The sequence below is a fragment of the Idiomarina sp. D18 genome (genome assembly GCF_057748155.1).
In genome coordinates this window covers 1153431-1210161 of record NZ_CM173240.1, presented here as the reverse complement: position 1 = coordinate 1210161, position 56731 = coordinate 1153431, and the positions used below count along the sequence as shown (strand labels likewise).

Below are 56731 nucleotides of genomic sequence, written 5' to 3'. Positions count from 1 at the left end.
TAATTTAGAATATCCATGCCGCATAACACGTCATCAAGAGCCCTTTATATCCCGCGTTTAGTGAATTAGAAAAAACAAGTTTGCAACAAGTTTGCTACTTTGTTTAAAACATGTTTTTATATGTTTTTTATGAGTTTGATAACGTTGATTAGCTATGACGAGTGAGTTTGAAGAAGTTCCTAAATGGGTTGAGGAGTTCGATGTTGATGACGCAGCAGAAGGTCAGTGGCTGGTAAATTACCTCACAAACAAAGGAATAAAAATATATCGACAGCAAAACGAAAACATTAGACAAGCTGCAAAGCGAATTCTTATTGGCTTATTCAGGGACAACCGGCCTGATCATTATAGGTTGTTAAGAAATATCCAAGAGTCTTACCGGCAGCGAAGTAAGCGTAAGGATAAAACCGAGTATTTGGATAGAACATATAGACTTTCACGTGAGTCTGTTGAGAAGCTAAATGGCTTGTCGGATAAGCTCGGTGTCAGCAAAGAACAGGTTGTCGAGGCATTATTAAAAGAGCAGGCAAACCTAGAGTCCCTCTACGATTTTAGAGAGTGTTCAATATTCTGTGTCAGCCAAGTTTTCATAAATCTATGTGGCCATCCAGTCGACCTTCAAAGTGGATGGTTAGCTGAGACAGTGTCAGATTCCAGTTCTGCACCGGGTGCGACCAGCGCTCAGTTGCTTTTAACATACCCGCGTACAGCAGCTTAAGCAAGCTACCTTCATTGCTAAAACCGCCTTTGGTTTTGGTCAGTTTTCTGAACTGGCGGTGTACCGCCTCAACGGCATTGGTTGTGTAGATGACGGTCCGCACATAGTCGGGGTATTTAAAATACGCTGAGAGTGTCGCCCACTTATTGCGCCAGGATTGAATAACGATGGGATATTTATCGCCCCATTTGGTTTCTAAATCATCCAGCGCGCTTTCGGCAGCGGATAGCGTCGCGGCTTTATACACGCATTTTAAATCGGCCATGAAGGCTTTCTGATTTTTGCTGGCCACGTACTTCAGCGAATTACGAATTTGGTGAATGATGCAGTGTTGCACCTCGGTTTTCGGGTAGATGCTTTCTATGGCTTCAGGGAAGCCTTTTAAGCCGTCTACGCAGGCAATCAGAATATCCTGAACGCCTCGATTATGGAGATCGGTCAACACACTCAGCCAGTGATGAGCGCCTTCTGACTCGGATAAATAAAGCCCCAGAAGCTCTTTTTTACCGTCAATATTGAGGCCTAGAATGGTATAAACAGCTTTGCTGATAAAACGCCCATTCTCTTTGATTTTATAGTGAATGGCATCGAGCCATACAATGGGGTAAACCGCTTCTAAAGGCCGTTCACGCCATGCCTGAAGCTCCGGCAGAAGCTTATCCGTGACGGCATTAATGGTGCCGTTTGAGACATGAATGCCGTACAGATCTTCAATGTGCATGCGAATGTCTTGATAGCTGGTTCCAAGCGAAAACAATGCAATAATTTTACGCTCCAGCTCATCGGTTAAATGCGTCTGATGTTTTTTAACCAGTTGCGGCTCAAACGAGCCGGCTCTGTCGCGGGGCGTATCTAATTCAAAGCTGCCGGCAGGACTCTTGACTGTTTTTGACGTCGAACCGTTCTTGCGGTTAGATTGCTCTTTATCACTGAGATGCTCTTCAAGCTCAGCCTGCATCGCGGCTTCGGTGAGTTGTTTAATAAGCGGTGTCAGGATGCCGTCTTTGCCGGTGAGGTCTTTGCCTTCACGCAACTGCTTTAAAGCGGCATCCATGTCGAAATTGTTTTTGGTCATATGTCATCTCTTTTTTGCTTAGTTTAACGAAATGACACAGAATTCTGAACACTACCCGATTTGAAAAATAAAAAAGGTGCAAAGCTAACCTCCGATCAAATAGCGCGTTCGTACGCTAAGCATAATCACGTTGGGGACCTCATTTTTGGTAGTCGTGCCTTTCCGACCGAAGAGCAGTTGGTTCAAACCATTAAAAAAGTGGTTAAAAAGCTCAATATCTCTATCAACCTGAGAAAGGATAAAAAGCCGCTCTTAGCAACCAGCGAATTTGTACGCGTCATGGCTAAAGAAGGCGCTTTATATAACGTTAATTCATCATTAGCGAACTCAGACAGCTTTGACCGAGTCAAGGATCCTATCTCTAACGAACCACTAAGCGATTACTCTGACGACTTGATGTTAGAGGATTTCATTTACTTGAGCGACACTGTAGAAGCACGGCTAAAGCAGTATCGAGCTGCTGTATACAAGAGTAATGGAATAAGATCGGAAGAGGCACTTATAGAAACTTTGGTAGATGAGGCCTATAACTGGTACAGCGAAATGCTTGAGTTAAACAGCTTGCGAGATGAGTCAGACAACCTTCGAGCGAAAATCTCTCAGCACAGAGCTGAGTTGGCGAAGCAGATAAGAGATATTAAATTTGATGATGAACGCTTCGACGCGATAGTAAAACTATGCGAAACCCTCGAATTGATGGTTATAAGGCTTTTTGAAGAATATGACTTGGAGAGACACAACCACCGTATTAATGTTGAGACTTTAAAGGGTAATGCTCCAATCAAACAGCCAAATAGATTTCGACATATGGAAAGGGACAAATCTATCAAGAAGTTTCGTGAAATGGTTGCTTTAGCGATTGCCGGAAATGTTGATCCCGAGAGTGTTCAAGATCATGAATTCCAGGGAGTAAGCGATGAGTCAAATTAGTTAATGCTTCAAATCTGTGGTGCTATATGTGGTGCTACAGGTTTACTTTCAATTTTTTATTTTCTTTAAAATCATATATTTAGTATTTTATTTTAACTCCGGCCCCGGGCACCAATTCCAAATCGTGTAGCTTGCGCTTTCAGCGCAAGAACACACTCCAAATATTAATCCCCATACCTTTAATTTCGTGATAGCACGCATACACGCGTAGCTTGCGCCTTTGGCGCAAGGAAAATCATAACAACCCCGTTTCACGCAGACATTAATTCATTAAATGGTGGTCCTTTAGTGCGACTTGCGTACAGGGCGGCAACTCGGTTTTGTTGACTTCTGGATTAGTTAACACCGACCAATAGTATCCACCAATATTTGTGAGACTCGGATTCAAAGAGACGTCGATGTGAGACTGTTTGGGTATTAGCGTATAAGTTAACTTCGACGGTGGGTTCTTGCTCGGAAAATCTTTGCTGCCTGAAAATTCAAAGCTGACGTTTTTTGTATTATTTTTATCACTGGAACTCAGTGTGAAATTGTAGTCCAGTTCTGCCAAACGCGAGCTAAGGGTGGAAAAGTCGAGGTCATTAAAGAAGTCCTGCGATGTTCCAGAGAAGTTAGCAAATTGCTCGTTTACGGTTGCTTGTAGGTTGCTTTCAAATTCACCGCTAGTTAGCGCCTTTACAGCTTGGTATTGCGAATTGTCGTGGGCACATAGAGTATCATCTAATTGATTTGAATCGGCTATTTCGTTGGTCTCAGGTTCCGCTTTGCCGTCGATCCAATCGTTAAATTCCTTTGATGTCTCGAAGGTTCGACTTATGTTGTTGGCGATTTTTTCCGTGTGAGCTATCAGGCTGTCGGTATATTCATATCCGCTACGAATCGCATCATTGACAAATTGAGGATGCTCATAGGGTGAGGTCTGTAGCTCCATAAGTTCGGGTCGTTCACCCTGATGGCTATGGCTTAGCTTAATGCCCCAGACTTTACCACTCGACTCGTTCAATACAGCGGCGTAGACCGGCGTACTATAGCAAACCCGAGTATCAGTCGAGTTATCTGAGCTACTGGGTTTAGAATGACACTCCACAGATGGTGGGACTTTCTCTTTGACCAAGTTTTCCGCTTCGCTATAGTTGCAGTCATCACAGCTATAAGCTTTAACATTTTTCTCGGGTTCAGTCTGTGCATAGCTGGTTGATACCATGATAAGCACGCCAAGCCCAACAGGTATAAGAGTATTTTTATTCATTATTCCCACCATCCATTCCCAAAACGCGTAGCTTGCGCCTTTGACGCAAGCAAAAACGCCATACCGTTTTTAGTTTGCTGGTTAAAATGTATATCGGAAAGACACGCTCACGGTATCGATGTCTAAATCAACATCGCTTGGACGATAAGTTTCATACCCAATGCCAGCAGATAGATTTTTAGTAAAGTGATAGAACGCATTCGCTTGAGCACGGAATACGTCGGTATCATCAATATCAACATAATCAATCTTAGCGCCGACTTCTAATAAAGGAATTAGCATAGAACGCACACCGATACCAATGCCGTAACCTATATCATCGTCAGATACAGATAAAGCCGTAGCCGAACCAGATATATCTAAGCGTTCAACAGAGATGGTCGTGTAGATGTCGGTGGTATCCGTTACACGTTTAAATGCGCCAGCGCCCGCCGATAAGAACTCTAAATCAGCATTCGCGCCATTAGCCTCTGCATCAATTGTTTTGTAATCCGTAAACACTATCCAGTTATCGGTAATAACAGCACTACCACTTAATCCCAGCCCGTCGAATGACGGTTCACTCGCGCCGACATCAACCGTTGCATCTAGGTATGAAACCTCGATTTTATTCCATTGTGGTGATTGAGCCATAGCCGTACCCGATACGGTTAGCAGAGCTAATGCCAAAAGCGATTTATTCATTAATTGTCTCCGTGTTTTTAGAAAGTCATCATGAGCGTGATTGACCTTATCAAGAGTGTAGCTTGCGCCTTTGGCACAAGTACAAAACCTATGTATCTTATTAGAGACGATACATATATTAAAGTGTTAACAAAAATAAAGCTTAGATGTGGTGTTAAATATTAATTTTTAGTCGGTCGCGCCTTTGGCGCAAGACAACTGAATTATCACGGAGCCAACATGAATCAGATTAATCCCGCCAAGCTTCACAATAGCAAATGGACCGCCGTAAAGCCGATAAATCGCGAGAAGCATTTTTTGGTATCAGAAGTTGAGTACGATGAGGAAGGCGCCGTCATTTCGTGCGTAATCGAGTCAGTGCTTTCAAAGAACGAATACTCAATTGATTGGCGTGAACTAAAAAACGAAGAAAAATGGGCTCAGGGCTGGAAGATGTAGGTTTTAAATCGTTTTTCTTGCGCCGAAGGCGCAAGCTACGGGCCAAAGGCGTGAGCTACCTTACTGACAAAAAATATATAAATATGTTATAAACAATCTAACAAAAATGAACTTTATTTAAATAAATGGTCAACTCTAGGCGTTTAGACAAAACGGAGTAGGAAAATAAAAATGAAAGCTTTAATTAAAACATTGGGTTGCTGTTTGCTGTTAACGGCCTCAATGAGTGCCAATGCGGACTGGTCTGTTTCAGGTGGTTTTACGAGTTTCCAAGATGATATTGACTCGTCAGAAAGCTTGAGCTTAGGCGCGTTGCATGGTGGATTAGGTTATACGTTTGAGCGTGGCAATTTTACCTTCATGCCAGAGCTGCGCGTTGGTTTTGGTATTGGCGATGATTCCGCTTATGGCGTGGACGTTGAAGTTGATAACTTTGTAATCGCAAGCTTGCGCGGTCAGTACAATATTAACGACTCGTTTGGCATTTTCGTACAGCCTTCATATGGTCGTCTAGAGGTTTCAGCCAGTGGTAGTGGTGCGTCGTTCAGTAATGATGACTGGGAAACAGGCATTGGTACCGGCGCTTCATACAAGTTAGGCAAGAACGCATCAATAGAAGCGATGTACGAACAATTTGATAGTGCAGATGTTTTCTCGTTCAGCTTCCGCTACACCTTCTAAAAATACAGTTCAGACATATCTGTTTGCAACTTGCGCCAAAGGCGCAAGCTACTGAACTTTAAAAAGGCGCAAGCTACTGAACTTTAAAAGGGCGCAAGCTACAAGGCCCATCAAGGGAGACGATAATATGCATAGCAAACTGAAACCATTGCTCATGAGCGCCTTATTAAGCGTATCGGTTATCGCTGCATCGGGCGTAACTGCTCAGCAGTACCTTAAGACAGAACACCTTTACCCAAAGACGATACCTGATCGGATAGTTAACGTTTCAGCTGGATATAAATCTGACTCGTTACCTTACGGTGTTTTCGAGTATATCGATACCTTTGGTAGCACCGAGGCTGAGATTGTGAAGCGATTGGGGGAGCCTGAAGAGCGGTTTGAATGGCAAAAAGAGAATCGTCATGAAAGTGATGTAAAGAACACTGTTATTACGCTGGTTTACGACGGTCTTATCATTGAACTTGTAGAGGTAAAGCAAAAAACCTTTATCAAACGCCTGTTTATCGAGAGCTGCGAGATTAATTCACCATTCCAGAATTATCTGTGTAAACCCGTACCAGCGGTCATAAGTGAGTTGGGTCAACCGAGAGTCATTTTTGCCGACGAGCTCATTTACACGCTACAACATGGTGATGTCGGTTCAACCCCCATGCGGATGGGGGTGAAAAATGACAAGATTTCGTGGATTTATTTGAGGGGTTATATTGATTAGGGACTTGCGCCAAAGGCGCAAGTTACTTCTCAAACACCAAGGCGTCGGGGTCGGCGCCTAGCTCTTTCAATGCGTCCATTATGCCGTCGTTGAAGGCATCGGGGCCGCACACGTAAAAGTGCTGGTTAAAATTGTTGATATGCTCGTTTAGAAAGGCTTTATCAATGTGCCCATCGATAAACAGGTGATTGCCGTTTGGTTTTTCGTGCGTGATGACATTGATGAATTGATCACCGAGTATTTGCTCGAACTCCTCTTTCAAAATAATGTCTTTTTCACTGTTGTTCGAGAAGATAAGTCGGTTATTGCCAATTTCACCTTTGCGTGCCAAATCGCGAAAAATAGCGATAAATGGCGTAACACCTGCGCCGCCTGCGATAAATGTGCCTTCGCCTTTGTATTCAATGGCGCCCCATGGGTCTTCAATAATCAGCGAATCGCCTTGCTGGAGTTGACCAATTTGTTCGGTAACACCGTCGTGATCGGGATAAACCTTAATTACAAACTCAAGCCACGGATCGCTATTGAGCGACGTGAAAGTAAACGGGCGCTTTTCATCGCGCCAACCCTCTTTATCAATCGCGACCTCAGTGGCTTGTCCTGGGGTGAAATTATAATCGTCTGGCTTTTCTAATCGAATCCGTCTCACGTTGTGAGTGACTTCGGAAACATCGTTTACTTTTAATGTATGGCTCATGGCTTACCTCAATCTTTTTACAAGTGTCTATTATTTGTACACGAGATAAACCATGAAAAAGATCAAAATTATTCAACCGCCATATCAAACACTTGTACTGTGTCTAGAAACGGACCTCGGCTACCTGTGTTGCCGCCAATCACATAAATGCTGTCGTTAAATACTACGGCGGCAGTGTGACGTAGTCCGATATAGGGCAAATTCGTCGGCGACTGCAGCGTGACCGTAACGTGGCACCTTGAGGCTGAATTCAGCAGAGGGAACAGCGGTATTTTGCGGCGTTGGTTGAGTAGTCGAACAACCCGTTACGGCTAAGACACCAGCAAGTAAAAATGAACAGCGCTTAAAATTATCAAACATTTTTTATTCTTTTATACATAGGAGCATGTAATTTTAAGGTGTTCGCAGTGAGACTCAAGGCAAAGGCACAAAATCCTCGGCATCGCCGGGGACTTTTGGGAACGCCTGTTGCTGCCAACGTGCTTTGGCTGCTTCAATCAGCTCTTTGTTACTCGCCACAAAGTTCCAATACATATACCGTGTGCCAATGGCGTCGCCGCCGACGAGTACAAGGTGGCTGTCAGCCAGCGTCGTGAGCGCGACACCCGTCGTATCACCAAATACACCCATATGGTGTTCAGCGAGTTCAGCTTTATTCACTTGTACTGAGCCTTTAACAACGTAGACCGCAAGCTCTTGTGCTTTGGGTAAAGCGAAGGTTTCGCCCGCTGCTAAATTAACCTCGATATAGAGTGTGTTTGAGAATGTCTTGACCGGTGAGGTCTTGCCATAGGCTTCACCCATCAATATTTTCGCATTGCCGCCTGTGATATCTGCTGAGGGGAGTTCGGCTTCGTCGTAGTGGTGAAAGCTGGGATCGCATTGTTCGTCGGTCTTGGGCAGCGCGAGCCATAGTTGCAACCCGTGCGCGCGGTGGGGCTGCTGTTTGACTTCCGGCGATTGGCGCTCCGAATGCACGATGCCATGACCTGCGACCATCAAGTTAATGTCACCTGGCTTAACGGTGACATCGGTGCCGAGTGAATCCTTGTGCTGCAGCTCTCCCTCAAACAAATAAGTAACCGTTGCCAAACCAATATGTGGGTGAGGGCGCACGTCAATGCCTTCATCCTTGGCGAAGTCGGCAGGCCCCATATGATCAAAAAACACCCATGGTCCCACTGATTTCATGCCGCGCGATGGCAAAATACGCTTCACTTCAAACCCACCGATATCACGTCCCCGCGGATCGATAATGCGTTTTAAAGCATCACACCCCGATATCGCTTTACACTCACTCTCTAAAGATTTGGCTAGGTTGCTCATCATGGCTCCAACATTACGCGCGGTATTAAGTCAATTTGTTAAAACTAACCGATCTCTGTATAGTTCGCCAAAACAATAACTTAAAAGACATTCAAAATATGATTGCTATGCACATGACCCTCTCAGGTCGCCTTATTCCGCCGCTTGGTATGTTTGCTTTGTTAGGTATGGCTGTGGCCGTTGGCGTTGGTGCGACGCTCTACGCAGCAGACTGGGTTGTGTACCTAATGCATTGGGTTTCTGATTTTTTGTATAACGCTGAACTCATGTTTAGCAGTCTTTTGCACGCCGTTGGCCTAACGGACGATATCTCAAGTACCTATTATTCATTTGCCCGTGAAAAGAACGCCGGTGTATTTGCTGGGGGCCTGTACATAGCGACTGAGGTTTTATATCTAGTGGCGGTGGTTGTTGTCGCAACACGCGCAGCGGTCGAGCCACAATCTAAGTCTGTAAAAGCAAATCCCCCTAAAAAGTCGGTCTCGCTGTATTTATTGTTAAATATCGCGTACACCGTTGCCTTTTTCTACTGGATAATGTTCGACCTACAATACGCGCGGAACTATCAAGAGGCGTTGTTAGGGCCTCTACGTGAGCAGGCAAGTAGTCTGTCGAGCGTATTTATCGCGACCTGGAGTTGGAAGCTCATCCTGTTTGTACCACTACAGTTGGCGTTGATTATCGGTGTTTGGCGTAATAGCCCCTGGTTTAAAACGCTTTTTGCCAGCTATTTGATATTTGATGTGGCGTATTACGGCTTGCTGACGGGTTTAACAACAAGTTCACATTCGGGTTTATTTGTCAGCATTGTCGCATTATTATTGTTTACGCCGTATTTGTTGACCGCCAAGCGCTCGTTCTAATCGCTTGGCGTTAACAGACATGGCTTCGCAATAAACAATAATAATAAGCGCAGAAACCATGTCCGAAAACATCGCATACTATTCAAAACATGCTGAGTCACTCGCTGAAAATTATAATCGCGTGCCGTTTGAGTCGGTCCATAAAGACTGGCTACATGCGCTGCCAGAGCAGGGCATGGTGCTTGATGTGGGGGCGGGTTCAGGGCGTGATGCGCGCTACTTGGCGGCACGCGGTTTAAATGTCGTTGCTGTAGAACCCGCGCACGGGATCCGCGAAGTCGCGCAGCAATATACTGTCAATAGTGCCGTACGTTGGATAGCCGACAGCCTGCCCGATTTAAATAAAGTCTTTGCGCTGCACACCAAATTTGACCTGATCCTACTCAGTGCGGTGTGGATGCATATCCCACCATCGACCCGCGAGCGCAGTCTGCGCAAATTAAGCAGCTTATTAAAGCCCAACGGTAAGTTGGTGATTTCGTTACGTCACGGTGCCTGTCACGACGAACGTACGATGTATCCTGTTTCGGCGGACGAGCTGGCGCAACTGGCGAGTCGTTACGGCCTAACCTTCGAATTACTGACCCCTGAGCAACAATCTGATGAGTTAGGTCGCGATGATGTGAGTTGGCAGACTGTCATGCTGACGCTGCCCGATGACGGCACGGGGGCATTTCCGCTACTCCGCAATATTGTTGTGAATGACAATAAAACATCAACGTATAAAGTCGCGTTGCTTCGAAGCCTGCTCCGCATTGCCGAAGGTCATCCCGGCGCTGTGCTAGATCAAACAGACGACCACATCGCACTCCCCGTTGGGTTGGTAGCGTTGTATTGGCTAAAACTGTATAAGCCCTTAGTCGATCATTATGGCATGCATCAAAGCACTAATAGCGGTAAAGGGCTCGGCTTTGTTAAACCCCACGGCTGGCAATTGCTCAGCGATCGCAGTGCAGGGGATTTTACGATTGGCGCTCAGTATAGCGACGAGGCTATTGTACAGCCCTTGTACCGCGCCTTAAAAGATATTGCTTCAACGATTAAAAACATGCCCGCCAAATACACCACCATCCCGGGCTCGGGTAATGCTGTGTTTGCAGTTGAGCTGAATCGCACGCAAAAGCCAAAGCGAAACCTCACCTTAGATTTACCGTTTTTAAGCGCATTGGGTACCTTTTATGTGCCCAAGCACATTTGGGATTCATTAACGCGTTTCAGCGTTTGGATTGAACCTGCGCTGGTGAATGAATGGGCGGCGCTTATGGCAAGTTATGCGCCGAATAAGCAAAAGGCATTTAACCGAAGCGATTATTTAGTAGCGCTCGACTGGAAAGACGACACACGAACCACAACACGGGTGCGTCAACGCATCAACACATTGCTGGCAGAGGATAAGGTGCATTGTTGTTGGTCCGGTAAACCGATTAGACCCAAACGCTATGCTGTTGATCATGCGTTTCCCTTTGCCAGGTGGCCCAATAATGACCTTTGGAACCTGTTGCCCAGCCAAGCCCAGGTCAACTTAGAGAAACTAGATAGATTACCCAGTCGCGAACGACTGAGCACCGCACGAGAATTGATTCTGACGTGGTGGCAGCAGGGCTGGCAGATAAATAAAAGTGAATTTTTTACTCAAGCCAACCTGGCACTCCCAAATTTAAGCCACCACAACCAAAGCTTTGATGATGTATTTGAAGCGTTGGCGCTACAGCGGGATAGAATTAAAGATATCCAGCAATTAGCGGAGTGGTGACTCAAGCAAGTGATACTGCTGAGCAGCATTATTTGCGAGGTGGTCCGTATTTGGAGCCTTCTTCTCTGCTGTCTAACACAAAGAAAACCAATAAGACGATTGCGCCAATAAACGGAATAAAACCAATAAGCAGCCACCAACCCGTTCTGCCGATGTCGTGCAAACGGCGAACGCCAAGCGCTATTGAGGGTATTAATACAAATAAGCCATACAATGCACCCAATAAACCAACTTGCGCCTCCGCATTATAAGTGCCCAGCAAGCCATCGATTATCCCTAGGAAAAAGCCAATCACAAAGTTAAATAAAATGAACATCCAATATTCACGGCGGCGTGCTCGGCCCGTAAATTTAGCGTAATTCTTTAGGGCGTACGTATAGCATCCAAATCCCGAAGGCACGTATTGATCTGTTTGTTCGCTTTCGCCTGTCATAAATTCCCCTTAGTTCTGTTATTATTTATCGGTTAATATGTATAGTGACATGTAAAAATTTATGATTCAACGCATCGTTATAAACCCCTACATAGGCGCCGAAGCATGGAACTTACCGACAAACGCGGTTGCTCGATTTTCCCGGTGAATTAAAGGAAGCAAAATGGAAAGTGATGTATTTGATAGAAAAAGCACGACCTGTCCTATTATCAGTGACGCTAGATACCATTTAATTATTGGTTTAACGCTATGCTGGGGCTTCATCATAAACTGGTGGATAGTGACCCATATCGAAACAGAATCGATTTCTAATATTAACCCGTGGCTGTTTTTTCTAGGTTACTTTGCATCGTGCTTTTATGGCGTTTACTTGTTTAACAAATCAAGTAAACCATGGGTGAGCTTTATTGGCTATAACTTTGTGGTTGTTCCCTTTGGCTTAATCGTTAACCTCGTTGTGAGTCAACATGATCCCGACGTCGTGGCTGAAGCCATCCGAGTAACGGGTATGGTCACTATAGGCATGATGTGCTTAGGCGCGTTGTTTCCTGCCTTCTTCAAAAAGATTTCCGGTGCACTCACCGTAGCGCTCTTGCTTGTGATTGTCGTAGAACTTATCGAAGTGTTTATATTTGGCGTGCACCACGAAGTACTTGACTGGATCGTGGCACTGATATTCTGCGGCTACATAGGCTATGACTGGGGCAGGGCGTGCCAGATACCTAAAACCGTTGATAACGCGATTGATAGCGCAGCGGCGCTTTATATGGATATTATTAATTTATTCCTGCGTATTTTAAGAATTTTGGGACGGGATTAGGCGTATCAATATGAGTGATAAAAAAAGCAGTAATGGTCAAAATACGTACTCTCAAGTGAGCAACTCACAATTGCCTGTAGAAATACGAGGATGGAATTGGGGGGCATTTCTTCTCAATTGGATTTGGGGAATCGGAAATGACACTTATAGAGCGTTTTGGGTTTTTGTGCCAGGCGTTAATATAGTGATGCTCATAGCACTTGGTCTAAAAGGTAATGAATGGGCATGGCGACACAGGGAATGGCAAAGTGCTGAACACTTTAAGCAAGTCCAACGAAAATGGAGGAATGCCGGTTTCATTTTCACTGGAATAATAGTTGTATTCTGTGTTATTAGTGTATTCGGAATCAACGCTTTATTTAAAAATTCCGATGCCTACAAAGTGTCGTTTGCTCAAGTAAGCGATTCCAAAGAAGTTCAAAGTCGCATAGGCAGCCCATTAGACAGTGGTTTTATCACCGGCAGTATAACGACAAGCGGTCCAGATGGAACCGCGAGTTTGGCATACTCTGTTGAGGGTCCTAAAGGCGAGGCCAAGGTTGCTCTATACGCATCTAAAAAGCTCAATAAATGGACTTTAGAATGTTTAGTTGTGAATTATAAGAGCGTCGAGGAACAGACAATCATTGTTCCTTGCGATTAAATCGTTTTCACTCAGGAAAATTAATGAAAAAGCTTCTCTCTAGAACAATAAAAATAGGTATCGTTTTAAATCTGCCGCCGCTATTTTTAAAACTCATGCTGTTAGCTAAACTCGATATTTTTCCCTTTATTTTTTCGGCATTGCTATGGGCAAATATTCCACTTCAGTACCTAGGCATTGGCTCGTTATTTGACTCAAGCCAGCTCACTTGGGGAGAGTTTGGTGTCAGCCAAGCATCGCCGATTGTTTGGTCGGTTATTGTATTGTTCTGGTTGATCGTAGCGGCGCTTATTAGCTATGTCAGTTTGCTAGGGAAAGTAAGAGTTGAACGGAATTAATAGGCTATTTTTTAGAGCGGGTTAATTATTGGGGGCTGCTTTGAGCGAGTAGCAGAAGTTGGGTTTGCTCTGACCTGCCGCATACTAAGTAATAGCTCTAGCCTCTCTGTTTTCAGCAGGAAAATGCGACTACTAATATTCGGCTTTACCAGATAGTAGCGATCTTTTTTCACCGCTATTTCACCTTTGCTCTGATAATTTCATTTGAAATTACACAAAGGAGCAATTCATGCGTCTACATAAAATTATTTATTGTTTGTTTTTACTAATCCCGACTTACTCTGTTGCGGCAGAAGAAGTAACTGTTATTTTTGAATCTGGGTTCGGTGTCGACGGAGAAGTTTGGAACCCAGTCATCGAACAGCTACCGGCCAATATCAAAGTCATCAATCCAACTCGCCTCAGCCTGACGTCTGCAAACACTCAGCCGACAACTATTCAGCAAGACGTTAGTTCATTAATCAAAAAGATTCACCGTGAGAGTGAACAGCGTCAAGTTATTGTGGTAGGCCACTCCTACGGAGGTTTAATTGTGACCGAAGCTATGCGCGAGGTAAGCTCGCAGGTACTTGGCGTGGTGCTTATTGAACCAACAGTTAAAGTTCAACGCGTGCGTTATCGAAAACTGGATTCTGAGCGCGTCGCGCGCGATGACAAGGTGATGGCAAAATACATGCCCTCGCATCTATTGCCGCACTATAAGGTGCTCATGCAAGAACTCGATAGCACTGATGAAAACTTGATACCGTTACCTGCTGATCTGCGTGTGACACTTTATACCTCGACGCAGATCCATCCTGAGCCAATGTTTATTGAGGAGACTAAAGCTGGCAAAGAATTATGGATGCAAATGCATAACGAGCTATTTAGTTTAATTCGGGCTGGTCAGCATATTCGTTCCGACAAATGGGGTCACTCGATTCATAGTGAGTATCCAGAAGAGATAGCGAATGCTATTTTGAATCTTGCCGCCGAAGGCTCATAATAAGAAAGTCTTTAAGAGGAGCACACCATGCCCAAAGAACGTTCAATTTTACTTATCGAGGATAACTTAGCGATTGCCAGACAGGTCGTCGACTTTCTCGAAGGGTTGGGTTGGAACGTGGATTTTGCCTCCTCTGGACAGTTAGGAATAAAACTAGCATTAAACGCGCAATTTAACGTAATCTTACTTGATTTGAATCTTCCTGACACAGATGGCCTAGCCGTCTGTCAGGCTATCAAAGAACAAGCCCAACGCAATCAGCCCATATTAATGGTAACTGCGCGTGATGCCTTTGAAGATAAAGCCAAAGGCTTTGGTCATGGTGCCGATGATTACCTGACGAAACCATATGATTTACGTGAACTAGCACTGCGCTGCGAGGCGCTCTCTCGACGCCCCGAACTCCACCGGGACAGCTTATTAATCGAAGGCGGTTTGCGAGTCGATATGCGTGCGATGACCGCACACTGGCAGCAGACACCAATACCACTGACCGGCATCGGCTTAAAGCTTTTGAGCGAGTTGCTCGTTGCCCATCCTTATCCAGTGAGTCGCTCCAACCTGATAAGTGCTATTTGGGGCGCAGATCCACCTGAAAGTAATGCATTGAAGTCCCATATCTATTCTTTGCGTAAGGTGTTAGAGCATGTGAGCGGGCGACAGCTTCTGTTTACCATCAGTAATGTGGGCTACCAACTTAAAGGACTGGATTAAGGTGAGGGCTAATAGCATAAGAGCCAAGTTATTCATCTCATTTGGCGTTTTGGTTCTCATCATTAGCTTCGTCTACATGCGTCTGAGCTATCTCGCGATCACCACATCTGAAGCCGTTACAGCGTCAGTCTTGTTAGAGACTGATCCACCCGGAATGATAACGACAGTGTATTCCGAAGCAGACTTGCCAGCGTGCAACTCAACGTCTTTACTCCATGATACGAACATAACTGTCTATGAATGCGTAGAGCAGACGGTTTATAGCTACGCAACTAAAGACGCGCAAGGAGCCCCGGTATGGAAGCTGTTAGATGCAACCGAAGCCTTACCTTTTTCCAGATTTAATGGCGTGTTAAATTTATTTAACACGAGTTTGGCGCTGGCTGCTATCGTATTGGCTTTGCTTGCTACTTGGATTATCGCGAACCGAATAGCTCAGCCCATTCGGAACCTGACGGAGCAGGTTCTTCGGCAACGTGACAATGCTGACGCGTCGATTAAACGTTTATCTCGTGAGGACGAAATTGGTCAGTTAGCGGATGCTTTTTATTACACTTACTCTGAATTGCAGAGCGCTTTGCAACGTGAAAAAGACTTTACGCGCGACGTTAGCCATGAATTACGTACACCGATTACGTTAATCAAAAACACTCTGACACTCATTCGTGATGACGCCCTACCACCTGACACGATGAAGCTTTTGCAGCATGCAACGAGTGAGCTCCAACAAACAATCAATGTGTTACTTGCTCTGGCTCGCAAGGAAAACCTCAACTTTACTGAATTGAGTTTTGTGCCGCTGCTAGAGGAGGCCATTTTAGGAATTCATCGTGTGCACCCGGACCTTGTTTTTGACTGTCATGTCGACCTTCCACCCCGACTTAGAGTATACGGCAATCAAAATTTAATCAGTTTGTTGTGTCAGAACCTGATAAGCAATGGTTTTTACCATGGCGATGCTAACGGTCTCAGGGTTCATCAAAGTGATGGCGGGGCGATTGTTTTTGAAAATAGTTTGGGGGAGTCCTCAGAGCGTCCTTACTATCAGGGCTTGGGTCATGGTCAGTATTTAGTAAAACGCATCGCTAAAGTCATGAACTGGAGCGTGAGTATCGAACAAACTAGCGATATTTATCGCGTCAAAATAACTCCCACTACGGTACTCGCGTAAGTTAATTGAAGCGGCAAGGTCAGCTGATACCACGGTCCGCTCTTGGCACAAAGCTGAACGTCAGCAATGAACGAGCAGCAGACATTTCTGACTCTTGGTCTACTTCAAATAGTGACTAGCCTCTACGTTGCTCATCAGTATGAGGAATGCCGAAAATACGAGGCTCGCTCACTTCGAAAATTTTGCGTGTTTTGTTATTTTGGTGTTTATATAAGTTGTTTACGGTGATTCGTATTGAAAAAAATGAAGGTCACTCTAAGGTCACGCCAACAACAATAATTCAAGGAATATAATTTGTGAAAACGTTGAACTTGGTTGCGGTATTCATGATCACTTTATTCAGTGTGTTGCCGCTCTCTGCTGACGAGTTGTCTGCAGAAGAATATTTAAAGGAAATAAATAGGGCGTCTAGTCGAGTCTATGAACAAACCAATGGAAAAACCTTAAGTGCTAAAATCGAAATTTTGGAGGCACTTTTATTAGAGTATGAAGATAATCATCCTGTGCTCGATTTTCTGCTGCAAGAGCTTGGCACAGCATATTCATTTACGGGGCAACACCAGCAAGCCCTGTATGCCTTTGATCAACACGACCCTTACTCTGATCAGTTAAACACCGCGGTTAAAGCGTTGAAAACACAAGATGCTGTCAAAAACATTGCTGATACCGCTGGTAAGTATCAAATAGTGATGGTCAACGAAGCTCACCATGTACCGCAACACCGCATTCTCACCTACAGGTTACTGGAAAGTCTATGGAACCAAGGATTTCGCTATTTGGCTTTAGAGGCACTCTCGGCTAACGCTGAAAATAAGTTACCCCCTGAATACGTTAACGAGAAAGCAGGCTTTTACACAAATGAACCGCTTTTTTCCAATTTAGTGCTGCGAGCTCGTCAGTTGGGGTTTCAACTCGTATCCTATGATTACGGTTCTGAAGTCGGAGCGGGAACAGAGGCGCGGGAGCGAAGTGCTGTGAAGAATCTTCGCATAAAAGTATTTAACAGTGAGCCCGATGCCAAAATGCTCATTCATGTGGGATATAGTCACATTAATGAAAGCCGATGGCTCGCTCACTATTTGAAAGAGTCACTAAAGACTGATCCACTGACCATCAATCAAACAGACTTCACCGAGCGAAGCGACGTAAAATACGAACCCAAAAGTTACACTTGGGTCATCGATAAACATGATTTCAGTAATCCCGTTGTGCTAACAAAAGGGAACGGTGAGTATTGGTCTCCAACGCCGGAAGAGTACGATGTTACCGTAATTTGGCCGCGTACTGAGTACCGCTTAAACCGTCCCCAATGGGCACGATTGGGTAAAGAATTAATGCCCGTTGACCCGTCGTGGTGCAAACAGTTTTTTCCGTGCACAATTGAAGCGTACAAAGTCGGTAACTCCGACGAAGTCCCCTCCGATAGAATCGTCATTCACGACACTAGTGTACCGAGTGGCATTTTCATTTCGGAATCAACCCGAATACTTAAAGTTACTGATGCTCAGGGCAAACTTAAACATATTAAGGAGTTAAGAATTGATTAGACTTTAATATGAAACATGAGCAAGTGTACGGAGCGATATCGCCAAATCCCTAAAGCTGAGAGCAATACATACAAGCCGACACTATTCTTGTACTCGAGCGTTAACGTCCGCTCCTGAAATCAAGCAGTTTGTCCGTTATGAGCGAACAGCGGAAGTTCGATTCACCCGTCGCTCTACAACTCATTGCGTTGCTTTGGTTAAGTGTGTCGATTAGTATCAAGCTTTACCTGCCAATATTTGCACACGAGGTGGTGATGGAAATAGAAGTAGTAAGACCAAAACAATTTGCTGATATTTTTCGAGACTATCACTTGCTGGTAGATGGTAAAGAGGCGGCTGTTATAAAGCGTGGTGCAACACAAACAATAACTTTGCCTGAAGGTAGTAAGACGCTGAAAGCTGTAATTGATTGGTGCTCGAGTCCTGATTTTGATGTTAGTGATATTCGCTCTGGAAAAATCGTAGTAAAGAACGCATTTTCCTCTAACTTTTTCAAGTCTCTATTTCTGCCGCTGTATTACATTACCTTAGGTAAAGAAAGGTACTTAAAGATTGAAGCCGGCATATGAAAACTCAGTGCGCCTTGCCTGTGTAGCTTGCTCGAACTTCCGCTGTTGGCACAAACCAGACCTCCGATAACAAGCTAAAAATCAATATTTAGATCACAAAAGTGTGCCTTCCATTCGGTACCATCGTCTGGCTCGTTAGGTTCGATTGCGTAATCGCCGACCAGGCACCGCAGCCGACACCTTACATGCACTCAAGCAGTTACCAACGCCACCGAAATAGCGATTTACGAAAAATACCTCTCAGAGTTTGGCTATCAGTTTTTTATTGCTCGGAAGGTGGGGTGAGAAAGGGTTCTGTTGTCCGCTCTTTAACGACTCAAAAGGAACCTCTTTTGCGGAAAAAGCACTAAAGTGCTATTGCGCTCAAAGACTTTGTCGCTCATGCTTCGTCAGCAAAAGCGGGGGCACCTATTATTTATTACTTCGGCGCGTCAATTGCAACCTGAACCGGGCTTTGCCGTGGCAACCACAGTAAGAGCTGCGGCAACCGCAATGGCCATTTCACTATCAAGAGAAGCAGCGCCTTTGGGTATTCAAGTAAATGTCTTGCAACCGAATTACTTATATAGCGAAATGTACTACCCCAAATCACACTTTATTGAATCTGAAGAAGGGCGAAGCGAGATTGCTGCAAAAGTTCCAATGGGAAGACTCGGGAAACCGGAAGAGCTCGGAGAACTCGCGGAACTGTTAATCTCGGGAAGAAGCTCATTTACAACGGGTCAGGTGATTAACTTTACCGGGGGATGGCCGTAGGTTCAGTGTATATGTACACAGGTGTTCCATATTTGATTTAGATGACAGTGAATGCTGTAAATGGTTCACGGAGAACTCCTTCGAGTTTTAGCTCGAAAACCAGTGAATACAGATAGTCTGCTTTGAGTGATGAACGGCTCCTTGGGCTTGTTAATATTTCTAATGGCGAACACTATACTTCTAGCCTTGCTGTTGTATTGTGTATTTAAGTCGTTTAATGTCTATTCCTTTATGGAAAAGTTAAGTACTTTCAGTAGGTTGGGTGTAAAAAAAGAGTTTGCAATCGTACTATTTACAACCGTACTAAAGGTACACAAACATCTACATGGAGGGTTTTATGACAAAAACAGCTTTAGAAAAGCATAGTTATTTTTTAGCCATTGTGTTCGCGCTTTTGGGGATAGTTGGCATAATAGATTATTTATACAAATACTCATTCCACACTGAAGACTTAGGTAGTGTTCAGAATTCTGTGTCATTTCGTTAAACTAAGCAAAAAAGAGATGACATATGACCAAAAACAATTTCGACATGGATGCCGCTTTAAAGCAGTTGCGTGAAGGCAAAGACCTCACCGGCAAAGACGGCATCCTGACACCGCTTATTAAACAACTCACCGAAGCCGCGATGCAGGCTGAGCTTGAAGAGCATCTCAGTGATAAAGAGCAATCTAACCGCAAGAACGGTTCGACGTCAAAAACAGTCAAGAGTCCTGCCGGCAGCTTTGAATTAGATACGCCCCGCGACAGAGCCGGCTCGTTTGAGCCGCAACTGGTTAAAAAACATCAGACGCATTTAACCGATGAGCTGGAGCGTAAAATTATTGCATTGTTTTCGCTTGGAACCAGCTATCAAGACATTCGCATGCACATTGAAGATCTGTACGGCATTCATGTCTCAAACGGCACCATTAATGCCGTCACGGATAAGCTTCTGCCGGAGCTTCAGGCATGGCGTGAACGGCCTTTAGAAGCGGTTTACCCCATTGTATGGCTCGATGCCATTCACTATAAAATCAAAGAGAATGGGCGTTTTATCAGCAAAGCTGTTTATACCATTCTAGGCCTCAATATTGACGGTAAAAAAGAGCTTCTGGGGCTTTATTTATCCGAGTCAGAAGGCGCTCATCACTGGCTGAGTGTGTTGACCGATCTCCATAATCGAGGCGTTCAGGATATTCTGATTGCCTGCGTAGACGGCTTAAAAGGCTTCCCTGAAGCCATAGAAAGCATCTACCCGAAAACCGAGGTGCAACACTGCATCATTCACCAAATTCGTAATTCGCTGAAGTACGTGGCCAGCAAAAATCAGAAAGCCTTCATGGCCGATTTAAAATGCGTGTATAAAGCCGCGACGCTATCCGCTGCCGAAAGCGCGCTGGATGATTTAGAAACCAAATGGGGCGATAAATATCCCATCGTTATTCAATCCTGGCGCAATAAGTGGGCGACACTCTCAGCGTATTTTAAATACCCCGACTATGTGCGGACCGTCATCTACACAACCAATGCCGTTGAGGCGGTACACCGCCAGTTCAGAAAACTGACCAAAACCAAAGGCGGTTTTAGCAATGAAGGTAGCTTGCTTAAGCTGCTGTACGCGGGTATGTTAAAAGCAACTGAGCGCTGGTCGCACCCGGTGCAGAACTGGAATCTGACACTGTCTCAGCTAACCATCCACTTTGAAGGTCGACTGGATGGCCACATAGATTTATGAAAACTTGGCTGACACAGAATATTGAACACTCTCAAGACTTATTAAAGGGACTTGGTTTCTTGCTCATGGCACCTTTTGCATATTTTTATCCCAGCATTGATGGCGTCAAGAAAGCATCTACTAGCACTCATGCTGTACTATGGTCAAAGTACCTTTCTTACGTTGGGATTGCACTTGCCACTGCTGGATTTATATTCCAGTGGCTGTAACCCCTAACAACTCACACAAGCTAACCCGCCATGCAGCTTAAACTCATTTCTGCCAAATAAGCGCGATTCTACTGGGAGCTCTTAAGGCGTTGTTGTTTATTGTGGGCAGCGCTCCTATCACATGTGTCATACCTAAATTTGATTTTAATGTTTGTTGTTGGTATTACTAATTTGTTGATCAAAATCCTGATAAACAGCATGTGATGCCTAAAACAAGGAACTCAGAAATGAATAAGAAAAAAGTATGGGGTTGCCTGTCTGCACTGCTTATGGTCTCTAGTTTCTTCTTTACACATGCATCTGCGCAACAGCGTGAGGAGTGGATCGAAATACACGCTGATAGGTTTGATAGGGTCGAGGCGTTCTTTTTAGATAATGGCTGTGAGTTTTATCAAAATGCAGCGTTTATTTACGACAGTGGGTCCGCACGTTTCATCAGTAAGGCTGAGGTTAAAGAGGTACTGCCTGCAGATGCGGATCTGTTTATGGAGCACGGTTGCTCAATTGAGGTCTCTCCGAAGGCGCTGAGTCAGGTATTAAGTTACGACAAGCGCATTCCTGAAAACACCAAGGTCATTCTATTTTTTGATTTGGCGGTTGCTCAAGATGGCAGCTCGGTCATAAATATGCTATCTGACGATCTCAAATCGGCTTATAAGGCGCGCCTAGCCGGTTTATCCAAGATTCATAAGTTCGAGAAGTATAAAGTCGTGACTTCCTTAACTGGCTACAACCAATAAGTGCTGACGTTATGCTAACCATACCTTCGCGAAAATCGAAACTGCAAAAGTGGCTTATTATCGTCGTGTCTTGCACCGCCCTCGCACTTGTATTTTGGGGTCTCAGCAGTGCGGTCGCGTCGTTAAGTCAAAATACCGTGCTTAATCCAAGTCAACTTGAGGTGGATACGGGTGCCGTTAAACGATCGGTTGCGGCGTATGGTCGGTTGCGCCCAAGAAATAGCAGTACAGTTATCGCAGAGGTGAGCGGCACGATTGAAACGATTCATCAGTACCCTGGCGAACATATTGAACAGTCTGAGCTAATCATCACGCTGCGCAATCCGTCGTTAATGCGGCAGCTTGATACGGCTGAACTGGCGGTGCTTCGTGCTCAGGCAAATTTAGAGTCCACCGAGGCCCAATTGTATGAGCGTCGCATTACGCTCGAGAACGATCTGGCGCTAATGGAGAGCGAAATCACCTTTGCACAAAAAGAGTTAGAGACGAAAGCCTTTTTGCTCGAGGAGGCGATCGTCGCCAAGCTTGATTACATGCGCTCAGAGACCAGCTTAGAGCAAACTAAGTTAAAGCATCAGTTGCAGCAACGTAAGCTAGATGCGTTTAAGAAGTCTGAGCAGGCTGAGTTAAAGGCGGCTCAATATCAGCTCAAAGAGGCAGAAAAAGAGCTGGAGATGGTTCGGTATGATATTCAACAACTTAATGTGACTGCCAAGCGGGCTGGCATTCTTAATGAGTTGGGTACGAGTTTAGAGGTCGGTAGCTCGATTGAGCGCGGGCAGACACTCGCACAGATAACGGAACCGTCTCATTTATATGCCGATTTGCTGATCTCGGCACAAGACGCTAATCATGTTGTACCATCCCAGCCGGTCTCAGTTAATATCCGCAATACTGTGGTCAATGGCGAAGTACTTAGGGTTTATCCCAGTGCCGAGAATAACCAGGTTCGCCTTGAGGTTAAGTTCAGTGAGGCGTTGCCCGAGTCGGCACGGCCGAACTTAGATATTTCGGCTGAGATAGCAACGCAGCAACTCACAGAAGTGACTCGTTTACCTATTTTTGAGGCGGTCAGGCGCAATCACTCGATGCTCGATGTGTTTGTGCTACGTGATAATCGCTACGTGCGGCAGCAGGTGCGACTCGGATTGATGGGCAACCATTACATTGAGGTGTTGAGTGGTCTTAAAGCGGGCGATCGTGTGCTGATCAATGTGCCTGAAGCGTATCAGTCTGCAACAGAAATACCTGAGAGCGAGTTAGAAAATGGCTGAATTGCTTAAGCTAGACAAGGTTACAAGGGCATTTAGTGATGGCACGCAACAGGTCATGGCGCTAAGCAATGTGAGCTTTTCGGTCGGTGAGGGTGAAACACTGGCGATTGTTGGACCCTCGGGGAGCGGTAAATCAACGCTTTTATCGATCTTAGGCTTATTGGACAGAGGCTATAAAGGCACCTACACAATAAGCGATACCAATGCGGCAGCATTGGATAATCAACAGCTCGCACACCTTAGAAACCGTGAGATTGGCTGGGTTTTTCAGAATTTTAATTTAATCAGTCACTTAAGTGTGCTTCATAATGTCGTGTTGCCGATGCGCTATAACCGCGAGATCGACAAACGGACATACTACGAACGCGCATTGGCGGTGTTAGACAGTGTTGGGTTAAAGGATAAGCTGTACGCAAAGCCGAGTCAGCTATCAGGGGGTCAGCAACAACGCGTTGCAATAGCACGCGCTTTGGCGAATCAACCCAGTTTGGTGCTCGCCGACGAGCCGACCGGTAACCTTGATTCGAAAACAGGGAATATGATTTCTGAGTTACTCATGTCGTTGGCTCAAGCGGGCACGACCGTGATTATCGTGACCCACGATGATAAGGTCGCGGCGAAGTGTGATACGCAAATTCGTTTAAAAGACGGAACCATCACGCATGGTGAGTAGTCGGCTACTGTTTGACTTACTCTGTGAATGGAACCGCTGGGCGGGTCAGCGCGGTAAAGTGTTGATCCTCATTGTTGGTTTCAGCCTCATTAGCTTTGTGTTTGCTATGGTTCTGCGTTTGGGCGACGTGTTGTTTTTTGAGAACCCCGATTGGGTCGGCAGTGAAGCCGACTTTTACACTCTTTCATCGGTGTATGATGATGGTCGGCAAGCGGGCGTAAGTCAGCAAACCATAGCGTCATTAAAGGATTTACCCTATGTCACCGATGTCGCTTGGCTGCGCACACGCACGTTTGACTTTCGATCCAATGATTACGCTCTTTACCAACCGCTCGCATTAGTATTCGAACCTCACCTTGTTGACTTGTTGCAGCTTGAGTTCCCAGCGACCGACAAGCGTTCGACTGGTGTGTGGTTAACACAGCGTTACTGGCGAGAGGCGTTTAATAGCGATCCAGAAGTGGTTGGCAAATACTTAACGCATGAAAAGCTCCCCAACAGCGTGCCGATTCGTGGTGTTTTACCTCAGCAATTTAATCGCATCGGTCCGTGGTCGCCAGACATCTTATTGCCTGCCGATTACTTACGTTATGTCACACCCTTTGCGCCAAGCAGTACGCTGATGATCGACCGCTTTCTGCGGTCAGTGCCGGAGTATTACGGATTTTTTAAGACGCGTCGTCCAATTGATGTCGAACGCCTCTCGCAGGAAATGCGCAACAACGATTTTTCGGTTCAAGGTATGCAAGTTGAAAGTCATGGCGGTGAACTGAACATTTTTAACGGCATTATGCTCGATCAGAAGTCGGCAACAATGCTTAAACAGCTTTGGACCTTTAGTGTTTTATTGGTTATTGCATTGGTGAGCATTTTTTCTTTAAACGCGTTTATGAGTTTTTCGAATCGTAATTTATTACTGGCCGACGAGTATCGTGTGTTACAAACCATAGGCGCACAACCTATTGATTTGGTGCGTCCCGTTATTGTCGCGTCGGTCATTAAAATGGGTATTATTGCGTTGATATCATTGGGTCTGCATGTGTTGGCGAGCCATTTTATTGGCATGAACGATCACGCTACACGACTCGACCTTTTTAGTTTAGACGGAAAGTATCCCTATTATTGGGCACTCAGTTTGGTGTTTATCACGCTGATTTACGCAACCGCGATTATTTTTCCGTTAATGAGCTTGCGTAAAAAGACATTATTCAGTCGCGTTATGGGGACTAATCGAGGTTACAAACAATTGTTGGTGGGGCAAGGTAGTCTTATTTTTCAGCTCTCTATTGCCATTATTGCCACGATTGCCGCGATTCAAATCAGCAAACAACAAATCGAACTGTTTGCGCCGTTTAATTTTAATACCTCAGTGCAACAGGTGGTGATTAATCATCATGGTGGTCGGCTGCCGATTGAATCCCTTGAGAATACGCGCAAGGAAGAGAACAACATTGCGATGGCGTTATCAGTTGCTCCGTTCGATAAGCCGCAAACGATCAGTGTCGGCGCACGTGAATTGGGTTTTGAGCGCGAGTTCGAAGTGCACTATGTCTCGCAGAATTATTTTAACCAACTCTCGGCGCAAGTTTCAGCCGATACGCGAGACTGGAAGAGTGGGGTGGTGATTAACCGAACGGCACAACAGTTTTTAGCTGAAAACCGATTTAATATACGCGCAACGCCGTTATATCTTGGCAAGATTCTCGGCTCGCATCGTATTTTCGGTGTCGTCGATGATATTCCCCATGGAGGACGATTTAAGCGCGATCAGCCCACAGTGTATTTACCGTTGAGTACCGTGTTCTCAACGCCTCAATCGTACACGCTGTATCTTGACGAACGGATGGATGTGTCGAGCTCGGGTGCCTTAAAGAGTTATCTCGATACCCATTTGGTTGATGCGCAGATCACATCATCATCCACGCTAAAAACGATTATTGATGCGCAAGAGGCGCGCGCGCAGCAGCTTTTTTATTTTTCTATTTCGGTGGTGATTATTACCTTGTTCGGTATAGCCTTAACGCTTGGGTATCAAGTGCGCTCGCGACTCCAGCTAGAAAAAGCCGATTATGGTGTTTTAATTGCCATTGGTGCGCCGTTTAACGCACTGCTGATTAAAGCATGCAAGCCAATCGCTATGGGCTTTGGTGCCGCTGTTATCGTGACGTTCGCAGGTTACATGCTGCTAGTTCACTTGGGCTACTTGCACCACGTTAATCTAGCGAGTGCCATCAACTTAATCGCACTAGTTTTGGTCGGATTAATTACTCTCAGTGCCGTTGCATTGCCATTACTTAAACTCACTCGTAGCCAAGTGATCGACCTAATAAAGCAAGAGTAACGGCTAGTCTTTACTGCACGATCGCATTGACACAATAAGTTCAGCATTCTGTCATTTATCCGCATCTGAACTTGATAAAGCCAGTCTCTCACTGAGAATTAGCAGAAAGTAGGTAAGTGCCCATGAAAAAGCGGGATCCGTTAATCGCACATAGCGGACTTTGAGATAGGGTTTCTCTCGACTCCAGGTAAACTATTCTTTTTTAATGATAAAAAACTGATAGGCAAATTCTGCCAAATAGCTTTTGTAGATAGCAATTTCAGCCGCTATATCAGTAAATGCTTCTGACTTTGGTCGTTCCGGCATTAACTCAGCAAGTCGCTGCTCCAGCGATTCATAATAGTCATGCCAACCCTTATCATCGAGAATAAACGTATCGACGAGTTCATATCCTGCCTTTTCAATTTGTGACTTACGCGTGGCAATTGTTTGCATGTCCGGATACTCGGCGGCCCAAAACTCAGTAGCAGCTTCACTGCGCTTGTCGGCAAGCCAAACTAAGTCATTAAATACCATGAACCCACCGAGCTTTAACAGACGCTTCCAGGATGCCAACGCTTTCTCAACTCCCATCACGTAAATCGATGTTTCACACCAAATCGCGTCGAAAGACTCATCGGGTAGTGCGATATCGGTCATGCTCATATTAAGTAACGACACTTGGTGCTTTAACCCGTTGACGCTTAACTGTTCAGTTAACCTGTCTAATGCCGATGGTTCATTATCAATTGCCGTGATTTGAGCATCTATTGCTTTCGCTAGCACTAATGTGGCAGCTCCTTTCCCGCAACCAATCTCTAGTAAATTATGTGGTTTGTTGGGTAGCATCTTAAGAGCATGCAACGTATCTTCATCAGTACCTGGCCCCCAACGCTCTAACCCGTCAAATACTTCAAAAAAATCTTGCATATATTGTTCGTGTGCATTCATATCTTTAGACAACCATTTGAGTCTGAGCGCCTCTTTTTCAGAGTAGCCCTGTGTTTGTAACCATTTTAAGTGGGCATCTGGCGCAATTCTCATTAACGACTGATGCCACGATTTTGAGCTGCTCTTTCCCAACAGAGCTGCCAATAAACTTTTTGCTTGTTGCTTTTGCTCGATGTCATCACTAAGCCGCTGGTAACGCTTCTCCAGCACGCAAGGGTCAAGTTTTTTATCGACGAACGCTTTGCATTCCTGCAAACTTAGTCCACCCGCCTGCAGGTTTTGAATAAGGCAAATGCGTTGAGCGTCTTCGTCGCTATAGACACGGTATCCATTTCGCTGACGCTTTCCCTTTATCAGACCGAGTTTTTCGTAATATAGAAGCGCTGAGCGAGAGAGCCCCACTATCTCGCCAAGCTCTGAAATGTGATACATAAAGCAACCAAAATGTAAGCTAGACGTTTGACTTTAAACTATGAAGCAGTAGATAGGTCAAGTGAAAGAACATGTGTATTGCATTAAAGAGCAATTGAAAAAAACTTGCGTGCTTTGATGATACTGCCCGCTATGAGCGAGGAGCCGACATTGGATTTTCTAAACTTGTAAGGTAATCTAACGTGCATGGAAGCTAATTTTGTACAGCCAGTATATTAAGCTGTTAGGTAAAACCTGGTTCTGTGCGGTGAACATTACAAGTTGGAATTGGATGTCATGAAAGAACTGCCGTTATTTGATGACGTGGCTAAAACACAAGCACAGCATCCTGTCTACAAAATGATTCGCAACGGTGAATATGAAGCAGAAAGAAAAGTTCTGCTCGATTGGTCCAAGGGCTTCGAGGACCGAGATGGCAAGTTTTGTCACGAATTTCAGACTAGCTTCGAACCCTGTCTATGGGAGCTATACCTTTATGCATTTCTTAAAGAAATTAACGCGAAAAACGATTTTGGGTTCGATGCTCCGGATTTCGTAGTGAGTGCTCGGGAAGAATTTTGTATAGAGGCAACCATATCTGCGCCGGCGCAGGGGGAATCACCAGCTTATGAATACGCAATGGATGCATTGCCTGACGACTTCAATCACTTCAATCAACAGGCAACCATAAGATTTTGCAACAGTTTTACATCGAAAGTAAGGAAGCTTAGAGAACGATATTCAAAGTTGCCACAATCCCAAAACAAGCCATTTGTAATAGCTATAGCGTCATTTGATCGTCCGTTTTCTCACATGCCTGCAATGAGGCCTGTAATTGCTGCGCTTTATGGGCTTTATCATGATGAGATGCAAACAATAGAGTCGGGTTCCAACAAGATAGTAAGCTATAACGTTAATAGCGTAGTTAAGAATGAAAATGCAAATATCGAGCTTGGCTACTTTTGCACGCCTGAGTATTCGGATGTTAGTGCAGTGATATTTAGCAGTCTTGCTACATGGGGTAAAGTAAGGGCGCTTGCTGATAACCCGGAGGCCATGACAATCTATAGAACTTATCATCCTAACCCAGGACATGTTCACCCGATAATTAAACTAGCCCAGAAATCTGAGTATAGCGAGCACCTATTGGATGGGTTATGTATATTCCATAATCCATTTGCGGTTTGCCCCTTAGATCCGCAAACTCTTTATCATGAGCGATTGGCACAAGGTTTTGTAAGAGAAGATGGCGAGTTGGACTTTGAGGCACCAGATGACTTTTTGCTACTGAGATCTTTAATGTCTTTAAACATAAAACCTGATTGACGATGTAGGCGTTACTGAATCTCCGCTCCTAACACAAAACTGAAGGTCAGCAATGAGCAAATAACGTACGTTATTTTCCCTGAATACACTCGGTTCTTGAATTATCGTACGTCAAAAGGTGGCTTTCCTTAACTGGAGAGCTTTAGATCAACTCACGCATAGTAATTTTTCATAACAAGTGATGGAGGAGCCAGTTGTTGCTCCTCCGCCACTACACGAGCCGCCTGTGCCGGGCGTTAAGCAAAAATAAACTGAGGTTTCATGATGAATCTAGAAGATCGGCTAGCTGGTTTGATTACTAAATACTTGTTCCATGAATGCAGATCCTGCGATGGCCGGGTTAGACGGGATAGGCAGGTGGAGTTCATCTTGAAAATTATACAAATTAAAGACTTGTCAGAACTGTTTCTAGAGAGTGAGAGAAGCTATTCATGGGAAGAAAATAATTATAATTCAACCCTTAAGTCCATAATTTCCAACCGAAGGCCAGAGGATTTAAGTGGGTTCTACCCCGTTTCTACGGACGGTTTAAAACGTTTGTAAACTTCCTGTCTTGATTCGCTACTCTACGTCGCATTCTTGGATTATGAAACCGCTCGATGTAAAAAAATATATCGGCACGAGCTTCGTCTCTGGTTCGGTATTTCCGGTGGTTCACGCGCTCGCGTTTGAGCATACCGAAAAAGCCTTCACAAGCCGCATTATCGGCACAATGTCCGACAGCACTCATGCTCCCCAATAAGTCGTTGTTTTTTAAGTACCGTTGATAATCGCCGCTGGTAAATTGCGTTCCACGATCCGAATGCAGTATTGCCTGTGTCGCCTCAGGACGTTGCCAGACTGCCATCTCCACCGCTCGCAGAACCATTTTTCTATCCTGCCGGTGGTGCATTGACCAGCCGACAACGACATGGTTAAACAGATCCAGCACAACACACAGATAAAGTTTTCCTTCGTCCGTTTTCACTTCGGTTATGTCAGTTACCCACTTGGTATTCGGCTCAAGGGCTTTGAAGTCTCGTCCCAGGTGGTTTTTAATACCATCCGGGCGCTGAGATGGTGTTTTGCGACCACGCCCTTTTTTGCGCGGCCAACCTTGTAACCCATGCAATGCCATTAATCGCGCAACGCGATTAAGACTGACCGTTTCCTTTTCTTCTTTAAGATCTTCATGCATGCGCGGCGCACCAATAATACCGCCGCTATCTTCATGGATCTCTTTAATACGCGTCAGCAATCGTTCATTATCAACGGCACGACGCGACGGTTGGCGATTTACCCAGTCATAATAGCCGCTGGCTGAGACTTTCATACAACGGCACATTAAGCGTATCGGAAACTGTTCGCGACAACGTTCGATCGCCTGATATCTCAGGACGACTCTTTTGCGAAGAACGTTGCCGCTTCGCGCAAAAAATCACGCTCCTTTTTTATCCGGGCCAACTCGCGCTTAAGCCGAGCAACCTCTTCGTCGCGTGGCGTGCCTGAGCCTTTGTGAGCACTACCAGGAGCCTCTTCTAACTCGCGTTTCCATCGGGACAGCATATTTGGGTTAACACCAATTTCCAGTGCAACCTGTCGACAACTGACTCCGGGCTGTCGAGTCTGCTCAACGGCTTCTCGTTTAAATTCAGTACTGTATTTTCTTCGTTTGGTCATGAACACTCCTTATGGGCACATTATGCCTCTTTATGGATGTGTCCGTAAAATCTGGGTAGAACCCAGTCGACTAAATTCAAGCATTACCAGACACAGTATTTTAAGGTCAGTGTTGATAAATACACTCGAGAGAAATGAAGAAGAGGCAGAAGAGAGAAAGTCAGCATTTGAAACTCAAAAACTGAGAAAAAGGATTATCGACCTAGAGGCTCAAATAGAATTTGGAAAACCATCAGAAAAAGTGGGATTTCTAGATCGAATAACATCAAGGGTGAATATCCCATATCTCATAGTCCTCTTATTGTCGGTTACTCTAATAGCTGGGTTGTCACTAATAGGTTTAACTACCACTATGACGGTTAACGTTGATTTTAGTATTGGTGAAATAATCGGAGGCCTTCTTGTTGGTGCAGGAGTTGCTGCAGCGGGTATTTCCTATGCTACTAACAACGAGCCTAGAAATTCAAATGAAGTAGAGTAACAACAAGAATTGCCGCCTCGCTCTGGTTTTCGTGACTGTGTTGGCGGCGCTAACGTCCGCTCCTGACACAAATCAGACCAAACCATACTTATCGATAATTCACCCCCCCCCAATCACTTGCGACAACAGCGACGCCCGTGGGATATTAACGAAACGCTTAAATGTAATATCCAACGACATACAGGAATACCATGACCCAAAACACGGAGTTAGATCTCGACTTAGGAAAGCGGCATATCGTTATTCAACGCCGGTATGAAGCATTAGGCGCGCTAAACGACTTGCTCATCGCAGTCTGGTTTTTAATCGGTAGCTTCTTCTTTTTAAACGAGTCGTTAGTGGATAGTGGGACGTGGTTGTTTATCGTAGGCAGCGCTCAGTTGATCATTAAGCCGTTCATCAAACTAACCAGTTTAATTCACTCGGGTAGGGTGTTTAATAAGCAGCAACAGGGGCGTTAAGCCCCAACTTTTAATCTGCAGTTCCCCTCAGGAGTATGCCTTTTCGTCAGGCATAGTAGCTCAAGTATTATTTGAGACTTCTAAATCAGCTTATAAAGCTTGCCTCGTTGACACAATAATTTCAGCATTCTGTCATTTATCCGCACCTGAATTGTCATTAAAGCCACCTATCTTTTGCGCAGACTTTTCAAACGGATGATTGGATATGAAATACACTTTTACACGCAACGTGATTACGCGCGCATTGGTTTTGGCGTTACCCGTTTTGGCTTCGTTGCCGGCGCTGAGTTATGCCCAAGATGAACAACAAGACAATGCCCAAGATAAACTCGAACGAATTGAAGTGACTGCGCAAAAACGCACGCAATCGATAGTGGATGTGCCTGCGAGCATTTCAGCGTTTGATGGCAAGCGTTTAGAAGAGCTTGGATTGAGCGAGTTGGATATGATTTCGGATCTGACGCCGGGCCTGGTGATTCAGGAGCAAAGTCCTAACAACCCGGGCTTTGTGATCCGTGGGATTACGTCCGATAGCGGCTCGTCACAAATTTCTCCGCGTGTTTCGATTTACTACAACGGTGTCGATGTGTCGCGTTCACGTGGCTCTTATTTTGAGCTATTTGATATTGAGCGTGTAGAGGTGGTTAAAGGGCCTCAGGCGACTCTATTTGGTACTGCAGCAGCAGTGGGTGCTATTAGCGTGATTACTCGCAAGCCAGATGATTTTGATAATGCCGAGTTGGCATTGGGAGCGGGCAACTTGTCGCAGCGTCGTGCGGAGGGTTTTATTAACTTGGCGTGCGATGATCTGAAAGGGCGCTTAGCATTCAGTTATCGTGAGCGAGATGGCTACATTGATAACATCGCGCCTGAGCAAGATGATATGAATGGTATTGAACGTACGGGTGCGCGTCTGTCGTTACGCTATACACCGAACGAGGCGGTTACTGCCGACTTTATCTATAGCTACGAAAAGAATGATGACACGGGGACTGCGTTTAAAAACGGCATATACGCACCAACCGGTGGTGATACCAGCCCTTATAGTTTTGTTGAAATGACGGGCTCACCCTACTCGGAAGAAGTACTTGGTGCGCCTAAGTTGGGTCTTGATCGCACCATTGATGACTTCAACTTAACGGTTGACTGGCGTCTAAATGATACCACCACTTTGACATCGGTCACCGGTTATCGTGAATTTGATTCGTTAGAGATTTTTGATGCGGATGGCACCCAGGCGTGGTTCTTGGAGTTTGCTGAAGATGCGCAAGGCGAGCAGTGGAGCCAAGAATTACGCTTTAGCCATACATTGGATAACGCGTTTATTCTTTGGGGCGCTAACTATTTCAGCGAAGAAGGCTCTCAACGTGTGCCATTTAGCACCGAGGAATCAATCTACTTTAACTGTGTGGGTGCGTTAGGTACTGGATTGCCGTGTATTAACGAAGACGGCAGCGTCAATTTGCTTACGCCTGTATTAACGGGTGGAGCACTCAATGAAATTGCGTACCAAGGCAGCTACACCAATACGGGTGATAACCGTTCTTGGTCGGCTTTCTTTGATATAACTTATGATATCAGCGACGAACTCACTGTTTCAGGTGGTCTGCGATATATTGACGAGTCACGCGAAAGCGGCTTTGCGGCCATCATGCCTAATAGCCAATTACTGACTTTATTGGGACAGCCTACGCAACCCTTGCTACCGACTGTTTCTACGGGAGGCGCGGTATTGAGTGACTCCGGTGATGACAGTGCATTACTCCCGCGATTCAATGTGTTGTACGCGATCAATGAGGATACCAATTGGTTCGCGACCCTATCTAAAGGCCAACGTTCGTTTGTCGTGGATGTAAGTTCAACACTTAACGAGCAGGGCGAGGTGGTTGCCGATTCGTCCGAGATCCCCGCTGAGACGATTTGGAACTACGAGACGGGTATCAAAGGTAACTGGGCTGATGCAGTTAATTACAGCGCTTCGATCTTTTATCAGGACTATTCAGATTTTCAGGTGACGTTGCAAGATGATGCCGGTAACTTTTATACCGATAATGCAGGTGATGCGACTAACTGGGGTGTTGAAACTGAATTTACCGCGTACCTCTCTAATCAGCTCGAGCTCTTTGGTCATGTCGCCTATTTGGATGCGCAGATTGATGACGATGCGAATAACGGACAGTTAGCGGGCAACCGATTTAGATTACAACCCGAGTGGACATCCAGCTTAGGTCTGATGAACGATATGATGGTCAGTGATGGTTTGATGTTGCGTAGCTCTTTAGTTGCGACTTACCGCTCTGAGATTTTCTTTGAGCCTGCGAACGCGCCGATTGCTGGTATTCCAATTAAGGAAGACGCCGTCACGTTGTTAAATGGCAGCGTCGGTTTGTATGACGAGCAGGCGGGCTGGAGCTTAGTGTTGAAGGGTAGTAATTTACTCGATAAGGACTACCTTGTTGATGCTGGCAACACGGGCGGAAGCTTTGGTAACCCGACGTTTATTGCCGGACCCAGCCGCTTAGTTTACCTCGAGTTTCGTCAGCGCTTCGAATGGTAAGCATGACAAACAAAAAAGCCGGTACGTGTATGGAAGCGCGTACCGGCTTTTTTTGAGCTGTGTGACTAACCGCGGAATTGTGCTCGGTGTGTCCCGCTCAGCTGATAATCTTTTGATTTGATGGTATCAACGAATCGCCACTCGTTATCAATGGCATCTTTACTGATCTGGGTGACCATGTAACCACGTTCGTGCAAGTTGGTGTATTGCAGATCTTTGATAACAGTCGGTAATGCCTGCGCTAGTTTTTTTGCGGTGGCATCATCAAGGCCGAGATAGGTTTCCATTCCGGGCGATGACACTGAACTGGTACCAAACTCCACACCGACCTGCTCACCCGTATGCGTGGTGAGATGGTTGTGCCAGGCATTATGCGTATCGCCGGCTAAGACGACGATCTTTTTGCCCATTTGTTTTACCTGCTGAAACAAAACTTCACGCTCCATTGCATAGCCATCCCATGCATCGAGGTTATATGGCGTGACGGTATCAATGTAGCGTTGCTGTTGCTCAGTGAGTAGGTGGCCGTTGGCACGCGCTTGCTTGAGCTGGGCGGCATTGAGCAGTTTATTGGCGATGGTGGAGCGATCTTTAGAGCCAATAATGGCGGCAGGGAAGTTCATGCGAGCCATCAACAGTTGCTGCCCGAGGATCTGCCAACGCGCATTTGACTGAGCCAATTGATTGACCAACCATTGCAGTTGTTTTTTACCTAAGATACTGCGATCGCTTTGCATGGCCGCCTGAAAACCTTGGTTATCAAACTCGCCGGTACTGGCATCGGTAAAATCAGCGTACGCTAATTGTTTATCGCGACCAATAATGCGGGTGTCTAACATGATCAGGTTGGCGAGGTCACCGAGCTCAAACGAACGGTAAATTTGTAGGCTAGCATCACCTTGTGGCGGGCGAATCGGCATCCACTCATAATAGGCTTGAATGGCTGCGGCACGGCGTTGGTAAAAATCACCCTCAGTGTCGGGTTGATGATTTTGTGCACCGTCTTTGTATGTATCGTTGGCGATCTCGTGATCATCCCACACCACAATAAAGGATTTGGTGGCATGCAACGCCTTTAATCCTTCGTCTGTTCGGTAAAGCGCGTAACGTCGGCGATAATCATCAAGCGAGACGATCTCTTTGTTGTTGTTATCCGGGAAGGTGCGACCAATGCGTTCGGCATCGTCGTAGCCATAACCACCGGCGCCGTATTCATAGATGTAGTCGCCTAAATGCAACACAAAATCGATAGTGTCATCTTGGCTTGCGTGATGGTAGGGGTTAAAGAAACCCGCCGGATAGTTCGAACAAGAAAATACCCCTAAACGAATAGCGTCAATGCCTTGTTGAGGTAACGTGGCACCTTCGCCAGTGGGTGAGTATTGGTCATGCCCAACAAAGCGATAATAAAGCGACATGCCAGCGGGTAACTGTTGCACATCCACTTTAACGGTATAGTCGCGGCGAGCAGAGGTCGTTGCGGTACCACTGCGAATAATGTCGCTAAAACTCGGATCACGCGCCACTTCCCAACCTAGGGTAATAACGGGCTTAGCGTTATTTTTAGGTACTGCACGGGTCCATAGCATCAGCGCGTTTGTAGTCGGGTCACCACTCGCCACACCGTGAGTGAAGTCAACGGTGTCCGCGTTATCGGCACGCACCAGCGATGAACAGCCACCTAAAGCGGTGGATACGGTTACGGCGGCTCCTGCCGAGGCGACTACTTTCAAAAAATGTCGACGGTTGATATCAAGCATTGCAAAGGCTCCCTTTTTTCTGCGTGATAGCAGATTAGCGAGCCAGTGTGACAATGCGGTGACAGATTAACGACGCGTAACTATTATTAAAAGGACGCCGCACAAGCGAATACTACGGATACTCACTTAGGCGTTATGCTCGCTTTTTGCTGTGTTTTGCTTTATCACTGACAAACCCTGCTACAAGGATAAGCAGGACACCGGCTGCGATCACATACCAGCCCCATTGCAGCTCAATGGTATTGAGGATCGTATCAATTGAGCCCTCGAACTCGTAGTTAACCGATTCGGTTCTAATGCTTGCTTTCATATCGCGTACTTGTAGGTACATATCGATAAAACTGTAGCCTGCAAACACTAAGCTCATAGCACCTGTTGCTACAAGTCCCTTGCTGTTCCGTGCAAAGGCAAAGTACATGGCAAACACCGAGGCTGAGAGGACGATAATGCGATCAAACCGACCGTTTTGAAAATACGTAATATCGTCGATAGTTGGCATGCTGAATACAGGTAAAAACATACCCACAAACAAAAGTGCCGCACCGAGCATACCCATTATTCGTTTGTCCACGACTCAAATCCTTGTGTTAACTCTTGACTATAAAGCGGAAAAGTTTAAAAAGACTAACACAAAGAGGCGCTTTGATCTCGCAAACATCAATGCGTGCGCCGCAGCGCACGCTTTACGTATCATGCGGCGCGTGCTTGATGGGTCATTTTAACGAGTTGCTGGCGCACTTGTTGGCCATTAGTCGCAATCGCTTCAAACGGTATGAAAAAGGAGCGCTCATCGTAGCTGAGGTGAAAGCCGTCTGGGTAAACACTGCGCATAGTGACACTGCCCGCTTCGAACGTTGTGTCTTTCTCATGAGCGTGTTGGTTTAACTGTTGTTGCAAGATAAGTGCACAGGCATCGGCATGATCCTCATTCATGTGTGTGATCATGCCAAGTGCCGCTTTATGATCCCACTCGGGCGCGGATACTAACCACTCGTTCGGCTCCAGCCAAAATATCTCACCAAAGCCGCCAATAAAGCGAATATGCTCTACGTTGAGCTGCCAAAATTTAAAATCATGTGCTTTTTTGTAGCCTTCGGCACTTGGAAAGCGTTGGTAGTAGCGTTCGGCCAAGTCATTGTTGTCAATCACTTGGGCATGACCACTGAGCGTGAGTCGCCCTTGGGTATTTTGATCACCTTTATCGGTACTATCGTACAGCGTGACGCTCAAGCGATTGTCTTGATTAAGGTTGCGCGCATGTTGGGCAATATCAGAGACATAAAACACGATATGCCCCTCATCGGTCAGCATCACCGGCGATACGGAACCAAACGGCATGCCACCGAGTTTCTTTGATAAAGTCGACAAGACAGCGGTGCTATTGCGTTGTGCAAGCGCCCGTGCTTGTTGAGCGGCTTGTTGACGTTCGTTCATTTTTAACCTCTTAAAGTTCGTTGTTATAGGTGTCTGGGTTCGGTAAAAATCATGGGCTTGCGAATGCTCGGGTGCTCACTGATGTAGACCGGACTGCGATAGGTTTGTTCAAGTATTTCGGTGCGGAACACCGCCTCGGGTTTGGCAAAATGCTTAAGTTCGCCGTCGGCGAGCAGCAAAATGTTGTCCGCATAGAGCGAAGCTAGGTTAAGGTCATGCATCACTGCGACAACTAAATTACCTTGCTGAGTAAAACGACGCAGTTCTGCAAGCACGGAATGTTGGTGATAGACATCAAGCGCAGAAGTCGGCTCATCGAGCAGCAGCATTTGCTCACCGGGCACAGTGACGTCGAGCTGACACAAGCAACGCGCGATATGTGCTCGTTGCTGCTCACCGCCAGACAAGGTATCCATGGTGCGCTCGGCAAACTTTGCTGCATCCAGCCGTTCGAGCCAGTTCAGTGCGCGTTGGTGTGCTGCATAATCAGGCTCATGAGACCAAAATCGCCCCATGCCGACAAGCTCTGCGACGGTGAGACCAAACGGCGCACTGAGTTTTTGCTCCATCACCGCGCGAACGGGTGCTAATTGGGCCGGTATCCAGCTTGTGAGTTCGCGGCCGTTGAGCTGAATACTGCCGTGGTAATCGAGTTCGCCTGCCAACGTATTGAGTAGGGTGGATTTACCTGCGCCATTTTCACCAATCACAGCAACAAATTCGCCTGCTTCAAGGGATAGGTCGAACGCGCCCAAGAGCCGTTTGTGACCGTAGTTAACATGAGTGATATTAATATCCAGCATGAAGTCTCCGTTTTTGTTGGATGAGCAGATAGATGAAGAAAGGAGCGCCCACTGCGGCGGTGATTATCCCGATGGGTAATTCAGCTGGCGCAACGATGGTTTTAGCGATCCAGTCGGTGAGTACCAAAACTGCGGCACCAAACAACATGGATACAGGCATCAGCCAACGAATATTAGCGCCCACCAGCATGCGAGCGATGTGCGGTATAATTAAACCGACAAAGCCGATCATACCGGTAAGTGCTACTGCGCCGCCCACGCCTAATGCCACCCAAATAATCAATTGCCGCTTAAGTGACACGGTGTTTACTCCTAAGTAACGTGCTTGGCGCTCACCTAACAGCAGGGTATTAATGGGCTTGCGCAACATAAATAGTGCGATTGAGCTAACACCCATGAGCACCACGCCTAAGGGCAACTGCTGCCAACTGGCACCCGCGAGTGAACCCATTTGCCAAAAGCTCATGAGTCGCAGTGCATCGTCATCAGCGTAATAACTTAATAAGCCGAGTAAGGAGCCGGCTAGCGCGTTAATTGCCACACCGGCAAGTAGCAAGGTGGCGACATCGACGCCTGTTTTACCGCCTGCCAAGCGATAGACAACAAAGGTGGTGAGTAGGGCGCCCAGAAAGGCGGCCAAAGAGACCCAAACACTGCCTTGTAAACCGATTTGTTCACCCAATGCGATCACTGCGAGGGCAAATACTGCGGCGCCGCCAGAGATACCGATGAGGCCCGGATCAGCCAGTGGATTGCGACACAAGGTCTGCATGGCTGTGCCGCTTTGCGCCAATACCGCGCCCACCAAGAGCCCCAAAACCAAACGCGGTAAACGCAATTGTGTGACGACAGTTAGTTCGAGTTCACTCATGGGCGTACCGAAGCCGGGCAACCACATCAGCGGTAGCCGCCAATCACTTAGCACAGGGCCGCTCGATAACAGCAGCCAGCTACTTGCCAGGATCCCGAGGGTACCGGCAATTAACCAACGGCGTCGCTCAAAGGTCATCGACATACGCTAAAAGCGCCTCATGTGCTTCGGCAATGCGCGTGGTCATCCCCAGTGCGAGTAACGAGTCCATCACCAATAGCTGGCAGGATTGCCCCGCGTTTAATAACTGTAAGGTTGCGTTTTGGCAGAATTGCTCGCGTCCCCCAGCGGCATCGACGACGTGCGAGGGGGCGACGATAAAGTCAGGTTGGTTTACCAATAAATGCTCCCGCGATACGGTTTTGAAGCCTTTATGGTCTACCACATTGGTAATGTCCGACTGGCTGAATAGTAAATCGGGTACGCTGTCGCGACCCGCCGCGACAACACCGCGTTCAGATACTTGCAAGACAAAAAGGCCACTGAGTGGTTGCACACGCGAAACGGGATGAAATTTGTCTTTAATGCCGTTAATTACGGGCTCAGCGCGCTCCGGTGTACCGAGTTGGTCGGCGACTTGATGAATAAGTGTATACAGTTCAGATAGCGTTGTGGGTTTGCTGAATTCGCTAACAGGTACACCGGCCGTTTCGATTTGCGCTAATGCGCGTTCACTGCCGGCACCTTCGAGTACCCATACTTGTTTCGGATTAAAGCTGAGCACGCCCTCTGCGGACAGGTTGCGGTAATAACCAACTTTAGGGAGCTTATGCACAGCACTGGGTGAGGTGCTTGAGGTATCCACGCCAATCACTTTGTCGCCGCCCCCGACAGCAAATACGATATCGGTTAACGTGCCACCTGCGGTAATAAGTCCGCCTTGAGGTGAGGTTTGCGCGTGAGTGAGCAAGGGCAGGGCTGCTGCCAATATAAGCAACGAGTGTTTCAATATTCTGTAAAGCCGCGTCATAGGAGCCTCTTATCGTTCTGATTTGCGATTGCGTAAAATAAAATAGTAAGTTTTAGTTGCAAATGCAAATAGTTTTCGTTTAGATCTAATGCGTTTTCACGATGCCTGTTTTGTCATTCAAAGAAATTGGAGAAGCTTGTGAACGTTTGGATTAAGAAAACTGACTTTTTTAAACCTTCGCTATTGGCGGCTGCCATCGCGGCAACTATGACCAGCGGTGTGTATGCCGCAGAAGTGAATTTGCCTGCAGCCGACCAGAGCGTTGATGAGATTTTAGTGGTCACAGGTTCGCGTACCGAAGAAAAGCTCGAAGACGTCGCCGGTGCAGTGAGTGTTATTTCGGCAGACGATATTGATGTGCAAGTGAGTAATGGTCTCGCGGATGTGTTCCGCTATGATCCGAGTATTCAGTCGACGGGAACCCAAGGGCAGGCACAAACCTTATCGATTCGAGGAATCGGTGGTAATCGGGTGGTGTACATTAAAGACGGTCGTCGACTTAACGATGCCTACGCAGGCGGAGGCGGTTATTTAGTGGGGCGCGGTTACTTAGATGTTGCGCAGGTACAGCAAATTGAAGTGGCGAAAGCGGCCGCATCACCGCTCTATGGCTCTGACGGTTTAGGTGGCGTGATTGTAATATCAACGCCCGATCCGAGTGATTTGTTAAACGGCAATGACAGTGCAGCGGGCTTGAGTTTTGGCTTTGATGGTCTCACTGATGAGACAAAGCTCGGTTTTAGCGGAGCTCGGCAGTTCGATGGCTCTAGTGCGATGATTCAGGTGTCCGCGCGACAAGGCGAGGAGACACAGAACTATGAGGAATCTTTGCCCGGTTATGATTACGACAGCCAGAGTGTGTTAGCTAAATGGGCGCTTGATATCGGTGATGATGAACTGAGGTTTACGTTGGACCACTTTCAGCAAAACACTCAACAGTTTATTGCGGAAACTAATCAAACCGACGACGACAATCGTCAAACGGCGCTTTCGGTGGACTATCAGCGTAATCAGCCCAACACATTTGCTGACTCGCAGCATTGGCAGCTGTATTTGACGGATTATGAGCAAGGCAGCGACCAGGTCAGCGCGGGAGCGAGCCAAGCGGGCGCGTATACCGATTACAATGACTATGGTTTTGAACAACGGATCATGGGTGTGCGTTGGCAGGCACAAAAGCAACTTGATGCCGCCTCAACACGTCACGATCTCGTGTATGGCTTTGATGCTGATTACTACGACACCGAGCGACCGCGATTCAAGACACGTATCGCGAGCGATGGCACAGTAATGCAAGATAATGAGCCGCAGAAAGCCTTCCCCGGCGCCGAAACATGGCTTACAGGTGTGTTTTTGCAGGATAACATCACGTTTAAAGAGACCGCCTTTAAACTGATTGTTGGTGCGCGAGTTGACCACTATGAGATGAGCCCAAATGAGAACACGCTGTACGATATGTCTGAGCTTGCAGATATCAACGAGACGGCATTTTCACCTAAAGTAGCGGGTGTGTATACCTTTGAGTCGGGCATACGCGGCTATCTGCAATACGCCGAGGGCTTTAAGATCCCACCGCATGACCAAGCCTATCAGAGCCATGGTATTGAGCCGTTTTATGCTATCTTGCCTAACCCCGACTTACAGCCAGAAAGCAGTCGCGCCGTAGAAGCGGGATTAAAGTTCAGTAATGACACCACGCGATGGAACCTAGCCGCGTTTTACAGTCGCTTTGATGATTTTATCGAGACTGCGGTTGTCGGCACGAGCCCCACTTATATTCCAGGCGTTGATCGGGTTGAATATCAGTATGTGAATCAAGATGAGGTGACGATAAAGGGAGCTGAAGTGAGTGTGACGCATTGGCTCACTGACTTCGTGCGTGTCGATACATCCGCTGCCTACGTAACGGGTGAGAACGATGCGACGGGTGAGGCATTGACCTCGTTATCGCCGCTATCAGGTAATGTCTCCTTTGGTTACTTTGCTGATAACTGGCATATCCGAGGTATTGTTAATGCGGTTGCTGCCATGGATGATGTACCGAGTGCGTCGGCCGAGTCAGGACCTTATATCGAAACGGCAGGCTATACCACTGTGGACGTTTTGGCGGGAATGCGTTTGGGCGATTGGCAGGTGAACTTGGCGGCACTCAATGTAACCGATAAGTATTATGTGCCTTATCAACGTGTCGCAGGACTGTCAGCAGATGCGCCGACCGAGCAGTATAGCCAGCCCGGTCGGTCATTTGCGATACAGGCATCATATCGTTTTTAGTCGTTAAACCAATGTCGCGTGCGGTTAGCAAACCACACCAGTGACAGCATGACAGGTACTTCGACTAACACGCCTACCACGGTGGCGAGTGCAGCGCCCGAGTGCAGGCCGAACAATGAGATGGCAACCGCCACCGCGAGTTCGAAAAAGTTTGAAGTGCCTATCATGCAGGCGGGCGCAGCTACGTTATGCGGCAACTTCATTTTCTTTGCTAAGAAATATGCCACTGCGAAAATACCGTAGGTTTGAATCAGTAGTGGAATCGCTATGAGTACAATCGCCTGCGGTTTTTCGATGATGGTTTCGGATTGAAAACCAAACAATAGGACAACCGTCGCGAGTAGACCCACGATCGACCACGGCTTCATAGTCGCGAGAAAGTTGTTCAGGCGTGTGTGGTCGTTGCCTTTATCCAGTTTCTTGCGCGTTAATGCGCCAACAATGAGTGGTATCAACACATACAGTACGACGCTCAGCAACAAGGTATCCCACGGCACTGTGATATCCGTTACGCCCAAAAGTAAGCCGGCGATAGGTGCGAACGCAAATATCATGATGACGTCGTTGATAGAAACCTGCACTAAGGTGTAGTTAGCGTCACCCTTTGTCAGTTGACTCCAAATGAACACCATCGCTGTACAGGGGGCAACACCCAGTAAAATCATACCGGCGATATACTCGGACGCGGTTTGTGGATCGACCCAATCGGCAAACAGCCCTTTAAAGAACAGCCACCCCAGTAATGCCATGGTAAACGGCTTGATCAGCCAGTTGATGACCAAGGTTAATACCAAGCCTTTTGGTTTTTTACCGACATCTTTAATGGATGAGAAGTCAACTTGTACCATGATCGGGTAAATCATGAGCCAGATGAGCACCGCGATAACTAAGTTAACGTGGGCATACTCAAGCTCTGATACAACGGTAAAAACGCCTGGGACAGCAATACCCAGGGCGATACCTGCGATGATGGCAAGTGCCACCCACACTGATAAATAACGTTCAAATAAACCCATTAATATTCCTATTTTTTAATTAACCAATTCATTTAAAGCTCGTTTTAACTGGCTTTGAGGTAAAGATTGTTCAGCTATCCCTTGCAGTTGGTTTACGCGGTGTTTGATTTCTTCGATACAGTCACGGAAAGCGGCGGCAATCTCTTCTTCGGAGCCTTCAAGCTTTGATGGGTCGGCAAGTCCCCAATGCATTTTAATTGATTGTCCGAACCAAACCGGGCAAGCCTCGCCTGCCGCCGAGTCACAGACGGTAATGACGACGTCGGGTTTGAAGTCTTCGAATTCATCCCAAGACTGGCTTTGCAGCCCTTCGATCGATATGCCGGCTTCGTTCAAATAGCGCAGTGAAAGAGGGTGTACCTCGCCCGCAGGTTGGCTCCCAGCGCTTTTTGCCTGAATATGATCGCTGGCAAAGTGGTTGGTGATCGCTTCGGATAAAATGCTACGGCAGCGATTATGTGTACAGATGTAGAGTATTTTCACAAAAAACCTTTTTAGTCAGCAGCTAGCGCCTTGGGCTTTCGCCTGTTTAAGCTTTTCGAGGGCCGCGGAAAAGTAGTCTAAATTATTGCGTGCAGCCTGCGTAATGATGTCTTTTGCCCACGTGGGTAGGTGAGGGTGCAGTTGGTAATACACCCACTTACCACGGCGTTCACCCAGCACGATATTGCACTTACGAAGTTCAGCGAGGTGGCGCGAGACCTTCGGCTGGTCAAGCTCCAGCGCGTCCATCAGATCGCAGACGCAAGCTTCCTCAAGCGTGCTTACAATCAGCACGGACTTTAAACGGGTATCATCCGATAGACATTTAAAAAGCTGTAATGGGGTCATCGTGTCCATTCCTATTTAATATATATGGTAAATCATATATATGAAAAAACACATGTCAAATGATTTGGGATTGCGGTGGACAGAGGGTATGACAACAATTAATGTAAATAAAAATAACAATCTAAGGTGATCAATGAGATATTTTATTCAAGCGACCCTGGTGTCGATTATGGTTTTTTTGTGCGCTCCAGCCGCGAGTCAAACGTTTAAAGAAGGTGTTCATTACGATGTTATTGACGGTGTCGACCAGGCAAATGACGATGGTCTAGTCGAATTCTATTCTTTGTACTGCTCGTACTGTTATCGCTACGAACCCATTGCAGACGCCATGAAAACAGCTTTTGCCGATCAGTTTAGCAAGGTCCATGTCGCATCAGTTGCACCGAGTCCCGAGGCGGGGAGTACAATGACTCGTGCGTATATTCTTGCGCAAAAAATGGATATTGCAGAGAAAATAAATCGTGTGATGTTTGATTACAATTTTAAAAAGGGTCACTTATTACGAGAACCAGAGGATATTCGTAACGTATTTATTGTGAACGGTATCGACGGTCAGACTTTTGATAAGGGTATCGCGAGCTTCGCGGTAACAGCGCGGTTTAATCAATGGCAACGTATGATAGATAAGCTGGGCGTTAGAGCGACACCGACTTTTGTAGTGAATGGAAAGTACCGAATTAATCCGACCAGCTTACGTGATAGTGATGACCTCACTGCAAGCCTGATAAACTTGGCAGGTTATTTATTAGAGAAGGAATAAATCAAGCGTCGCGCCAAAGGCGCGACCTACTAAAACAGGTTGAGGGGGAGTTTGAGATAGCGTTGGCCGTTGTTTTCTGGTTGTGGGAGGTGGCCGGCGCGCATGTTGATTTGCACTGATGGCAAAATTAAACGCGGCATATTGAGTGTGGCGTCGCGTTCGGTGCGCATTTTTACAAACTCGTCCTCGGTTGTGCCGCCGCCAACATGTACGTTGTTTTGTTTTTCTTCTGCCACCGTTGTTTCAAATGCATATTCATCGCGATCGGGCGCTTTATAATCGTGACACATAAATAGCCGTGTTTGGTCGGGAAGCGCAAAGACCTTTTGAATCGAGCGATACAAGGTGCGGGCGTCGCCCCCTGGGAAGTCACACCGTGCGGTACCATAATCGGGCATAAATAGCGTGTCACCGACAAACGCTGCATCGCCCATTACGTAGGTTAAACAAGCTGGTGTGTGACCTGGTGTGTGTAATACCTGTGCTTGTAGCTCGCCTATCTTAAACGTATCACCATCAGCAAACAGGTGATCAAATTGACTGCCATCGCGCTGAAACTCAGTGCCCTCATTAAATGCTTTTCCGAAGGTCTCCTGTACGGTTTTAATATGCTCGCCAATGCCCAGTTGGGCACCAGTATGCTCTTTTAAAAAGGGCGCGGCAGATAAGTGATCCGCGTGGACATGGGTTTCTAATATCCAATCAACGGTGAGGTGATTATCCTTGATGAACTTTAAGATACGTTCAGCAGACTCGGTGCTCGTACGACCTGCGGCATAATCAAAATCCAGCACCGAATCGACTATTGCACAGTGCGATGAATTGGGATCTTGTACCACATAACTATAGGTATTTGTCGGCTCATCAAAAAAGTGAGTCACAATGGGCTTGAGCGCTGACATGATGTTACCTCTTAATAAAAAATTGCTTAAATATACTCACTAATAATAAGTATATAACCATATCGTAGTTTAGGTTTCAATCTGTGAAAAGCTAAATTATAGTGAGTACACAATGCACATCCCACAGATAGGCGGCTCAGTGTTTGTCATCATTAAATCAGTGCTCTGAATTCTCAGATTGAACAGCCCTTAAAACTGGAACTTGGTTATTGCTTGGTTAATGACAACAGTAACAAACCACATACGATCATGCCTGCGGCAACTAATCGCATGGGTGTCACAGCCTCTGATAAGAACACGATGCCAACAATAAACGCGCCAATAGCGCCAATGCCCGTCCAAATCACGTAGGCGGTCCCGAGGGGGATTGAACGCATCGCTACAGCGAGTAACCAAAAGCACGATAAATAGAGGCGTCTGTTGCTAAACAATGTGATTAGCAACAGACTTTAAGCATGGCTATTGATTCTATGCTGCGGCGCGCTTATCAAGCTGACCCGACAGGCGGGTTAGCATGAGCGCTAACAGCACGATAATAGCGCCTATCCAAGCGGTGTCCATGAGGGCTAAGTCGGCAACAATATGACCACCAATCCAGGCACCTAAGGCGATGCCAACATTAAATGCTGCGATGTTTAACCCCGATGCGACATCGACTGCATTGGGCGTGTGCCGTTCGGCAAGCTGCACTACGTAAACCTGCAGCCCAGGTACATTACCAAACGCGAACCCGCCCCAAATAAGCACCGTGACGAGTGCAGCCCAGGATGAGTGAGCGGTAAAGTAAAAAGTAGCTAAGATCAACGCAAGACCACCGAAAATAACGGTCAGCGCCTTAACGGGACCCAGTTTATCGGCAAGTTTACCACCATAAATATTACCGACTGCGACCGATGCGCCGTACGCCAAAATCAATAGGCTTACAGAGCCCGAATTAAAGCCAGATACATCTTCTAAAATGGATGCCAGATAGGTAAACGCAGAGAAAGTACCGCCGTAGCCGAGTGCCGTAATTACGTAAACTAATAAAAGTCGTGGATGCGTTAGCACGCGGGCTTGTTCAGTCAATTTGGCCGGCTTAGCTTGTTTTAGGTTCTTTGGTACTAACAATGCGCTGCCTATCCAAGCAAGCACACCTAAACAACTGACCACTAAGAAAGTGGCACGCCACCCGAAGGTTTGGCCTATCCATGTCCCGAGCGGTACACCCGTCACCAACGCAACGGTAAGGCCGGTGAACATGATCGCGATAGCGCTCGCCTCTTTTTCCTTTGGTACTAGGCTGGTCGCAATGGTCGAGCCAATCGAGAAGAACACGCCATGGGCGAGCCCTGTTAGCAGTCGTGCGGTAATTAAGCTCTCATATGAAGGCGCTTGCCAAGCAAGTAAGTTGCCGCCAATAAACAGAGCCATGAGCCAGAGTAATACTGTCTTACGGTTCCATTTACCGGTGAGTGCTGTGAGCACCGGCGCGCCAATCGCTACTCCCACTGCATATAGGCTTACGAGCAGCCCGGCGGAAGGGAGCGAAACGTTTAAACTTTCTGCAATTGTTGGCACGAGACCGACAATCACAAACTCAGTGGTGCCAATGGCAAAAGCACTGAGAGTGAGTGCAAAGAGTGCAATAGGCATAACAATTCTCCTGTTAATTGAATGCTGCACAGTTTGCGCTTGGTTTTTATCTCAAAAAACAGCATTATGTGGAAATTACTTTTGTGATAATTGCAAAAATGGTGCTGTATGAGAGCTAAATCTGACGATATTGCCGTGTTTCTTGCGGTTGCTGATGTAGGGAGCTTTAGTGAGGCGGCACGGTTACTTGATATTGAGGTCGCGCGCTGCTCAAGGGCTGTTAAACGGTTAGAGCAGCAACTGGGACAAACCCTACTGACGCGCACCACGCGTCGGGTGGAACTGACCAGTGAGGGGCAAGCCTATCTTGAAGCGGTTCGCCCTGGCATCGAACAACTCGAACTCGCGGAACAAAGATTAATTGAAGCGGAGGGCAAGCCCAAAGGCAGGCTTCGAGTCGATGCGGCTACGCCTTTCCATTTGCATCAAATTACTCCTCATGTTGCTGAGTTTCGCAGGTTGTATCCAGGAATCATGCTTGAGTTATCAGCCTCCGAAGGATTCATTGACCTCATGGAGCGCCGCGTGGATCTCGCCATTCGAATTGGCGCGCTCGCTGACTCGTCAATGCACGCAAGTTACTTGGGGCGTTCACAACTGCATATTGTCGCCAGCCCTGAGTATTTGCATGCGTTTGGTCAGCCTGAGTACGCAGCTGACTTAGAGCAGCATACAAAAATTGGTTTTATGCAAAGCGACACGCTCAATGTGTGGCCAGTAGATGAGGGACGTTTCTGGCAACCCGATATTGCTGTGAGTAGCGGCGAGGTGATGCGGCAACTTGCGTTGCAAGGCAATGGACTGGCGTGCTTGTCGAATTTTATGGTGGCTGATGATCTGAAAGCTGGTCGCCTCGTTAAATTGTTGTCCGATCATCATATAACGGATAATCCGCGAGAGCGTGTAAACGCCGTTTATTACCGTAACACTGCGTTATCGTCGCGCATTAGCGCATTTTTAACGTTTTTCATACCGCGATTTCGACTTTAGGCTTTCGACAATACGATGAATGTAGATTTCTGATAAATTCCATTCGTATCCGTTAAAGTCGATTGTATTTACCAGGTCGTCCTACAATCAGGTATCAGTATAAATGGTCCTGTCGTTACTATATGTTAATTTTTTTGGTAACAATCTGATATGATTTATGATGAAATAGCTAATCTGTTCAATTTACAAGGATATAAAAATGAAAAAGTTGGCATTTGGGCTCTCGGGAGCAATCTGTTTACTCGGGCTAATTGGATGTGAAAGTATGGGACGGGACTTACCTGAAGAGCCCGAATATGCTTTGGACTTAACCAAAGAAAAAGACGGTCAGGCTTATACCGACTATTGGGTCGTTGAGGAGCAAGAAAAAACACTAAAGTTGTCTGATCAATACTCACGCTCACTTGCACGCAACAACCAAAATGGATGTGCTTCAATTATCTATACAATAAATAGCGAGGGACGCGTCGCCAGCCATAAAGTTGAATATGCATACCCGAACGAAACGGCTGCCAAAGCACTTATCGTGAGCTTAGATTACCTTCGTTTTAAACCGACTGAACAGAATGTCGAACGTACCCCTGTTACGACCCGAATGTTTTCGGTTTTTAAGGTTGGAAAAAATGAAGGTTCGGAAGAATTTAAAGCCGCTTGTGACGTCGATGCCAATACGATTGATAAGTTTGCGAAACAAAAAGAAGCCAGTTAAGGCTTCTTTTTAAGGATGTCCACAATACGGTTTATGTATATTTCCGAGAGGTTCCATTCGTATCCGTCAAAATCGGTCGTGTTTACGAACTGAACAACAACCGTATCGATGTCTGGGTGATACTCGGCTAAGCTCTGATAGCCGGGTATCAAGCCACCGTGTTCGAACTTGTAAACCGATGAATAAATCGCTCGTTCGCCGGGTGCAAATGCAGAGCCGTCGTTAAGTGCTCGAATGAATCGGCCAACATCGGTAATACTGGCAATCATCGAACCGTAGTCATTTTCTTTTATATTGGGTTGTACACCGACGTAGTAACCACCCATGAGATCCTTGATATTAATTGCGTCGAGCGAGAAGTAAGTATTCTGAAGTGCTAATGGTTGTAAAATGCGATCGGTAATGTACTGTTGATACGAATAACCCACAGTATGATTAATAATTTGGGTGAGTAGTAAATAGTTTGTATTGCAATATGCATAATCGGAATCGGGCGCAAAATCAGCGGGCTCATCCATAATAAGTGCTAGTTTTTCCGAGGCTGTTGCGGGTGGATTTGACCAGTAGTTGGGCGTATCTGTGAAGTTAGGAAGTCCACTCCGATGCTGTAAAAGCATTCGCAACGTAATTTCATTAGCGTTTGGAAGGTGCTGGCTGACTTTAGGTAACAGCTGGCTAAGCGAGTCATTTAGGGATAGCTGACCGTCGTTGATGAGCTTTGTTGTTGCTAGCGCTACATAAAGCTTACTGATACTCGCGATCTTAAATAACGCATTAGGTTCGGCAGGCAACTGCTTGGCCCTATCATGCCACCCCGCGGTGAATATCGTTGCCGGTTGTTGTCCTTGCTGAACGTAAACAATCATTCCGTCAAAATGGTCTTGCGTCGCTTCATCTATTTGTTGCTGAATAGTGTTGGGAAGTGGCGCAAGCCAAGTGCTAACAAGTGGCCAAGGTACGAAAAACAGAGATATCACGGTTCCGATGAGTAAGGCTATGCGGAGTGACCAAAGTGCTTTTTTATTCATGTGCTTATCGCCGTATATAATCGTTTAAGAAAGCCGTTTGAGTGCACGACTTTACTCAGTATTGATTATTGTCGCTACAGAATAAATGTATCGACTTGTTTCGATTCGAAAAACCTTAGTTCGTTTTACAATGTATAATTAATAACACAGGAGCTTGCACATGAGTCGAGTGTTTATGCAGAAGAATGCGATGCCTTTGATTGCTATTATTGGTACCGTTGCCGTCATCGTTTATGGTCAGCTAATTCTCAGTTGGGGAATGTCATCCAGCGAGATGAGAGAAGTCTATTTAGGGTTGGCACTGACTGAGTTACTTATATACATAGGCTGGTCGATAGTAACTGCGTACGCGGCGGTGTTTTACAGTCTAAAAAGTAATATAGAAGCTCGCTGGAAAAAAGTCGGTCTATTATGTTTATGTGCAATTGTGCCATGGCTTGTCGGCTATTTGGTGAATCTAGCTTGAAGGCTAAGGCCAAAAAAAAGGGGCATAGGAGCCTAATGCTTGTCAGTTAAGCTAACGACTAGCATTTTTTCTAGGCGACCGCATCGGATAACGTTGCGGTCGCCTTTTTATTGCTCGTGGATAGTGCCGTTCTCGTCGGTCAGGTAATACAAACGCGCTGGCCATTTCCATCATCTGCTCCATGACTTTGGGTATTTTCCCTGGAGAGATATTTACGAGCATATGAAGCTGTCCAACGAGGTAGTGCGATGCCTGTTTAAAGCTGATTTGATTGGGCTCGACCTGCTTCAGGCTGTAAGCCATTTGAGCCATCATATATCGTAACAAGTTGTATGCTACGAGCATGCCCCAGAGCTCTTGTTCAACTAGCTCGGGACGCTTACTTCGCAAGGTCAGTTCATTTTTCAGCATATACTGCTTCATTTCTCGGTAAGCTTGTTCGATTTCCCAGCGGTGAGCATATAAGTCCACGATATCCGCTTCCGGATAGCGCATCGTATCTGTCATTGAGGTTAAGATAGCCACATCTTTCTTACCGACTTTCTTGCTCACCAACCGAGCTTCAACGGTTTCGGGTGCGTTATCCCACTTCTTTTTTGCCTGTGGGGATAACTTAATTTCCACCAGTTTATCGGTGCTACTGAATGATGTTTTTACAGTATATTGCGCGCCTTTTCTGAGCGGGATAAGCCAGTGGCGCTCTTCACCCGCCCGATGCCACTGCTCTAATAGCCCCAGCGCATAGAAGCCCTTATCGAATAGCGTTAGTGAATGGTCAGGCGTTCGCTCGATAAGTTTAGCCGCCAAATCAACTTCACTGGCTTGTGCAATACTGCCAAACTCCGTTGCTGTCACTAAATGACTGCTGACCTCCATTTGATTAACCATACGAATTTGAGGATAGTCTGACTCTTTGAGTTGATTCGCTGTACGTCCAAAGCTCGCACTATTTTCAGGCGTATCGGGTGTACGCCAGACAGTCCCGTCCACTGCCAAAATCGATAGGTTATTCCAATGAGACGTGGGTAATTTATCGAACCATAACTGATTAGTGAGCTCGAACATCCGCTTCATCACATCAGCGCCTAAGCGCTGACGTGCCTGAACCACAGCACTGGCTGCAACGTAGGGCCTGTTACCAGGCAACATTAAATCAAGATGCGAAACCAGTTGCCGCATGGGCATGTCTCTGAAAAGCGCCATGCCAACAACAGCCCACACCATAAAATCCATGGGCAAGCGCCGCTTACGCACTGTCGTAACGCCTGTATCCTGCAAGCATTGCTCGACTAATTCAGGCTCGAGTAAGTCGGGTAACTTACTGAAATCATCTGGGGTAAACTCTTGCAGCTGTTCTAACGCTTGACTTAAAAACATAAAAAAATCCATAGCCAGAAATTCTGACTATGGATTTTGAAGACTCTGCCGGATCGGTCAACCGATCATTGAAAATTTCTTAACTGATCGGCATTAGGCATAGGAGCCCCTTAGAAAGCAATCTATAGACCGAATTCTTGCTTGGCAATTTGTTCGATCTGACCATACTGAATAAAACCAGGTATCCACTGTTCACCAATCATGATGGTAGGAGTACCACGAAACCCTAGCGCTTGAAACGTCTGTAAATTCTTCTTAATCGTTTCTTTGCTTGCTTGCGGGTCTTTCAACCACGCTTGTGTTTCCGTGCGTTCGGCGATTGCTCGAAGTGAATCTGCGTTATGCATTCCTGATTTGCTCATTAGCAGTGTATGCACATCATAGTAACTATCGGAAGCATTCGACCAAACACTCAGCCCAAACTCAGTTGCATTGGTGTTGATACCATCAACAGAGCGCTGACGTAGCGGCACAATGATATTAATGACATTGACCGATGGGTATTCTTCAATTAAACGCTCTAAACTGGGCTCCAGCTTTTTGCAGTAGGGACAGTTATAATCCGTAAAAATGACGATCGAATGCGCGGCATCAATATTGCCTAGAGTAGGGTGTGTAGAGCTATCAAAAAGCCAGTCCTTATATTCTTGGTAGGTCGCTTTTTGCGCTTTTTGTTCCTCTAGAAAGTTTTCTAATCCCTGACGCATATTTCCAATAAGTTGCGGGTTATCGCGGAGCATGGTTTCGATTTTAGTAAGATCGGCTTCTTGCGTTTCAGTCAGTGACTGGGCACTTATCGCATGGCTAATCAGCGCAGCGCTGATACACAGTGTGAATCGTTTAATCATGGTTAATTCCTTATTTTTTAAAGTTAATTTTGTAACTTGCTGAACCATAAGCGCGCTAGGATGCCCGGTGGCGAAGTGAAGCCACTAGTGGCGCTGGTCACTTTATGGTTATTAATAATTAAAATGGTGGGGGTTACGCCCACATTAAATAGCCGCGATATCTGACCACTATCATCATTAATTGTTGTGAAGTCGAGTTGGTTACTTTGTAAATAAGCGGAAACCTTTTTGTCGTGTCCCGATCTCAATGCGACAGAAATAACGGTGTAGTCGTCACTTAACCAGTCCACAGTCGGCGAGACCGTTGGACAGACGGGACACCAGGTCGCCCAGAAATACAGCACTACGGGTGTTGCTTCACTCATCTTAGCAATAGATAACGGCTCGCCAGCCAGGCTTTTGAGTGTTAATTCGCTTGGCAACGTAGTGGGTACGTTATTGTTACGATACAAGTCGACGCCGAAGGCGATCGCGGCGGCGACAACAAGGTAACCCAGTAATTTAATAAATCTCAGACCCCATTTATTCATTTCTCGCGTCCTTGATGGCTTGCATTACGGCATCGCTGGTAAGGATGATGGGTAACTCAATCCCTTCGGGAGCGCCCGGTCCGTATACTCGGTTGTATGGCACGCCGTATTGTCCATAGGCGCGAAGATAGTCAGTGATATAATCATTTCGCACGGTCCAATCACCGCGCATACGAATCAGGTCAGGTGCTGCGAGCGCGCTGTACACCGGCTCTTGTTCAAGTACACCGAGCTTATTGGCTTTACAGGTAATACACCAGTCTGCTGTGACATCTACAAATACGACTTTTCCTTGGGTAACCGCCTGATGAATCGTCTTAAACGAGAGCGTTTGCCAAGGGCGTTCGCTGGTTTGCTCTGCTGAAGTTGATTCGCTGGATGCCTTTAACCAATACGGTGTTAACAATGTGAATAGCCAGACGCTTGTGGCGAGCAACAAGGCACCAAATATCGGCTTCACCCATTTCAGCCACGGCCCGGGTTTGGGTAACAACTTACGGGTTTGTGGAAATGCCGCGATGGACAACCAAGGCAGCGCCATACCAACACCGAGCCCGAAGAATATCAGCAGTAACAAATACATTGGCGCGCCTAGTGCGAACGCCACCGCAGTCCCTAAAAAGGGGGCAGTACACGGCGTTGCTAATACAGTGGCAAATACGCCTTGACTGAAATGACCTAATAACGAACTACGCTGTGACTTTAGCGCCCATTGATTGAGCCACTGCGGGAGGCGGATCTGATAAAGCCCGAACAAATTTATTGCAAAAGCCAATGTAATGAACGCCAGTACTGCGATAAACCAAGGGTTTTGAAACTGCATTCCCCAACTGATCCGCACGCCACTCAGTTTTAACAGGCCGAGTAGAGCGCCAATAACGATAAAGGTGCTGATAACACCCATAGCTGTGGCGAGAAACTGATACCGAACCTGCCGCGCTGATGCGTCGCTGTTAGCGATCAGAGATTGCACCTTGATTCCAAGGACTGGTAAGACGCAGGGCATTATATTGAGAATTAAACCACCCAGCAGAGCGGCGAATAGTGCCCCCCAAATAGTCATAGTATCGAGGGGGTCATTCGTTGTCGTGCTATTACTCCGTTCGAGTTGTGTTGTGTAAACCGCACTGAATGGATCGTCATTTACGGTGATGCTGACTTGTCGATTGACGAGTTCTGGTAGCTCGAGCCAATGAGATGCTTTAAACCTGGCGATTAAACGCTTCCCATCAACGCTCACCTTCTGTTGGACGAGTTTAAAAACCACTTCATCAAGTTGTTTATCTTCACTGTGCACAAACACCTGTGGCGAATCCCAGCGCGATGTGCGCGATAACACAAAACTCAGTTGTTGATCATCAGCGTTGTAGTCAGCGCGCGTCACTTGCGCGTTACCGAGTGGCCGCGGTACTAGACTCATTGCTTGTGCAAACGCAAAGCTCTGTTCGCTGTCTGGCGTAAGTTGGTTAACATCAATATTCAGTTGCAGCGGAAAATCGGTTAGCACACAGATATTCGTGCAGCTCGATAACGTGAATACAGCATCCAACTGAGCACTTTCAGTTGTTTCAGATACAACGATTTCGAGGGGAAACGTGACTTGGTGTTTATAGCCGGCTGTGCGAATGGATTGTACGTAATACTCACTCGGTGTTGGCCAATGCCAGTTGATGCGTTCAATACCTTTTGACGAAGCCAAGTCGATACGCGGTGGAATACCGCCTTCACCAGGTGCTCGCCAGTACGTTTTCCATTCATCTTTAAGTTGCACCGTTAACAGTGCCGGTAATACGCGGGTTTCGGGATTGAATTCGCCTGTCACTGCAAGTTTGACCTTGACCGCGTCGTGATCGGGACTCGTTAACCAACCCGTGGAAGTTGAGCCTTGTGCCCAGCTGAACGGTGACATCAAAAGGCTTAAACATACGCTAAACCAGCGTAGGTAGCCTACAAATTTTGCTGTGTTCATTGATACTCCTAAAATAGCTAAAAAATACGTTTTCGAAGCAAACGTAAGAAGCTATTCCAGAAATAAGCAGAAGAGGGTGTGGCACCTTCGTTTGGGCTTTACGAATCGATTCGCATAGCTAGGTGCTGGCGTATCGCTTTTGGAAAAGAGTACAAAGCCAATAAACGCAACAAATAATGCCATTGCGCTGATATCTAATTGACTGACTTTTAGCAAGTGTGAGGCGTGATCACACTGTTTATGACTCGCTTGAGGCGTCTTATTACTCGTGTCGAACGATGCTGTGACTGAATTATGTTGGTCATTCAGCTGACAGGTATTAATTAGATTAAAACGGTTACCCCAACACAACACAAAGACCACCGCGAGTGCGACACACACCGCAATGAAAGAGGGCTTTTGTGTTTTAGAGAAGGGGGTCATGGCACCGCTGACTATTCAGTATTATTTACTGTATTGTGCCAGAACGTAAGCGATGTTCAATAGGCAGCGTGCTGCGCACACTGCCTTTTACGAACTCGTTAGTCCCAGTCAGGCGAGAAGTCGGGATCGATGAGGCGATCGTCTTTATCAATATCCGCGATTGCCTTCATGTCATCTTGGTCGAGCTTCAAGTTTTGCGCATCAAAATTCGACTTCAAATGTTCCACCTTGGTGGTTGACGGAATCGCGACATAGTCATTCGCCAACTGCCATGCAATAGCGACTTGTGCCGGCGAGACATTGTGTTTCTCAGCAATATCTTGCATCACTGAGTTATCCATCACAGCGCCTTTTGCCAACGGTAAATAAGCCGTTACTTTAACACCCATTTGCTTACAGGCATCGGTTATCGCATGGTTTTGAAAGAATGGATGGACCTCGATCTGATTGGTGAGGATTTTATCTTTCCCCACGTGCGCAACCGCACGATTTAACAAATCGATGGTGAAATTGGAGACACCTAGGTGCTTGATTAACCCATCTTGCTGGGCTTTCTGCAGCGCGTCTAGGGTTTCCTCAACAGGCACTTCGTCATTTGGTGAGGGCCAATGAATCAGCGCAAGATCGATGGTGTCGCGTTGTAGTTTATCGCGGCTCACTTGTAGCGAATCAAGCACGTCTTGATAGGCAAGCTTTTCGTACCACACTTTGGTCGTGACAAACACGTCCTTGTTGGTGTGTTGAGCGAGTGCTTTACCGACATCGGCTTCGTTATCGTAAAACTGCGCGGTATCGATGTGCTCGTAGCCCATATCAATGGCAGCACTAACGAGTTCGGTGAGTTCCTGTCCTTCTAATCTAAAGGTACCCATACCAAACTGGGGAATCATAATCGCCTCCTTTGTTAAGCTATTCATATAGGTAGTACCCAATAAATCGAATAAAAGTCCAATCCATCGTTGGGCCTTTCGATATCCGCATTAGAATAATGGGAGTACTGTACTGTAATTCTTGCTTTACTATCAGCGCTATACTGCCAAGACAATCCTACGCGGTCTTCAAACTGAAATTGTGTTGATAAACGGCGGTCGCCAATACGGGTTTTATCAAAATAACTACCGCCGATGCCGGCCTCTAAATAGAGTGGCGTGGCGCTTTCGGTCAATTGCCATTGGAACACAGGTGACACGGTCAATGCGGTGATGTTATCCGATGTGTCATTTGAATCCTGCCAATGATTGAAACCCATCTC

At 46.3% G+C, this 56731-nt stretch carries 57 protein-coding genes and 1 pseudogene (1 of these 58 running past the window's edge); 29 read left to right on the top strand and 29 right to left on the bottom strand.

Annotated features, from left to right (window positions below; all coding sequences use genetic code 11):
• Positions 1 to 587 precede the first annotated feature (587 nt).
• Complete coding sequence (locus AC3AP5_RS05750; protein WP_487326376.1) at positions 588 to 1793, bottom strand: IS256 family transposase; 1206 nt, start codon at positions 1791 to 1793, stop codon at positions 588 to 590.
• Between the two features lie 60 nt (positions 1794 to 1853).
• Here AC3AP5_RS05750 and AC3AP5_RS05745 point away from each other — a divergent pair, with 60 nt between their 5' ends.
• Entirely contained in the window at positions 1854 to 2723 is an 870-nt protein-coding gene (locus AC3AP5_RS05745) for a hypothetical protein (RefSeq protein WP_487327196.1), read from the top strand.
• 262 nt (positions 2724 to 2985) lie between these two features.
• On the opposite strand, the gene AC3AP5_RS05740 is transcribed toward AC3AP5_RS05745, so the two are convergent.
• Both AC3AP5_RS05740 and AC3AP5_RS05735 read right to left on the bottom strand, forming a co-directional pair.
• A complete protein-coding gene (locus AC3AP5_RS05740; protein ID WP_487327195.1) occupies positions 2986 to 3972 on the bottom strand; it encodes a hypothetical protein in 987 nt (328 codons plus the stop codon).
• Positions 3973 to 4053: 81 nt separating this feature from the next.
• Positions 4054 to 4656 (bottom strand): outer membrane beta-barrel protein, encoded by a 603-nt coding sequence (locus AC3AP5_RS05735; protein ID WP_487327194.1) that lies wholly within the window; start codon positions 4654 to 4656, stop codon positions 4054 to 4056.
• A 219-nt stretch (positions 4657 to 4875) separates the two neighbouring features.
• Between AC3AP5_RS05735 and AC3AP5_RS05730 the strand changes: the two genes are divergently transcribed.
• The 3 genes from AC3AP5_RS05730 (at position 4876) to AC3AP5_RS05720 (ending at position 6490) form a co-directional block, all read left to right on the top strand.
• On the top strand, positions 4876 to 5094 hold the full coding sequence (locus tag AC3AP5_RS05730; RefSeq protein ID WP_272977826.1) for a TIGR02450 family Trp-rich protein: 219 nt from the start codon (positions 4876 to 4878) through the stop codon (positions 5092 to 5094).
• Between the two features lie 171 nt (positions 5095 to 5265).
• The gene (locus tag AC3AP5_RS05725) at positions 5266 to 5775 is read left to right on the top strand and encodes an outer membrane beta-barrel protein (RefSeq protein ID WP_272977825.1); all 510 of its coding nucleotides are present in this window, start codon (positions 5266 to 5268) and stop codon (positions 5773 to 5775) included.
• Positions 5776 to 5902: 127 nt separating this feature from the next.
• Complete coding sequence (locus tag AC3AP5_RS05720; protein ID WP_487327193.1) at positions 5903 to 6490, top strand: hypothetical protein; 588 nt, start codon at positions 5903 to 5905, stop codon at positions 6488 to 6490.
• Between the two features lie 22 nt (positions 6491 to 6512).
• On the opposite strand, the gene AC3AP5_RS05715 is transcribed toward AC3AP5_RS05720, so the two are convergent.
• From AC3AP5_RS05715 to AC3AP5_RS05700, 4 genes are all read right to left on the bottom strand, one after another.
• A complete protein-coding gene (locus AC3AP5_RS05715; RefSeq protein WP_487327192.1) occupies positions 6513 to 7187 on the bottom strand; it encodes an FAD-binding oxidoreductase in 675 nt (224 codons plus the stop codon).
• A 68-nt stretch (positions 7188 to 7255) separates the two neighbouring features.
• Positions 7256 to 7330: a hypothetical protein gene (locus tag AC3AP5_RS05710; protein WP_423202008.1), complete on the bottom strand. Its 75-nt coding sequence runs from the start codon at positions 7328 to 7330 to the stop codon at positions 7256 to 7258.
• Between the two features lie 13 nt (positions 7331 to 7343).
• Complete coding sequence (locus AC3AP5_RS05705; protein ID WP_487327318.1) at positions 7344 to 7547, bottom strand: hypothetical protein; 204 nt, start codon at positions 7545 to 7547, stop codon at positions 7344 to 7346.
• 54 nt (positions 7548 to 7601) lie between these two features.
• Positions 7602 to 8516: a pirin family protein gene (locus AC3AP5_RS05700; protein ID WP_487327191.1), complete on the bottom strand. Its 915-nt coding sequence runs from the start codon at positions 8514 to 8516 to the stop codon at positions 7602 to 7604.
• Between the two features lie 95 nt (positions 8517 to 8611).
• On the opposite strand from AC3AP5_RS05700, the gene AC3AP5_RS05695 reads away from it, so the two are divergent.
• Positions 8612 to 9376, top strand: a complete 765-nt coding sequence (locus AC3AP5_RS05695) for a hypothetical protein (RefSeq protein WP_487327190.1) — start codon at positions 8612 to 8614, stop codon at positions 9374 to 9376.
• A gap of 58 nt (positions 9377 to 9434) precedes the next feature.
• Positions 9435 to 11129 (top strand): class I SAM-dependent methyltransferase, encoded by a 1695-nt coding sequence (locus AC3AP5_RS05690; RefSeq protein ID WP_487327189.1) that lies wholly within the window; start codon positions 9435 to 9437, stop codon positions 11127 to 11129.
• A 28-nt stretch (positions 11130 to 11157) separates the two neighbouring features.
• Here AC3AP5_RS05690 and AC3AP5_RS05685 read toward each other — a convergent pair whose 3' ends face one another.
• The gene (locus tag AC3AP5_RS05685) at positions 11158 to 11562 is read right to left on the bottom strand and encodes a DUF805 domain-containing protein (RefSeq protein ID WP_272977820.1); all 405 of its coding nucleotides are present in this window, start codon (positions 11560 to 11562) and stop codon (positions 11158 to 11160) included.
• Positions 11563 to 11725: 163 nt separating this feature from the next.
• Between AC3AP5_RS05685 and AC3AP5_RS05680 the strand changes: the two genes are divergently transcribed.
• The 14 genes from AC3AP5_RS05680 (at position 11726) to AC3AP5_RS05615 (ending at position 26058) form a co-directional block, all read left to right on the top strand.
• A complete protein-coding gene (locus tag AC3AP5_RS05680) occupies positions 11726 to 12382 on the top strand; it encodes a Bax inhibitor-1 family protein (RefSeq protein ID WP_487327188.1) in 657 nt (218 codons plus the stop codon).
• Positions 12383 to 12392: 10 nt separating this feature from the next.
• On the top strand, positions 12393 to 13025 hold the full coding sequence (locus AC3AP5_RS05675) for a cytochrome c oxidase assembly factor Coa1 family protein (RefSeq protein WP_487327187.1): 633 nt from the start codon (positions 12393 to 12395) through the stop codon (positions 13023 to 13025).
• A gap of 23 nt (positions 13026 to 13048) precedes the next feature.
• Complete coding sequence (locus AC3AP5_RS05670; RefSeq protein WP_487327186.1) at positions 13049 to 13363, top strand: hypothetical protein; 315 nt, start codon at positions 13049 to 13051, stop codon at positions 13361 to 13363.
• 229 nt (positions 13364 to 13592) lie between these two features.
• Positions 13593 to 14348, top strand: coding sequence for an alpha/beta fold hydrolase (locus tag AC3AP5_RS05665; protein WP_487327185.1), 756 nt, complete (start codon positions 13593 to 13595; stop codon positions 14346 to 14348).
• Positions 14349 to 14375: 27 nt separating this feature from the next.
• Entirely contained in the window at positions 14376 to 15062 is a 687-nt protein-coding gene (locus AC3AP5_RS05660; RefSeq protein WP_006955876.1) for a response regulator transcription factor, read from the top strand.
• A 76-nt stretch (positions 15063 to 15138) separates the two neighbouring features.
• Positions 15139 to 16233 carry a sensor histidine kinase gene (locus tag AC3AP5_RS05655; protein WP_487327184.1) on the top strand — a complete coding sequence of 365 codons (1095 nt, stop codon included), beginning with the start codon at positions 15139 to 15141 and terminating at the stop codon, positions 16231 to 16233.
• A gap of 296 nt (positions 16234 to 16529) precedes the next feature.
• A complete protein-coding gene (locus AC3AP5_RS05650) occupies positions 16530 to 17780 on the top strand; it encodes a hypothetical protein (protein WP_487327183.1) in 1251 nt (416 codons plus the stop codon).
• Between the two features lie 137 nt (positions 17781 to 17917).
• Positions 17918 to 18349 (top strand): hypothetical protein, encoded by a 432-nt coding sequence (locus AC3AP5_RS05645; RefSeq protein ID WP_487327182.1) that lies wholly within the window; start codon positions 17918 to 17920, stop codon positions 18347 to 18349.
• 351 nt (positions 18350 to 18700) lie between these two features.
• Complete coding sequence (locus AC3AP5_RS05640; protein WP_487327181.1) at positions 18701 to 19105, top strand: SDR family oxidoreductase; 405 nt, start codon at positions 18701 to 18703, stop codon at positions 19103 to 19105.
• 510 nt (positions 19106 to 19615) lie between these two features.
• Entirely contained in the window at positions 19616 to 20821 is a 1206-nt protein-coding gene (locus AC3AP5_RS05635; protein ID WP_487326376.1) for an IS256 family transposase, read from the top strand.
• A 436-nt stretch (positions 20822 to 21257) separates the two neighbouring features.
• Entirely contained in the window at positions 21258 to 21770 is a 513-nt protein-coding gene (locus AC3AP5_RS05630; protein ID WP_487327180.1) for a hypothetical protein, read from the top strand.
• 11 nt (positions 21771 to 21781) lie between these two features.
• Positions 21782 to 23044, top strand: coding sequence for an efflux RND transporter periplasmic adaptor subunit (locus tag AC3AP5_RS05625; protein ID WP_487327179.1), 1263 nt, complete (start codon positions 21782 to 21784; stop codon positions 23042 to 23044).
• On the top strand, positions 23037 to 23717 hold the full coding sequence (locus tag AC3AP5_RS05620; RefSeq protein ID WP_487327178.1) for an ABC transporter ATP-binding protein: 681 nt from the start codon (positions 23037 to 23039) through the stop codon (positions 23715 to 23717). The genes AC3AP5_RS05625 and AC3AP5_RS05620 overlap by 8 nt, the downstream gene beginning before the upstream one ends.
• On the top strand, positions 23707 to 26058 hold the full coding sequence (locus tag AC3AP5_RS05615; RefSeq protein ID WP_487327177.1) for an ABC transporter permease family protein: 2352 nt from the start codon (positions 23707 to 23709) through the stop codon (positions 26056 to 26058). Before AC3AP5_RS05620 ends, AC3AP5_RS05615 begins: the two co-directional genes overlap by 11 nt.
• Positions 26059 to 26250: 192 nt before the next feature.
• Here the strand turns inward: AC3AP5_RS05615 and AC3AP5_RS05610 are convergent, their stop codons facing one another.
• Positions 26251 to 27420 (bottom strand): MerR family transcriptional regulator, encoded by a 1170-nt coding sequence (locus tag AC3AP5_RS05610; protein WP_487327176.1) that lies wholly within the window; start codon positions 27418 to 27420, stop codon positions 26251 to 26253.
• A 276-nt stretch (positions 27421 to 27696) separates the two neighbouring features.
• On the opposite strand from AC3AP5_RS05610, the gene AC3AP5_RS05605 reads away from it, so the two are divergent.
• Entirely contained in the window at positions 27697 to 28725 is a 1029-nt protein-coding gene (locus AC3AP5_RS05605; protein WP_487327175.1) for a glycosaminoglycan attachment site, read from the top strand.
• A gap of 506 nt (positions 28726 to 29231) precedes the next feature.
• Here AC3AP5_RS05605 and AC3AP5_RS05600 read toward each other — a convergent pair.
• A pseudogene (locus AC3AP5_RS05600) lies at positions 29232 to 30384 on the bottom strand (IS3 family transposase).
• A gap of 112 nt (positions 30385 to 30496) precedes the next feature.
• On the opposite strand from AC3AP5_RS05600, the gene AC3AP5_RS05595 reads away from it, so the two are divergent.
• From AC3AP5_RS05595 to AC3AP5_RS05585, 3 genes are all read left to right on the top strand, one after another.
• Positions 30497 to 30865 (top strand): hypothetical protein, encoded by a 369-nt coding sequence (locus tag AC3AP5_RS05595; protein WP_487327174.1) that lies wholly within the window; start codon positions 30497 to 30499, stop codon positions 30863 to 30865.
• A gap of 191 nt (positions 30866 to 31056) precedes the next feature.
• Positions 31057 to 31326 carry a YrhK family protein gene (locus tag AC3AP5_RS05590; protein WP_006955872.1) on the top strand — a complete coding sequence of 90 codons (270 nt, stop codon included), beginning with the start codon at positions 31057 to 31059 and terminating at the stop codon, positions 31324 to 31326.
• Between the two features lie 205 nt (positions 31327 to 31531).
• The gene (locus tag AC3AP5_RS05585) at positions 31532 to 33883 is read left to right on the top strand and encodes a TonB-dependent receptor (RefSeq protein ID WP_487327173.1); all 2352 of its coding nucleotides are present in this window, start codon (positions 31532 to 31534) and stop codon (positions 33881 to 33883) included.
• A 65-nt stretch (positions 33884 to 33948) separates the two neighbouring features.
• Here AC3AP5_RS05585 and AC3AP5_RS05580 read toward each other — a convergent pair whose 3' ends face one another.
• The 6 genes from AC3AP5_RS05580 to AC3AP5_RS05555 all read right to left on the bottom strand — a co-directional run bounded on the left by AC3AP5_RS05580 (position 33949) and on the right by AC3AP5_RS05555 (position 39721).
• Positions 33949 to 35643 (bottom strand): alkaline phosphatase D family protein, encoded by a 1695-nt coding sequence (locus tag AC3AP5_RS05580; RefSeq protein ID WP_487327172.1) that lies wholly within the window; start codon positions 35641 to 35643, stop codon positions 33949 to 33951.
• Positions 35644 to 35776: 133 nt separating this feature from the next.
• Positions 35777 to 36214 (bottom strand): hypothetical protein, encoded by a 438-nt coding sequence (locus AC3AP5_RS05575; protein ID WP_487327171.1) that lies wholly within the window; start codon positions 36212 to 36214, stop codon positions 35777 to 35779.
• 119 nt (positions 36215 to 36333) lie between these two features.
• Entirely contained in the window at positions 36334 to 37077 is a 744-nt protein-coding gene (locus AC3AP5_RS05570) for a HugZ family pyridoxamine 5'-phosphate oxidase (RefSeq protein WP_487327170.1), read from the bottom strand.
• A 23-nt stretch (positions 37078 to 37100) separates the two neighbouring features.
• Complete coding sequence (locus tag AC3AP5_RS05565; RefSeq protein WP_487327169.1) at positions 37101 to 37880, bottom strand: heme ABC transporter ATP-binding protein; 780 nt, start codon at positions 37878 to 37880, stop codon at positions 37101 to 37103.
• Positions 37867 to 38889, bottom strand: coding sequence for a FecCD family ABC transporter permease (locus tag AC3AP5_RS05560; protein ID WP_487327299.1), 1023 nt, complete (start codon positions 38887 to 38889; stop codon positions 37867 to 37869). The genes AC3AP5_RS05565 and AC3AP5_RS05560 overlap by 14 nt, the downstream gene beginning before the upstream one ends.
• Entirely contained in the window at positions 38879 to 39721 is an 843-nt protein-coding gene (locus AC3AP5_RS05555) for a heme/hemin ABC transporter substrate-binding protein (protein ID WP_487327168.1), read from the bottom strand. The genes AC3AP5_RS05560 and AC3AP5_RS05555 overlap by 11 nt, the downstream gene beginning before the upstream one ends.
• 138 nt (positions 39722 to 39859) lie before the next feature.
• Here AC3AP5_RS05555 and AC3AP5_RS05550 point away from each other — a divergent pair, with 138 nt between their 5' ends.
• The gene (locus AC3AP5_RS05550; protein WP_487327167.1) at positions 39860 to 41995 is read left to right on the top strand and encodes a TonB-dependent hemoglobin/transferrin/lactoferrin family receptor; all 2136 of its coding nucleotides are present in this window, start codon (positions 39860 to 39862) and stop codon (positions 41993 to 41995) included.
• Here the strand turns inward: AC3AP5_RS05550 and arsB are convergent.
• The 3 genes from arsB to AC3AP5_RS05535 are packed head-to-tail and all read right to left on the bottom strand — an operon-like array spanning position 41992 to position 43842.
• Entirely contained in the window at positions 41992 to 43011 is a 1020-nt protein-coding gene (gene arsB / locus AC3AP5_RS05545; RefSeq protein ID WP_286682228.1) for an ACR3 family arsenite efflux transporter, read from the bottom strand. The two genes, AC3AP5_RS05550 and arsB, sit on opposite strands and share 4 nt — an antisense overlap.
• Positions 43012 to 43026: 15 nt before the next feature.
• Entirely contained in the window at positions 43027 to 43494 is a 468-nt protein-coding gene (locus AC3AP5_RS05540; RefSeq protein WP_487327166.1) for an arsenate reductase ArsC, read from the bottom strand.
• Positions 43495 to 43509: 15 nt separating this feature from the next.
• A complete protein-coding gene (locus AC3AP5_RS05535; RefSeq protein ID WP_286682226.1) occupies positions 43510 to 43842 on the bottom strand; it encodes a metalloregulator ArsR/SmtB family transcription factor in 333 nt (110 codons plus the stop codon).
• A gap of 133 nt (positions 43843 to 43975) precedes the next feature.
• Between AC3AP5_RS05535 and AC3AP5_RS05530 the strand changes: the two genes are divergently transcribed.
• Positions 43976 to 44602: a thiol:disulfide interchange protein DsbA/DsbL gene (locus AC3AP5_RS05530; RefSeq protein WP_487327165.1), complete on the top strand. Its 627-nt coding sequence runs from the start codon at positions 43976 to 43978 to the stop codon at positions 44600 to 44602.
• A gap of 29 nt (positions 44603 to 44631) precedes the next feature.
• Here the strand turns inward: AC3AP5_RS05530 and AC3AP5_RS05525 are convergent, their stop codons facing one another.
• The 3 genes from AC3AP5_RS05525 to AC3AP5_RS05515 form a co-directional block, all read right to left on the bottom strand.
• On the bottom strand, positions 44632 to 45504 hold the full coding sequence (locus AC3AP5_RS05525) for an MBL fold metallo-hydrolase (protein WP_487327164.1): 873 nt from the start codon (positions 45502 to 45504) through the stop codon (positions 44632 to 44634).
• Between the two features lie 206 nt (positions 45505 to 45710).
• Positions 45711 to 45935: a DMT family transporter gene (locus tag AC3AP5_RS05520; protein ID WP_487327163.1), complete on the bottom strand. Its 225-nt coding sequence runs from the start codon at positions 45933 to 45935 to the stop codon at positions 45711 to 45713.
• A 37-nt stretch (positions 45936 to 45972) separates the two neighbouring features.
• Entirely contained in the window at positions 45973 to 47139 is a 1167-nt protein-coding gene (locus AC3AP5_RS05515; protein ID WP_487327162.1) for an MFS transporter, read from the bottom strand.
• A gap of 108 nt (positions 47140 to 47247) precedes the next feature.
• Here AC3AP5_RS05515 and AC3AP5_RS05510 point away from each other — a divergent pair, with 108 nt between their 5' ends.
• Positions 47248 to 48129, top strand: a complete 882-nt coding sequence (locus tag AC3AP5_RS05510; RefSeq protein WP_487327161.1) for a LysR family transcriptional regulator — start codon at positions 47248 to 47250, stop codon at positions 48127 to 48129.
• A 199-nt stretch (positions 48130 to 48328) separates the two neighbouring features.
• Positions 48329 to 48838 carry a hypothetical protein gene (locus tag AC3AP5_RS05505; RefSeq protein ID WP_487327160.1) on the top strand — a complete coding sequence of 170 codons (510 nt, stop codon included), beginning with the start codon at positions 48329 to 48331 and terminating at the stop codon, positions 48836 to 48838.
• Here AC3AP5_RS05505 and AC3AP5_RS05500 read toward each other — a convergent pair.
• On the bottom strand, positions 48835 to 49866 hold the full coding sequence (locus AC3AP5_RS05500; RefSeq protein WP_487327159.1) for a serine hydrolase domain-containing protein: 1032 nt from the start codon (positions 49864 to 49866) through the stop codon (positions 48835 to 48837). The two genes, AC3AP5_RS05505 and AC3AP5_RS05500, sit on opposite strands and share 4 nt — an antisense overlap.
• 160 nt (positions 49867 to 50026) lie before the next feature.
• Between AC3AP5_RS05500 and AC3AP5_RS05495 the strand changes: the two genes are divergently transcribed.
• Positions 50027 to 50332, top strand: a complete 306-nt coding sequence (locus tag AC3AP5_RS05495) for a hypothetical protein (RefSeq protein ID WP_487327158.1) — start codon at positions 50027 to 50029, stop codon at positions 50330 to 50332.
• A 51-nt stretch (positions 50333 to 50383) separates the two neighbouring features.
• On the opposite strand, the gene AC3AP5_RS05490 is transcribed toward AC3AP5_RS05495, so the two are convergent.
• From AC3AP5_RS05490 to AC3AP5_RS05465, 6 genes are all read right to left on the bottom strand, one after another.
• On the bottom strand, positions 50384 to 51709 hold the full coding sequence (locus AC3AP5_RS05490; protein WP_487327157.1) for an IS4 family transposase: 1326 nt from the start codon (positions 51707 to 51709) through the stop codon (positions 50384 to 50386).
• 122 nt (positions 51710 to 51831) lie between these two features.
• Complete coding sequence (locus AC3AP5_RS05485; protein WP_487327156.1) at positions 51832 to 52557, bottom strand: thioredoxin domain-containing protein; 726 nt, start codon at positions 52555 to 52557, stop codon at positions 51832 to 51834.
• 23 nt (positions 52558 to 52580) lie between these two features.
• Positions 52581 to 53087 (bottom strand): protein disulfide oxidoreductase, encoded by a 507-nt coding sequence (locus AC3AP5_RS05480; protein WP_487327155.1) that lies wholly within the window; start codon positions 53085 to 53087, stop codon positions 52581 to 52583.
• Positions 53080 to 55056: a cytochrome c biogenesis protein CcdA gene (locus tag AC3AP5_RS05475; RefSeq protein ID WP_487327154.1), complete on the bottom strand. Its 1977-nt coding sequence runs from the start codon at positions 55054 to 55056 to the stop codon at positions 53080 to 53082. The genes AC3AP5_RS05480 and AC3AP5_RS05475 overlap by 8 nt, the downstream gene beginning before the upstream one ends.
• Positions 55057 to 55577: 521 nt before the next feature.
• On the bottom strand, positions 55578 to 56369 hold the full coding sequence (gene dkgB, locus AC3AP5_RS05470) for a 2,5-didehydrogluconate reductase DkgB (protein ID WP_487327153.1): 792 nt from the start codon (positions 56367 to 56369) through the stop codon (positions 55578 to 55580).
• Positions 56370 to 56392: 23 nt separating this feature from the next.
• A protein-coding gene (locus AC3AP5_RS05465) for an acyloxyacyl hydrolase (RefSeq protein ID WP_487327152.1) crosses the window boundary here: on the bottom strand, positions 56393 to 56731 show its 3' portion. It continues 189 nt past the right edge of the window; only the last 339 of its 528 coding nucleotides appear in the window; its start codon lies off the right edge, out of view; the stop codon is at positions 56393 to 56395.

What these genes read in the sequence shown, in the direction of transcription:
- AC3AP5_RS05750 (WP_487326376.1), bottom strand. Translation starts at nt 1,793, where the DNA reads ATGACCAAAAACAATTTCGACATGGATGCCGCTTTAAAGCAGTTGCGT.
- AC3AP5_RS05740 (WP_487327195.1), bottom strand. Translation starts at nt 3,972, where the DNA reads ATGAATAAAAATACTCTTATACCTGTTGGGCTTGGCGTGCTTATCATG.
- AC3AP5_RS05735 (WP_487327194.1), bottom strand. Translation starts at nt 4,656, where the DNA reads ATGAATAAATCGCTTTTGGCATTAGCTCTGCTAACCGTATCGGGTACG.
- AC3AP5_RS05730 (WP_272977826.1), top strand. Translation starts at nt 4,876, where the DNA reads ATGAATCAGATTAATCCCGCCAAGCTTCACAATAGCAAATGGACCGCC.
- AC3AP5_RS05725 (WP_272977825.1), top strand. Translation starts at nt 5,266, where the DNA reads ATGAAAGCTTTAATTAAAACATTGGGTTGCTGTTTGCTGTTAACGGCC.
- AC3AP5_RS05720 (WP_487327193.1), top strand. Translation starts at nt 5,903, where the DNA reads ATGCATAGCAAACTGAAACCATTGCTCATGAGCGCCTTATTAAGCGTA.
- AC3AP5_RS05715 (WP_487327192.1), bottom strand. Translation starts at nt 7,187, where the DNA reads ATGAGCCATACATTAAAAGTAAACGATGTTTCCGAAGTCACTCACAAC.
- AC3AP5_RS05705 (WP_487327318.1), bottom strand. Translation starts at nt 7,547, where the DNA reads ATGTTTGATAATTTTAAGCGCTGTTCATTTTTACTTGCTGGTGTCTTA.
- AC3AP5_RS05700 (WP_487327191.1), bottom strand. Translation starts at nt 8,516, where the DNA reads ATGATGAGCAACCTAGCCAAATCTTTAGAGAGTGAGTGTAAAGCGATA.
- AC3AP5_RS05695 (WP_487327190.1), top strand. Translation starts at nt 8,612, where the DNA reads ATGATTGCTATGCACATGACCCTCTCAGGTCGCCTTATTCCGCCGCTT.
- AC3AP5_RS05690 (WP_487327189.1), top strand. Translation starts at nt 9,435, where the DNA reads ATGTCCGAAAACATCGCATACTATTCAAAACATGCTGAGTCACTCGCT.
- AC3AP5_RS05685 (WP_272977820.1), bottom strand. Translation starts at nt 11,562, where the DNA reads ATGACAGGCGAAAGCGAACAAACAGATCAATACGTGCCTTCGGGATTT.
- AC3AP5_RS05680 (WP_487327188.1), top strand. Translation starts at nt 11,726, where the DNA reads ATGGAAAGTGATGTATTTGATAGAAAAAGCACGACCTGTCCTATTATC.
- AC3AP5_RS05675 (WP_487327187.1), top strand. Translation starts at nt 12,393, where the DNA reads ATGAGTGATAAAAAAAGCAGTAATGGTCAAAATACGTACTCTCAAGTG.
- AC3AP5_RS05670 (WP_487327186.1), top strand. Translation starts at nt 13,049, where the DNA reads ATGAAAAAGCTTCTCTCTAGAACAATAAAAATAGGTATCGTTTTAAAT.
- AC3AP5_RS05665 (WP_487327185.1), top strand. Translation starts at nt 13,593, where the DNA reads ATGCGTCTACATAAAATTATTTATTGTTTGTTTTTACTAATCCCGACT.
- AC3AP5_RS05660 (WP_006955876.1), top strand. Translation starts at nt 14,376, where the DNA reads ATGCCCAAAGAACGTTCAATTTTACTTATCGAGGATAACTTAGCGATT.
- AC3AP5_RS05655 (WP_487327184.1), top strand. Translation starts at nt 15,139, where the DNA reads ATGCGTCTGAGCTATCTCGCGATCACCACATCTGAAGCCGTTACAGCG.
- AC3AP5_RS05645 (WP_487327182.1), top strand. Translation starts at nt 17,918, where the DNA reads ATGAGCGAACAGCGGAAGTTCGATTCACCCGTCGCTCTACAACTCATT.
- AC3AP5_RS05635 (WP_487326376.1), top strand. Translation starts at nt 19,616, where the DNA reads ATGACCAAAAACAATTTCGACATGGATGCCGCTTTAAAGCAGTTGCGT.
- AC3AP5_RS05630 (WP_487327180.1), top strand. Translation starts at nt 21,258, where the DNA reads ATGAATAAGAAAAAAGTATGGGGTTGCCTGTCTGCACTGCTTATGGTC.
- AC3AP5_RS05625 (WP_487327179.1), top strand. Translation starts at nt 21,782, where the DNA reads ATGCTAACCATACCTTCGCGAAAATCGAAACTGCAAAAGTGGCTTATT.
- AC3AP5_RS05620 (WP_487327178.1), top strand. Translation starts at nt 23,037, where the DNA reads ATGGCTGAATTGCTTAAGCTAGACAAGGTTACAAGGGCATTTAGTGAT.
- AC3AP5_RS05615 (WP_487327177.1), top strand. Translation starts at nt 23,707, where the DNA reads ATGGTGAGTAGTCGGCTACTGTTTGACTTACTCTGTGAATGGAACCGC.
- AC3AP5_RS05610 (WP_487327176.1), bottom strand. Translation starts at nt 27,420, where the DNA reads ATGTATCACATTTCAGAGCTTGGCGAGATAGTGGGGCTCTCTCGCTCA.
- AC3AP5_RS05605 (WP_487327175.1), top strand. Translation starts at nt 27,697, where the DNA reads ATGAAAGAACTGCCGTTATTTGATGACGTGGCTAAAACACAAGCACAG.
- AC3AP5_RS05590 (WP_006955872.1), top strand. Translation starts at nt 31,057, where the DNA reads ATGACCCAAAACACGGAGTTAGATCTCGACTTAGGAAAGCGGCATATC.
- AC3AP5_RS05585 (WP_487327173.1), top strand. Translation starts at nt 31,532, where the DNA reads ATGAAATACACTTTTACACGCAACGTGATTACGCGCGCATTGGTTTTG.
- AC3AP5_RS05580 (WP_487327172.1), bottom strand. Translation starts at nt 35,643, where the DNA reads ATGCTTGATATCAACCGTCGACATTTTTTGAAAGTAGTCGCCTCGGCA.
- AC3AP5_RS05570 (WP_487327170.1), bottom strand. Translation starts at nt 37,077, where the DNA reads ATGAACGAACGTCAACAAGCCGCTCAACAAGCACGGGCGCTTGCACAA.
- AC3AP5_RS05565 (WP_487327169.1), bottom strand. Translation starts at nt 37,880, where the DNA reads ATGCTGGATATTAATATCACTCATGTTAACTACGGTCACAAACGGCTC.
- AC3AP5_RS05560 (WP_487327299.1), bottom strand. Translation starts at nt 38,889, where the DNA reads ATGACCTTTGAGCGACGCCGTTGGTTAATTGCCGGTACCCTCGGGATC.
- AC3AP5_RS05555 (WP_487327168.1), bottom strand. Translation starts at nt 39,721, where the DNA reads ATGACGCGGCTTTACAGAATATTGAAACACTCGTTGCTTATATTGGCA.
- arsB (WP_286682228.1), bottom strand. Translation starts at nt 43,011, where the DNA reads ATGGGTTTATTTGAACGTTATTTATCAGTGTGGGTGGCACTTGCCATC.
- AC3AP5_RS05535 (WP_286682226.1), bottom strand. Translation starts at nt 43,842, where the DNA reads ATGACCCCATTACAGCTTTTTAAATGTCTATCGGATGATACCCGTTTA.
- AC3AP5_RS05530 (WP_487327165.1), top strand. Translation starts at nt 43,976, where the DNA reads ATGAGATATTTTATTCAAGCGACCCTGGTGTCGATTATGGTTTTTTTG.
- AC3AP5_RS05525 (WP_487327164.1), bottom strand. Translation starts at nt 45,504, where the DNA reads ATGTCAGCGCTCAAGCCCATTGTGACTCACTTTTTTGATGAGCCGACA.
- AC3AP5_RS05515 (WP_487327162.1), bottom strand. Translation starts at nt 47,139, where the DNA reads ATGCCTATTGCACTCTTTGCACTCACTCTCAGTGCTTTTGCCATTGGC.
- AC3AP5_RS05510 (WP_487327161.1), top strand. Translation starts at nt 47,248, where the DNA reads ATGAGAGCTAAATCTGACGATATTGCCGTGTTTCTTGCGGTTGCTGAT.
- AC3AP5_RS05505 (WP_487327160.1), top strand. Translation starts at nt 48,329, where the DNA reads ATGAAAAAGTTGGCATTTGGGCTCTCGGGAGCAATCTGTTTACTCGGG.
- AC3AP5_RS05500 (WP_487327159.1), bottom strand. Translation starts at nt 49,866, where the DNA reads ATGAATAAAAAAGCACTTTGGTCACTCCGCATAGCCTTACTCATCGGA.
- AC3AP5_RS05495 (WP_487327158.1), top strand. Translation starts at nt 50,027, where the DNA reads ATGAGTCGAGTGTTTATGCAGAAGAATGCGATGCCTTTGATTGCTATT.
- AC3AP5_RS05490 (WP_487327157.1), bottom strand. Translation starts at nt 51,709, where the DNA reads ATGTTTTTAAGTCAAGCGTTAGAACAGCTGCAAGAGTTTACCCCAGAT.
- AC3AP5_RS05485 (WP_487327156.1), bottom strand. Translation starts at nt 52,557, where the DNA reads ATGATTAAACGATTCACACTGTGTATCAGCGCTGCGCTGATTAGCCAT.
- AC3AP5_RS05480 (WP_487327155.1), bottom strand. Translation starts at nt 53,087, where the DNA reads ATGAATAAATGGGGTCTGAGATTTATTAAATTACTGGGTTACCTTGTT.
- AC3AP5_RS05475 (WP_487327154.1), bottom strand. Translation starts at nt 55,056, where the DNA reads ATGAACACAGCAAAATTTGTAGGCTACCTACGCTGGTTTAGCGTATGT.
- dkgB (WP_487327153.1), bottom strand. Translation starts at nt 56,369, where the DNA reads ATGATTCCCCAGTTTGGTATGGGTACCTTTAGATTAGAAGGACAGGAA.